This window comes from Lederbergia graminis, from assembly GCF_042655485.1.
GTDB classification, from domain to species: domain Bacteria; phylum Bacillota; class Bacilli; order Bacillales; family Bacillaceae_C; genus Lederbergia; species Lederbergia graminis.
Map to the genome: position 1 here is coordinate 1 of NZ_JBHSMC010000010.1, position 57,671 is coordinate 57,671.

40 protein-coding genes (1 of these 40 running past the window's edge) are annotated in these 57,671 nt (G+C 36.8%); 33 read left to right on the plus strand and 7 right to left on the minus strand.

Features of this window, described 5'->3' with window-relative positions:
• Nucleotides 1-800: 800 nt before the first annotated feature.
• Complete coding sequence (locus ACFPM4_RS07320) at nt 801-2,549, minus strand: DUF4185 domain-containing protein (protein WP_382349560.1); 1,749 nt, start codon at nt 2,547-2,549, stop codon at nt 801-803.
• A 307-nt stretch (nt 2,550-2,856) separates the two neighbouring features.
• On the opposite strand from ACFPM4_RS07320, the gene ACFPM4_RS07325 reads away from it, so the two are divergent.
• Nucleotides 2,857-3,903, plus strand: a complete 1,047-nt coding sequence (locus ACFPM4_RS07325; protein WP_382349563.1) for a DUF4185 domain-containing protein — start codon at nt 2,857-2,859, stop codon at nt 3,901-3,903.
• A gap of 220 nt (nt 3,904-4,123) precedes the next feature.
• Here the strand turns inward: ACFPM4_RS07325 and ACFPM4_RS07330 are convergent, their stop codons facing one another.
• Nucleotides 4,124-4,615 carry a hypothetical protein gene (locus ACFPM4_RS07330; RefSeq protein ID WP_144923441.1) on the minus strand — a complete coding sequence of 164 codons (492 nt, stop codon included), beginning with the start codon at nt 4,613-4,615 and terminating at the stop codon, nt 4,124-4,126.
• Nucleotides 4,616-5,017: 402 nt separating this feature from the next.
• Between ACFPM4_RS07330 and ACFPM4_RS07335 the strand changes: the two genes are divergently transcribed.
• Nucleotides 5,018-6,925: a family 43 glycosylhydrolase gene (locus ACFPM4_RS07335; RefSeq protein ID WP_382349567.1), complete on the plus strand. Its 1,908-nt coding sequence runs from the start codon at nt 5,018-5,020 to the stop codon at nt 6,923-6,925.
• 66 nt (nt 6,926-6,991) lie between these two features.
• On the opposite strand, the gene ACFPM4_RS07340 is transcribed toward ACFPM4_RS07335, so the two are convergent.
• The gene (locus tag ACFPM4_RS07340; protein WP_382349570.1) at nt 6,992-7,861 is read right to left on the minus strand and encodes an AraC family transcriptional regulator; all 870 of its coding nucleotides are present in this window, start codon (nt 7,859-7,861) and stop codon (nt 6,992-6,994) included.
• A gap of 156 nt (nt 7,862-8,017) precedes the next feature.
• Between ACFPM4_RS07340 and ACFPM4_RS07345 the strand changes: the two genes are divergently transcribed.
• Entirely contained in the window at nt 8,018-9,535 is a 1,518-nt protein-coding gene (locus ACFPM4_RS07345) for a sulfatase family protein (RefSeq protein WP_382349573.1), read from the plus strand.
• An 847-nt stretch (nt 9,536-10,382) separates the two neighbouring features.
• Here ACFPM4_RS07345 and ACFPM4_RS07350 read toward each other — a convergent pair.
• The gene (locus ACFPM4_RS07350; RefSeq protein ID WP_382349576.1) at nt 10,383-10,826 is read right to left on the minus strand and encodes a hypothetical protein; all 444 of its coding nucleotides are present in this window, start codon (nt 10,824-10,826) and stop codon (nt 10,383-10,385) included.
• Nucleotides 10,827-11,070: 244 nt separating this feature from the next.
• On the opposite strand from ACFPM4_RS07350, the gene ACFPM4_RS07355 reads away from it, so the two are divergent.
• The 4 genes from ACFPM4_RS07355 to ACFPM4_RS07370 all read left to right on the plus strand — a co-directional run bounded on the left by ACFPM4_RS07355 (nt 11,071) and on the right by ACFPM4_RS07370 (nt 17,605).
• On the plus strand, nt 11,071-12,438 hold the full coding sequence (locus ACFPM4_RS07355; RefSeq protein ID WP_186324728.1) for an ABC transporter substrate-binding protein: 1,368 nt from the start codon (nt 11,071-11,073) through the stop codon (nt 12,436-12,438).
• A 108-nt stretch (nt 12,439-12,546) separates the two neighbouring features.
• Nucleotides 12,547-13,950, plus strand: coding sequence for a LamG-like jellyroll fold domain-containing protein (locus tag ACFPM4_RS07360; RefSeq protein ID WP_186324729.1), 1,404 nt, complete (start codon nt 12,547-12,549; stop codon nt 13,948-13,950).
• Between the two features lie 23 nt (nt 13,951-13,973).
• Complete coding sequence (locus ACFPM4_RS07365; protein ID WP_144923459.1) at nt 13,974-15,518, plus strand: arylsulfatase; 1,545 nt, start codon at nt 13,974-13,976, stop codon at nt 15,516-15,518.
• Between the two features lie 50 nt (nt 15,519-15,568).
• Nucleotides 15,569-17,605: a glutaminase family protein gene (locus ACFPM4_RS07370; RefSeq protein ID WP_144923461.1), complete on the plus strand. Its 2,037-nt coding sequence runs from the start codon at nt 15,569-15,571 to the stop codon at nt 17,603-17,605.
• Nucleotides 17,606-17,927: 322 nt separating this feature from the next.
• Here the strand turns inward: ACFPM4_RS07370 and ACFPM4_RS07375 are convergent, their stop codons facing one another.
• Nucleotides 17,928-19,388 carry an IS1182 family transposase gene (locus ACFPM4_RS07375; protein ID WP_382349582.1) on the minus strand — a complete coding sequence of 487 codons (1,461 nt, stop codon included), beginning with the start codon at nt 19,386-19,388 and terminating at the stop codon, nt 17,928-17,930.
• Between the two features lie 416 nt (nt 19,389-19,804).
• Entirely contained in the window at nt 19,805-20,362 is a 558-nt protein-coding gene (locus ACFPM4_RS07380) for a DUF4256 domain-containing protein (RefSeq protein WP_144923464.1), read from the minus strand.
• A gap of 320 nt (nt 20,363-20,682) precedes the next feature.
• Between ACFPM4_RS07380 and ACFPM4_RS07385 the strand changes: the two genes are divergently transcribed.
• The 20 genes from ACFPM4_RS07385 (at nt 20,683) to ACFPM4_RS07480 (ending at nt 46,348) form a co-directional block, all read left to right on the plus strand.
• Nucleotides 20,683-22,053 carry an ABC transporter substrate-binding protein gene (locus ACFPM4_RS07385; protein ID WP_382349586.1) on the plus strand — a complete coding sequence of 457 codons (1,371 nt, stop codon included), beginning with the start codon at nt 20,683-20,685 and terminating at the stop codon, nt 22,051-22,053.
• A gap of 132 nt (nt 22,054-22,185) precedes the next feature.
• A complete protein-coding gene (locus tag ACFPM4_RS07390) occupies nt 22,186-23,616 on the plus strand; it encodes a sulfatase family protein (protein WP_382349589.1) in 1,431 nt (476 codons plus the stop codon).
• Between the two features lie 87 nt (nt 23,617-23,703).
• A complete protein-coding gene (locus ACFPM4_RS07395) occupies nt 23,704-24,438 on the plus strand; it encodes a sulfite exporter TauE/SafE family protein (RefSeq protein ID WP_382349592.1) in 735 nt (244 codons plus the stop codon).
• Nucleotides 24,439-24,481: 43 nt separating this feature from the next.
• Nucleotides 24,482-25,360: an SMP-30/gluconolactonase/LRE family protein gene (locus ACFPM4_RS07400; RefSeq protein ID WP_144923477.1), complete on the plus strand. Its 879-nt coding sequence runs from the start codon at nt 24,482-24,484 to the stop codon at nt 25,358-25,360.
• Between the two features lie 262 nt (nt 25,361-25,622).
• A complete protein-coding gene (locus tag ACFPM4_RS07405; RefSeq protein ID WP_144923481.1) occupies nt 25,623-26,246 on the plus strand; it encodes a chromate transporter in 624 nt (207 codons plus the stop codon).
• Between the two features lie 4 nt (nt 26,247-26,250).
• A complete protein-coding gene (locus ACFPM4_RS07410; RefSeq protein WP_144923484.1) occupies nt 26,251-26,790 on the plus strand; it encodes a chromate transporter in 540 nt (179 codons plus the stop codon).
• A 41-nt stretch (nt 26,791-26,831) separates the two neighbouring features.
• Nucleotides 26,832-28,052 (plus strand): ROK family protein, encoded by a 1,221-nt coding sequence (locus ACFPM4_RS07415; protein WP_382349597.1) that lies wholly within the window; start codon nt 26,832-26,834, stop codon nt 28,050-28,052.
• Nucleotides 28,053-28,083: 31 nt separating this feature from the next.
• The gene (locus tag ACFPM4_RS07420) at nt 28,084-29,025 is read left to right on the plus strand and encodes a formylglycine-generating enzyme family protein (protein ID WP_144923490.1); all 942 of its coding nucleotides are present in this window, start codon (nt 28,084-28,086) and stop codon (nt 29,023-29,025) included.
• Nucleotides 29,026-29,134: 109 nt separating this feature from the next.
• Nucleotides 29,135-31,348 carry a helix-turn-helix domain-containing protein gene (locus ACFPM4_RS07425; protein ID WP_382349601.1) on the plus strand — a complete coding sequence of 738 codons (2,214 nt, stop codon included), beginning with the start codon at nt 29,135-29,137 and terminating at the stop codon, nt 31,346-31,348.
• A gap of 39 nt (nt 31,349-31,387) precedes the next feature.
• Nucleotides 31,388-32,926 (plus strand): sulfatase family protein, encoded by a 1,539-nt coding sequence (locus ACFPM4_RS07430; RefSeq protein WP_382349604.1) that lies wholly within the window; start codon nt 31,388-31,390, stop codon nt 32,924-32,926.
• Between the two features lie 345 nt (nt 32,927-33,271).
• Nucleotides 33,272-34,237 (plus strand): ABC transporter permease, encoded by a 966-nt coding sequence (locus tag ACFPM4_RS07435; protein WP_318281022.1) that lies wholly within the window; start codon nt 33,272-33,274, stop codon nt 34,235-34,237.
• Between the two features lie 24 nt (nt 34,238-34,261).
• The gene (locus tag ACFPM4_RS07440) at nt 34,262-35,161 is read left to right on the plus strand and encodes a carbohydrate ABC transporter permease (protein ID WP_382349608.1); all 900 of its coding nucleotides are present in this window, start codon (nt 34,262-34,264) and stop codon (nt 35,159-35,161) included.
• A gap of 27 nt (nt 35,162-35,188) precedes the next feature.
• On the plus strand, nt 35,189-36,841 hold the full coding sequence (locus ACFPM4_RS07445) for an ABC transporter substrate-binding protein (RefSeq protein WP_382349611.1): 1,653 nt from the start codon (nt 35,189-35,191) through the stop codon (nt 36,839-36,841).
• 84 nt (nt 36,842-36,925) lie between these two features.
• On the plus strand, nt 36,926-38,428 hold the full coding sequence (locus ACFPM4_RS07450; RefSeq protein ID WP_382349614.1) for a sulfatase-like hydrolase/transferase: 1,503 nt from the start codon (nt 36,926-36,928) through the stop codon (nt 38,426-38,428).
• A gap of 20 nt (nt 38,429-38,448) precedes the next feature.
• On the plus strand, nt 38,449-40,080 hold the full coding sequence (locus tag ACFPM4_RS07455; RefSeq protein ID WP_382349617.1) for an extracellular solute-binding protein: 1,632 nt from the start codon (nt 38,449-38,451) through the stop codon (nt 40,078-40,080).
• A gap of 100 nt (nt 40,081-40,180) precedes the next feature.
• The gene (locus tag ACFPM4_RS07460; protein WP_382349620.1) at nt 40,181-41,710 is read left to right on the plus strand and encodes an extracellular solute-binding protein; all 1,530 of its coding nucleotides are present in this window, start codon (nt 40,181-40,183) and stop codon (nt 41,708-41,710) included.
• Nucleotides 41,673-41,819 (plus strand): hypothetical protein, encoded by a 147-nt coding sequence (locus ACFPM4_RS07465; RefSeq protein ID WP_382349623.1) that lies wholly within the window; start codon nt 41,673-41,675, stop codon nt 41,817-41,819. Before ACFPM4_RS07460 ends, ACFPM4_RS07465 begins: the two co-directional genes overlap by 38 nt.
• An 82-nt stretch (nt 41,820-41,901) precedes the next feature.
• Nucleotides 41,902-43,341: a sulfatase family protein gene (locus ACFPM4_RS07470; protein ID WP_382349626.1), complete on the plus strand. Its 1,440-nt coding sequence runs from the start codon at nt 41,902-41,904 to the stop codon at nt 43,339-43,341.
• A 25-nt stretch (nt 43,342-43,366) separates the two neighbouring features.
• The gene (locus tag ACFPM4_RS07475) at nt 43,367-44,878 is read left to right on the plus strand and encodes a sulfatase-like hydrolase/transferase (RefSeq protein WP_382349629.1); all 1,512 of its coding nucleotides are present in this window, start codon (nt 43,367-43,369) and stop codon (nt 44,876-44,878) included.
• Nucleotides 44,879-44,908: 30 nt separating this feature from the next.
• Complete coding sequence (locus ACFPM4_RS07480; RefSeq protein ID WP_382349632.1) at nt 44,909-46,348, plus strand: sulfatase family protein; 1,440 nt, start codon at nt 44,909-44,911, stop codon at nt 46,346-46,348.
• Between the two features lie 60 nt (nt 46,349-46,408).
• On the opposite strand, the gene ACFPM4_RS07485 is transcribed toward ACFPM4_RS07480, so the two are convergent.
• Entirely contained in the window at nt 46,409-47,257 is an 849-nt protein-coding gene (locus tag ACFPM4_RS07485) for an AraC family transcriptional regulator (protein ID WP_382349635.1), read from the minus strand.
• Between the two features lie 237 nt (nt 47,258-47,494).
• Here ACFPM4_RS07485 and ACFPM4_RS07490 point away from each other — a divergent pair, with 237 nt between their 5' ends.
• From ACFPM4_RS07490 to ACFPM4_RS07515, 6 genes are all read left to right on the plus strand, one after another.
• A complete protein-coding gene (locus ACFPM4_RS07490; protein WP_382349638.1) occupies nt 47,495-48,835 on the plus strand; it encodes a sulfatase-like hydrolase/transferase in 1,341 nt (446 codons plus the stop codon).
• Between the two features lie 296 nt (nt 48,836-49,131).
• On the plus strand, nt 49,132-50,091 hold the full coding sequence (locus ACFPM4_RS07495; protein ID WP_382349641.1) for a glycoside hydrolase family 43 protein: 960 nt from the start codon (nt 49,132-49,134) through the stop codon (nt 50,089-50,091).
• 26 nt (nt 50,092-50,117) lie between these two features.
• Nucleotides 50,118-51,920 (plus strand): glycoside hydrolase family 2 protein, encoded by a 1,803-nt coding sequence (locus ACFPM4_RS07500; RefSeq protein ID WP_382349644.1) that lies wholly within the window; start codon nt 50,118-50,120, stop codon nt 51,918-51,920.
• Between the two features lie 298 nt (nt 51,921-52,218).
• On the plus strand, nt 52,219-53,226 hold the full coding sequence (locus tag ACFPM4_RS07505) for a LacI family DNA-binding transcriptional regulator (RefSeq protein ID WP_382349646.1): 1,008 nt from the start codon (nt 52,219-52,221) through the stop codon (nt 53,224-53,226).
• A 43-nt stretch (nt 53,227-53,269) separates the two neighbouring features.
• Nucleotides 53,270-54,382, plus strand: a complete 1,113-nt coding sequence (locus tag ACFPM4_RS07510) for a DUF4185 domain-containing protein (protein WP_382349649.1) — start codon at nt 53,270-53,272, stop codon at nt 54,380-54,382.
• A gap of 425 nt (nt 54,383-54,807) precedes the next feature.
• Nucleotides 54,808-57,671: the 5' portion of an extracellular solute-binding protein gene (locus tag ACFPM4_RS07515; RefSeq protein WP_382349652.1), read on the plus strand. Its footprint extends 115 nt past the window's final position; the window shows 2,864 of its 2,979 coding nt (coding positions 1-2,864); it begins with the start codon at nt 54,808-54,810; the stop codon falls past the right edge of the window.

A 57,671-nucleotide genomic window follows, 5' to 3' on the forward strand; every position in this document is an offset into this window, starting at 1 on the left:
TTTGGTTTTTGTTTATTTAACCACTAAACATTCTTACCAAAATAACCTACGAATTTACGAGTAAGGAGCTAGTTTCGTTCATGATAACTCGGCGCTAAACGCCTGTCTAGCTTAGGCTCCTAGCGGCTAGCGAACGATCCAATCCTTTCCCTACGATAAGTCAACATCGGCAAGAGGAACGTCGTCTAAAAGCGGCACGTCCTGTGCCGACGTCGACGTGACCCACATCCTGTGGGCCCTCGCCGTGTTTCCTTTATCTCAGTACAGGATTGGCTCCCGTTCGTACGCCGCTGATCAGTCGCCTTCGCTTTTCTGTCTGCGGGGTCTCATCGAGGCCTTTATTCCCGCAGTCATCCATGTACCTAAAAATACACCTCAGAGCATGGAAATGATGCTAGTAGTAGTTGTATATACGATGCACGTATAAGTTAGATTTAACTTTTTGGCTCTGTTAAAGTTCATTGTTGTTAACAACTTAGTTGATTGAAGCGGATGTACACGAGACTCCTGCGGGAACAGCACGAGCCGAAGATCCACTTGGCAAAGCGGTTTTCTTTGCCAAGTTAGCTGAGGCCGTGCCCGCGGAAAGCGAGNAAAAATCAACAACAGAGTTTAACAGAGCCAACTTTTTAAAGCTTTATTTCCATGGTAGGAGTCTTCGTGTATTTCCTTCGCTGGTATGGTTTTATTCATCTTTCAATAGTAAAATTATATCATCCTGCAGTCAGTTCCACATTGTGAGAACTTATCATTGACTTTACAGGCTTCTAATTATTTTCTTCTACAGTTCTCAGATAGTTTTATTTATAATATACCTCTAACTCCGCAATGGATGTGAAGTTGGTGCTTCCTCCTGGGGTACCAATGATTCGTACACCGTCTCCCCATGTGTCGTCGAATGATAGCGTATATGTTTGGTTAACACCAGCTGTCTCATCATTCGGGTAATCAGGTGAAATCGATACATTTTCTACATCGATCCATTCGAAATTCTGTCTTACTTGCACTCTTAAATCTGTAAACCAGCCACCATTAAAGAATACATTTCCTGTTGTATAGACGACATTGTTCAAATTGTATGCACGTGACCATGTATAACCCCAGTAATCTTCTTCTTTCAACTCATTGTTCCAGCTATCTTCGTTTTCTTCCTTGTTTCCATTATTGATGAGTCCTTCAACGCCAAAATGCATGGTTCTAGAAATAGGAGTTACGTCTTGTCCATCTACTGCTAGATTTTGCTCACCTTTCGCATTTTCTGCAGTTGTTTCTTCATATGGTGTTACTCTCATTTTACGTAATGAGAATGCATAGTTTTGGATGCCTCCCATAAATGTTTGCGAGTTAACCCACATGTCCTTCCCATCGTCACTAATGAATTTTGATGGAATAACCGTTGCATAACCACCATGCTTATCTTCAGACCAAGGATAATGACCGAAATCCTTCGATAGGAATCGTTTCCAAGGACCCCATGGAGTAGGTGCTTCATAAAATTCAAATGTATACTCTGTCCAGGAAGAATAAATATAGCGGTTGAGTGGCTTATTATAGACAATGCTACCTTGTGAAATTACTGACATATCACGTAAGCCTGGATTTTCTATTTTTGAATAAACTCTACGATCATCTTGTAAAACTGGTTTTCTATCTTCTATTTTCCCTGGTTCTGACCATTGGGCATTTCCATCAAGATCTCCAGTATAAAATTCCCATTTGCTTACATCTTGGATTCCATCCTTTGGCATTCGAGCTAAGTATAACTTTGTCGGATCCTCAACTGTATCTGAAAACGAATCACGCCAGTTATTATCTAAACCATATGCATATACGTAATCATCGAATGTATTGTTTTCACCGTCTTTTCCGTAATCGAGGAACATGACGGTCGTAAAAACATAATTGTCAAACATAGGTTTCTCTCTATCCCATTCCCATGTTTGTCCTTTATCTGTAGATTTTAAGATGGTAGATGCCGGAACATCATTAAAGGTTTTGGCACCTTCTTCTTTATTTAAATCTTGGACTGCTAAATATAAATCTCCATTTACAGATACCATCCCAGTTGGCTTCTTATTATACTTTTTTGGGTCACTCCAAACTAAACCTACGATAGCACCAGAAGCTAATCTCTCTCCTTGTAGATTATTATCATTCGGATGACCACTTACTCTATTAACTACTAGATCGCCCCATCCAGATGATAAGTTAAACCCTTTTCCATCTCCATTTGCTGTGTACAAATAATCATCATCTGACCAAGCAGCAGGCCATAAATCGCCATCACTTTCAGTACGTAGTGTTGACTTTTCTTCTATATATACAGTCGAAAAGAAAGTACTCTCCTCTGGGAAAATTAACTCCTTATCTTCTGTATCTGTTTCCCCATCCTCATCTTCATCTTCGTCAACAGGAGTTTCTACGACTACATCTTCATCTTTTTTCTCATCTTCCTGTTTGTCGTTATTTGCTTGCTCGTTCCCTTTACAAGCGGTTACAAATAATAATAAAAATACTAAACTAATTAAAAATCCGAACCTTAGCTTCAAATCTTCCCCCTCCTAATTCCTAAATTTTAATCTATTTCTATCAATATGGTAACGTTTACATATAATTCCGTCAATCTATTTTACGAAATAAATTGTAAATTCACTTATTTTAAAAAATATCAGTAAACATATGGTATGAATCAAAACATACCCTCAAAGTAGGGGATTGTATGGTGTTGATAATGCTACTGTATCTAACAAATTGATAAGCACTTATCTCACATTATGACATTTAGTAAAGATTCATAGTTTACTATACTGGATACATATAAGTAGTTAATTTATAAAAACTAAAGGATGAAATATATTGGGAAATTCTAAGCCAATAAAGCCATACAACTTAACTAGAATAGCTCGAGTTACAGGGGAATCGTTACCAGGAGAAACACTTCCCAATCCAAATCAAACACATATAAAATATAATGTGAATGCTACGGATCTAGGTATTATGTGGGATAAAGGCGATGGGGAGATTTTTATTGCATTAGGTGACACTTATGGGAAATGCTGGGGCGGTTCTGGAGCAGGCCCTGAAACTGCTGAATGGCGGAGTAATGTGCTCGCTGTATCCAATAATCGTAATCCAGAAGAGGGTTTAATTTTCTCTAAAATGATAACAGATGGACTAGGGAGTGCAAAAGAATTAATTTGTGCAGAACGTGTCTATGGAAGAGAATGGACGATTATTCCAACAGCAGGTGTGACTGTTGGTAACAAGCACTACTTGCATTTCATGTCCATTCATCGTTGGGGAACAGATGGAAATGGTCGTTGGAAGACAAATTACTCGGGGGTCGCGATTTCAGAAGATAACGGTCATACATGGGTGAAATCCGAGCAATTGAAGTGGGAGAATAATAAAGAATACGATCATCGCTTTCAACAAGCAGCTTTTGTAAAAGAGGACGGCTATGTGTATATGTTTACCACTGAAAATGGTCGTCATGGTGATATTTATTTAGGAAGGGTTATAGAAGAAAAGATAGAATTTAAGGATGAATATCGCTATTGGGATGGTTCTAATTGGGTCGAAGATGAACGGGCTGCTATGCCAATTACTAACGGTCCTGCTGGAGAGCTGTCTGTTGCATATAATTCTTATTATAAAAAGTGGATAATGATTTATTTAAGTCCTAAGCATGATGGCTTAGTACTTCGATCTTCACAATCACTAACAGGACCTTGGAGTGAAGAAGAGCTACTCGTAAGTAGAAATGATTACCCGCGAGTGTACGGAGGTTTTATTCATCCATCATTTAATGACGGAAAACAATTATATTTCAATATGACGCAATGGGATCCATACAATGTTTTTTGGATGAAAGTAGATTTAGTAGAAGAGGAAAAAATATAAGAGCTGAATAAACGACGTTCTTTTTGGAATGTTATCCGCTAGTAAATCGCCAGTCCAGTCCTTAAAAGAGATACTTCGATTTACCTATGGTTTAGATGTGAAAGTAGTTACTATACCCGGAGGTTCGAGTATTCTTCTCAACATAATGAGTAATAGTCATTAGAACAAGCACTGTTCTAGTGGCTATTTTTGTTTTTTAAAATGCCGATAATGAGCGATTTTAGTAGGCCCTAATTAACTGGTCTACTAATAATGGGAGGTCTTCTCTAACGTCTACAAAAAAATACTTATTATCTTCTGTTTTAAAATACATATGATGTTCCCATTTCTCATCAAGCGGAAAGATGACGGAGGTGATATCAATATCGCTCACTTTATTTTCATTTTGTAATTGAATTGTCTGAACTTCATCCAAAACATATTCAATTGAGAATGACTTAATATCTTTAAACTCATCTTCAGATAAATAAGGTTGGGCTCCATATATATCCGGAAAATCTACGACAATTAAATCAGTAATTCTGTTATACATTTCGCTATATCCCTCGACATTTTTATAGATCACCGCTGTTTCCCCATCTTTATATAAATGAATAATGCTTGCTTTTTCTAGTAAAGAATTATTTTCATCTCTCTTAACGAACAGTAATATAACAGCAACGAGCAAACATATTATCAATAAGGGAATGACAATTCTTTTTCGTATACTCATAAAAAATCCCTCCAAAACATTATTAATATGTTGATTTTTATCTCTGTTAAACTCTGTTGTTGATTTTCGCTCCTGTACACTCGCTTTCCGCGGGCACGGCCTCAGCTAACTTGGCAAAGAAAACCACTTTGCCAAGTGGATCTTCGGCTCGTGCTGTTCCCGCAGGAGTCTCCTGTACATCCGCTACAATCAACTAAGTTGTTAACAACAATGAACTTTAACAGAGCCTAATTTTTAAAGAGAAAGCTTTATCTTTTATGTATATATTAACAGATTCTATTTTTGCACCTAATAAATGATGACAAACTTTCTTCCCTTAGTATAAAAAACATACCTTTTAGTACAAGGAATTTGTAACTAGTTGTAGAAGTGATAAGCAGAGGGGGAGGAGTGAAAAAAGTGATGAAACAGAGAAAATATATGTGGATAAGCGGATGTGTCTTGATCTTGTTACTAATTGTAATCGTTTTCTTTATGGTTAATAGTACAAAGGATTCGACACCGACAACAGTACCGAATCAGGAAGATAAAACTGTAAATGATGTAGAGACAAATGATGATGATCCAGAGGAAGTTGATGGACCATATGAACCTATTACGTTGAGAACTGTAAATACATCAGAATTTTCAAATCCAATTAATACTGCAGGTGCAGATCCATATGTAATGTATAAGGATGGCTACTATTATTTCACAAGAACACTGGGGCATCGTATTGATTTATGGAAATCTCGAACATTAACCGGGATTGACCTTGGGGAAAGAAGAACTGTTTGGACAAAGCCTACAACTTTACACGATATATGGGCACCAGAGATACATTTTACCGATGGAAAATGGTATATCTATTACACTGCAAACACAGGTTGTGGTGATGATTGTCGAGGCATTTATGTGTTAGAAAACGACTCTGTCAATCCAATGGAAGGAGAGTGGATTGATAAAGGGAAAATAAATATGGAATATAGCGGTCTAGATGGGACAGTATTTACCCATAAAGACGAATTGTATTTTCTTTATGCAGCTTATGGAAATTGGTCCGGAGCTCATGGAAGTGGAATTGTTATCGCGAAAATGGAAAATCCATGGACACTTAAAGGAAAACAAGAACTGTTAACATATCCAGAAAATGAGTGGGAAAAGTTTGGTATGCATGTAAATGAAGGTGCAGTTATCTTGAAACGTGATGATAAGCTTCACCTCGTATTTTCAGGCAGTGCATGTTGGGTAGACCAATATGCGATTGGGATGTTAACAACAACAGTCGATAGTGACTTACTGTCTAAAGATTCATGGGAAAAAGCAGAAGGTCCTCTGTTTAGTATGTCTATTGATAATGGGGTGTATGGTCCTGGACACAATTATTTTGTTACATCAAAAGATGGAGAAGAAGTTTGGAATGTGTACCATGGAAACAGTAATATGGGGGAAGGTTGTGGACCACGTCCTACAAGATTACAAGTTGTGAATTGGGATACGAATGGAGTGCCTGATTTCGGGATTCCGACCAGTGGTCCACTTTCAGTTCCATCAGGGGAATACCGCTTTGAAGCAGAACATGCAAATAATATTCAAGGCGAGATAAATGAAGAGGCGGTTACTTTATCCAAAACAGGCGATCGTTTTGAAATTGCTGATATAAATGTTCCAGAAGCAGGAGTTTATACAATGACGATTATGTATAAAGGGATAGAAAACCCTGCTGCTGCAGTCTCAGTGAATGGAGAAAGTTACGATGTCCCATTTTCCAGTGCCGAAGAATTTACTACGGTTACTGTAGATGTTGAATTGAATAAAGGTTATAACAATTCTATTTCATTTGATTACGAAAATAGTGGGATCGAGATCGATTACATTGAATTGGAAGGGAATGTTCCTTTTCAAATTGAATATGGTGCATCATATCATTTCGTTAATCCTAATGGGAATATGGCCATGCATGTTGGAGTGGGGAATAATGTGATGACATATAATGTGGAAAATGACGAGACAGCACAACATTGGGAATTCACCCCGCTAGCAGATGGTAGTTATAAAATAACGAATGCAGATAGCGGATTAGCACTTACTATATCAGGTGATGAAAACAAGGATGGAGCTAATGTCGTAGTTTTGGATTGGTTAGACATTGATAAACAGAAATGGAAAATTGATCATAGAGGGAATGGATACTATAAAATCATCAATGTAGCAAACGGCGAAGCACTAGACGTAACTGCCGCCAGCATGGACCCAGGAGTAAACATCGGCACATGGAAAGACATCCCTAATGGCCCTGCACAATTTTGGCTCCTATACAAGGTGGAATAAACGGGACAAGGGGTCAGGAAAGTTGTCCCACCAGGGAAGCAGAACCTGCCCCCTTGTCCCAGCCTATTAATCTAGGGACGCGGGACCTGACCCCGTGTCCCTAAGTAATTGCTTTGGTGATACTCCGTAATAATTTTTAAATGCTCGTGAGAAGGAGAAAAGGTCAGAGTAGCCAAGGGATAAGGCGATTTCGGTTACCGTGTGGTCTTCTTCGGATTCCAGTAATTCCATAGCTCTTTTCATTTTTAATGATACTAGATATTTATATGGTGTTACTCCTACTTCATTTGTGAAAGAAGGTGTGAAGTGAGAGCGGTGTATGCCAATGTATTTAGCAACATCCTGTATTGTTATATCTTCGTAATGCATATCCATATACTCCTTGCTTTTTTGAATCCAATTGATAGGAGGAGTTGGAGCCAGATTATTTTTTTTCGCTTGTGCAGTGAGATAGTCAAATAATTTGTACAAGGTGATGATACCAAAAATCTCATTATCTTCCGCATCCTCTTTAAAATGGATCATCAATTCATCTAAAAGCGCTTTCAATTCTAGGGTTACGCATTTCTTTACATATGGTGAATAGTTGGTGATACCAATTCTATTTAATAAAGTGACAGCTTGTTTTCCGTCGAATGCCAACCAAAACATTTTTAATGTATTAGTGGGGTTCGTAAAATATTGATGTGTTAGATTAGGAAAAAGACAGAAAATATCCCCTTTTTCCAGTTTTATCGAAGAATCGTTTTGGATAAACGTTCCTTCTCCATCAAGTACAAAATGTAAGCTAAAAAAAGAAATCGTTCTTGGTCCCATTTTATAATTAGGCTTCGCTCGATTATGACCGATTTTTATTGGCCATATACCACCCTGTTTCTCTAGTGTAGTTGGGTTATGAAACCATTGTTCCGCATATTCATGTGAAAATTCTTTCACGATATAGCACCTCCAGCTAAAAAGTTCCATATCCAACAAATTGTTATGAACAAATCCAACAAATTAACATTCTAGTTTTCAAGTAAATTATATACGTTAATAATAGGGTGTGTGAGTTTATATTGCATTATAGTATGAAAAAACGGAGGTTAGCAAGTGAAAAAACAGAAAAAACCTAATATTTTGCTAATAACAACAGATCAACAACATTGGAATACGATTCAAGCATTAGGAAATAATCACATTAAAACTCCAAATTTAAATAGATTGGTAGAAGAGGGAACAGCTTTTGAGCGTGCTTATGTAGCAAGTCCTGTATGTACTCCAAGTAGATCGACGATTATCACTGGTGAATATCCTTCGCGACATGGTTGTTGGAACATAGGAGTAGAATTAGACGAGAACAGAACAACAATTGGAGAGATAATGCAGGAAAATGGCTACATGACAGGATTATTTGGAAAGGCGCATTTCAAGCCAGTTTTGAAGGAGGGAAGCTTTGAAGCCCCACCACATATACATAAACGGGAGTTCTGGGAAAAATGGGATGGACCTTATTATGGATTTGATAAGGTAGCTATGGTTCATGGTCATTCGGATGAAGATTCGTCACATGGCATGCATTATGGTGCTTGGTTAGTTAAGCAAGGGATTGATCCAGCAAAATATTTTGGTCCTGGTGGTGGTCACCGAGAAGGTTCATGGGATATACCAGAAGAATATCATTATACACGATGGACTGCTGACCAAACCTTGGATTTCATAGAGCAGAGAGAGGGAGAAAAACCATTTTTAGCTTGGTGTAGTTTCCAAGATCCTCATAATGCGTTTTTATGTCCAGAGCCATGGAATAGTATGTACGATCCAGAACAGATGCCTGATTTTATTGAGAAAGAAGGAGAGATGGCAGATAAACCTTCTATTCATCAATGTTTGATAGAGGATCGCATGCATGAACTTGATATTGACGTTACAGCTGACCCTGGCCATGATACTGGTGGAGTTCAATGCCTTGGTCATACGAATAAAAAAATAGGATATGACCGTGCGAAAAGATGGCTCGCTTCTTACTATGGAATGATCAGTTTGATTGATTACCATGTTGGAAGAATACTAGATAGATTAGAAAAAAATGGACTCGCTGAAGATACATTAGTTATTTTTACTTCTGATCACGGGGATTATGCAGGGAATCATGGTTTTTGGTTAAAGGGGCCAATTCATTATGAGGATATTTTACGTGTGCCATTTCTTGCCCGTTGGAAAGGAACGATACCAGCTGGGAAGAGAACACAGTCGTTAATCAGTTTGGTAGATTTAGCTCCTACATTTCTAGAAGTTGCGGGAATCAAAGGTTCTCCTTCCATGCAGGGAGTGAGTCAATTGGAGACGATGAAAAATCCAAATCAAGCAATTCGTGATTGGTGTTTAGTAGAGAATCGAGCAGAACCTAATTTCTATGTTAAAACACTTGTCATGGACCGTTACAAGTTGAATTATTACCTTAATCGTAATGAGGGAGAACTTTATGATCTAGAAAAGGACCCATATGAGTTTGTGAATCTTTATAGCGACCCAGATTATGCAGAATTGAAGATGAAAATGTTTATGAAATTAGTAGATATATATGGTGATCTCGAGAAACCAATTGCTCCTAGACAAAGCTTTGCTTAATTATTGAGAAGTAAGGACACAACTATATTAAATTAACTAAGTCCTCATCTGAACAATTTGTAGTATAACTTACCGCTACGGAAATACACTAAGTATTCTGCGGGCTTTGAAAGGTGAAAGGCGACTGATCAGTGGCGTACGAACGGGAGCCTTCTCGGCGCTGAACACGCCTGTGGGCTCTCCCGGCTGCCGTATATAAGGCCACTGAAAAAGTTCCTTGAATTTAGAGAAATGGTAAAACGTAGCTGTTGATTTCCGTTTCAGGCGGCTTTGCTTTCCGCGGGGCGTGTGGTGAGCCTCCTCGTCGCAAATGCTCCTGCGGGGTCTCACCTGTCCCGCTAATCCCGCAGGAGTCATCGCCGCCTTCCACTTCAATCAACAGAATTCTTAATGAAGGGTGTATATAGATAGTTGCAACTTCATATTAGTAGGATTTATACCATCTCACTGTATCCATTTTATTTGGGGGGACTATGTTTAAGTCGTCCTTTTTAATCCCGCTTTAGAATGCTTTCTTTTAATATCAGGATTTTTCAGTGCCCTCCCGTACATCCCGCAGTCATCCATGTACCTAAAAAATACACCACAGAGAATGGATATAATGCTAGTGGTAGTTGTCTATACGATGCATGTATAAGTTAGATTTAACTTTTTAAAGCTTTATTTCCATGGTAGGAGTCTTCGTGTATTTCCTCCGCTGCTGGTAACTTTAAATTTGTATTGTAGTCAGTAACTTTCTGGAAAATAGCTATTACAGAATTCTACTTTGCAACAATTATTTTTGTACATTATTAATGAAAAAGTTCCTCTTAATCTCATCATCATCCTTTGTCCATTTCTCTTTATTTCAATCCCAATGATTGAATATTATTTGTCCTACTGTTTCTGGTTTCCAATATACTATTTGCTTTAGTTCAGCGTCATTTAATTCAGTTTTCTTTAAAATAGTCGAATCAACCGTGGTGTTTAATTCATTTGTATTTAGTACTTGGTAAAAGGGTGAAAAGTATTCCGCTAGTATCGAATTGTCAATGAAGTGAATGTTGCCAAATTCAACTGTTGATGCGGATGCAAGATAAGGATAATGCTTATTTAACAGTATATAAATTAGAGTATCTGTCATTTCTAATTGCGCATCATAAAAATTTGCTGGGTAATGAGTATGTATGTCTACTAATTTTCCATGATTTTGTGCAGCGAAACGATAGCATAATTGTTTAAAGTTCTTTTGATCCATTTGTGGGGGTTCTTTATCGTTGTAAAAACCCGTTACTCCATAAGAAAGTCTCATATTTTGTTCACCTACACTTTTAAATTAAAGGTCATATAGATTCATACTTAATAAATCTATATAACCGTCATTCTAACAAATAAACAAGTCCTTACCTAACAAATTAACATTCTTTAATTGGAGAGGGTTCTTTATATTAATGAATAAGGCCAAAGTAAATCTCTCTTGAAGGTTTACTTACACATCGATGTGTATTCGCTTACAAAGCGGAAAATGTATTCATTAATATAAAAGGAGAATGACAGTGAACAAGATTAAACCACTACTATTGTTGCTTATTATTTCTACGTTAATTTTTGCTGCATGTTCTAGTAAAGATACTAATAAAAATACAGATAAAAACACTGATACTAATAAAGATGGAAATGAACAAGAGGAAGCATTATTTGAGGTGGACGCTAGCATTGAAGGAGATATCACTTTTTGGACTTGGACACCGGCAGTTTATGAAGACATTGTTCCTGCTTTTAATAAGGAGTATCCAAACATCAATGTGAAAGTTGTTGGTGTCAATCTAGATGATATGCACAATAACTTGCAAAATACACTTGCAGCTGGAACGGGTGCCCCGGATGTATCCCAAGTTGTTCAAGGACAATTTGCTAGATATTCAACTAGTGATTTATTAGACGATTTATTACAACCACCATATAACGCAGGTAAGTATAAGGATTTAGTCTCTGAATACAATTGGGAACGTTGGAAATCTGTAGACGGAAAAAGACTTGTTGGTATGCCTTGGGATGTAACACCTGGTGTTTTCTATTATCGTGCAGATTTATATGAGCAAGTAGGATTACCGAGTGATCCAAAAGAATTAGGGGAGTTCTTAAGCACAAAGGAAAATGTTTTGGATGCTGCTCAAACGCTAAAGGCGAATGATATTTATATGTTTGACTGGCGTGACCTACCAGCTGTGCAATACGGAGATTCAATTGGTTACTTTGATACGGAGTATAACTGGTTGAGAAATACGGACGAAATGGCAGATATGATTGATTTTACAAAGCAAGGTATTCAAATAGGTTGGGCACCACAACTTGGATATATGTCCGATGAAGGAAAACAATTAGTCAATCAAGGTAAATTAGCCTCTGTAACGAAGGGGAGTTTTGCAGCACGTGATTTAGCAATTAATTTCCCGGAACAAGCTGGAAAGTGGAGAGCGACTACGATGCCACTTGGATTGAGTGTTGGACTTGGTGGTTCATCATTTGTTATTCCATCACAAGGGGAAAACAAAGAGGCAGCATGGGCATTTGTACAATGGATGGTACTTTCGGAAACTGCCTGGGAAATATTCGCAGAACACTCCGTACAACCTTCCTATAAGCATATAACATCACTTCCATGGTACCAAGAACATACAAATGAATTTTTAGGGGATCAGCAAGATTTTAAATTATATACCGAGATTGAACGTCAAATTCCTGTTCGTCGTCTTACACCATTGGATGGACGCGCATGGACTCACTACATTGAAGGCTTAAATGAATCGATTAACAATAATGTTGATTCAAAAGCAATTTTACAACAAATTGAAGATGCAGCCATGAGGGAGTTTGCAACCGAAATTGAAGAATTGAAAGCGGAAATGGCAAAGGTCGAATAACAGAACTTTATGAATGTATGAATGGAAAATAGGCTGCTTCGTAAGGAATATCCTGGATGCAGCCTTTTAAAGTATAGAAGTTTATTAGAAAAAATGGAGGAAAAACAATTGACTATTAACGATAAAGCTCCAGTTTATGTAATGGGTTATTTTCGTTCAGGACCAGCACAGACTCATAAAAGTGAAAATCTACATTTTGCATATAGCCGGGATGGGTTGCATTGGACAGCTTTAAATAATAATCAACCGGTGTTTATAAGCAATTTAGGAGAAGGCATTCTCCGTGATCCTTTTATTGCCAAAGGTCCAGATGGTTATTTTCACATGGTGTTTACGATTAGACCTAAGGGGAAATCGATAGGATATGCTCGCTCACGTGATTTAATTCACTGGGAAGATGAACGAATGTTGGAAGTAATGAATGGAGTAGAGAATGTTCAAAATTGCTGGGCACCCGAATTTACTTATGATGCTAAGGATGAGTCTTATCTTATTTATTGGGCATCTAGTATCGGTGATGATTTAAGTAATAGTAAACATTTTTCTGTTCGCACACGTGATTGGAAAAGCTTTACTCCAGCTCAGGAATTTTTTAATCCAGGTTTTCAAACCATTGATGCTAGTTTAATAGAATGGAATGGGAAAAGTTATATGGCTGTAAAAGATGAAAGTCAAGTGTATGATGCTTCAAGAAAAAGGCCATCCCATAATATCCTAGCAGTTGCGGATCAACTAGATGGTCCATATGAAATAATCGAAGGCATCAGTACCCCGGATTACACCGAAGGACCGGAATTCTTGCAGCTTAAGGATGGGAAAATCCTACTTATTTATGATTATTGGGCATATGGTAAGTTTGGGGTGATGGAAACGGATGATATGGAGAATTGGCGAGAGTTACGACCAGATGAGTTCGAATTCCCATTTCAAGCCCGTCATTGCACTTTTTTTGAAATTACCGAAGAGGAATTTTCACCAATTCTTCATCGATATGGACTCGAAGCCCGTTATCCAACTCCTACATTTAGTAAAGTCCGTTTAGCAGAAGAAGACTATCAAGGGTTTTTACATGATCCTTTTTATTCAAAAACAATCTCTATGTGGATTCGCGCAAACTCTATTCATGGTACACAAGTATTATTTCAAGAAGGAAACGATGAGAACGGCTTAACGTTACGTTTACAAGACAAACATATACAAGCAGTTGTTTGTTCAGGTGGGAAAAAAGCACATATTTCTAGTCCCGTTATTGAAGCACAGCAAAGATACCATGTATCCGTTGTCTTTCAGAAAGGAACCTTCTATCTATTTTTAGATAGTGAACGAGTAGCTGAGGTTCATGCCGATTTTAGATATGTTGAAAGGCATTGTTCACCTGCAGGTTTTGGAGGGAGATTTGAAAAAGATGGCTTTGGTGATTCTGACGGTGAGGCCTTATTTGATGGCGTAATCCAAGGTGTAAAGATTTTTAATATTGCTTTGGATGACAAGGATATAAAGCTAATAAAATGAAATCTGAAAAGGAGATGGATTCATTGAAAAACAAACCAAATATATTATTCATTTTAACGGATGATTTAGGTTATTCCGACTTAGGTTGTTTTGGAAGCGAAATTAAAACTCCTAATTTAGATCAATTAGCAATGAATGGTGTACGTTTCACGCAGATGTATAACTCCGCGCGTTGTTGTCCCAGTCGAGCCTCGTTATTAACTGGTCTTTATCCTCATCAAGCAGGGGTTGGATTAATGACAGAAGATAGAGAAACACCAGGATATAGAGGTTTTTTAAAAGATGAGTCTGTGACTTTAGCTGAAGTGTTAAAAACAGGCGGATATAAAACATACATGTCTGGAAAGTGGCATGTAGGGAAGCAAGGACCAATTAAAAGAGGCTTCGATGAGTTTTATGGTTTGTTAGGTGGATTTACAAGTTTTTGGGATGAAAAAGATTATTCTCGATTACCAAACGATCGACCTAAACGTCACTATGCGGAAGGAGAATTTTACGCAACAGATGCGATTACCGATTATGCGATAGATTTTCTAGAAGATGCGCGGAAAGATGATCGGCCTTATTTTCTCTACCTTTCCTATAATGCACCACATTTTCCATTGCAAGCACCGAAAGATGAGATTGCAAAATATGAACAGGTCTATGAAAAAGGCTGGGATGCAATTAGGGAAGAACGATTAGCTCGTATGAAGCAATTGCAAATTATCGAAGATGAACTGGAGCTTACACCAAGATCAGAGTATTGGGATCGTGACCGTGAAATTCAAGGGACAAATCCAGCATGGGATTCGATAGATCCTGATCGAAAGAAAGATCTTGTGAAAAGAATGGCGATCTATGCAGCGATGGTCGATCGTATGGATCAGAATGTTGGACGTGTGTTGGAAAATATTCGAGAGCATGGGGAACTGGATAACACGCTTATTATTTTCTGTTCTGATAATGGTGCATGTGCAGAGTGGGATCCGTGGGGATTTGATAACTGGATAACTACCTCCAACTTCTTGCATCGAAAAGCTGATTTAGAGCGCATGGGTGGGCCGGATACGTATCACAGTTATGGTTCTGCTTGGGCAAATGCTAGTAGTACACCACTAAGAATGTATAAACATTATGGTCATGAAGGCGGAATCAGTACTCCAATGATTGCCCATTGGCCAGAAGTGATTAAGCGAAAAGGGGACATAGATCATCGCCCCGGACATTTTATCGACTTTATGGCGACATTTGTAGATATTACAGGGATTCCTTATCCTACCAAATTTAATGGAAATGATATTTTATCGATGGAGGGTGAAAGTTTACTTCCGGCATTTCATGGAGAAAAGCCTTTATCACGCACATTGTGCTTCGAACATGAACAACACTGTGCAATTCGTCAAGATGAATGGAAATTAGTAAAAATAAAGGAACGTGACTGGGAGTTATATAATATCGAGGTTGATCGTACGGAGATGAATAACCTTGCTAATCAATATCCTGATAAGGTGCAAGAGTTGAAAAAGACATGGGAACAATGGGCAGAGCGGACACATGTTGTCCCGCGTACGAAAGTGCGAGCTTAACTTCAAGATTAATTGTTTTATATTTTTTCTAAAAGGAGAGAAATTTTGACATGATAAAAGATTTTAGACCTCCTGCAGTTCCGCTTGTAACAGTAGATCCGTATTTTAACATTTGGTCCAATGTGAACAATTTACATGGAGCAGAAACGATACATTGGACAGGTGCGACAAACAGTATGATCGGCCTTGTTGTAATAGATGGAAAAGTTTGGCGGTTTATGGGTGGGTATGATCGACGTAGTGATTTTAAATCATTAGATGCACCCGCTTTACCGCAAGTAGATGTACGGGTTGAGCCATTATCAAGTATCTATACATTTGAAGGAGGCGGAATTACACTAACCGTTAACTTTACAACTCCTCTTTTCTTAGATGATTTGGATATTTTAGCAAGACCTGCATCATATGTGACCATTAGTGCTGTAGCAAATGATGGGAGAGCTCATAATGTGCAAGTTTATTATGATTTCTCCGCTGAATTATGTGTAGATGTACCTTTGCAAGAGGTAATTGCTGCACGTCATCGCCTTAGTGATGGAACTCAAGTATTACAGATGGGTACAGAAAAACAAGAAATCCTGAAACGGACAGGAGATAATATTCGAATAGATTGGGGATATGCAAGTTTAGTTGTGCCAGTTGCGAATAAAGCTCTTACTGCAATTGGCTCCGTCCATATGAGGGATCAATTTATTGAAACGAAGCGATTACCTAAAATCGATGATAACAACTTCCCGCGTGCAGCAGAAGACAATTTACCGATTGTTGCTACGGTTATTGATTATGGATTTGTTGCCGAAGAGGAAGTATCTAAGTTCTTAGTGTTAGCTTATGATGATATTTTGTCAGTTGAATATTTTCATCAGAAACTACCTGGGTATTGGGCTAGAAATGGTCAAAGTTTTGATGAATTACTTCAAGCTTCTATTAATGAATATGACGAAATTATGGGAAGAGTAAAGCGATATAATGAACAGTTAAGAGAAGATGCTATTACTTCAGGTGGTGAAAAATACGCGGATATAGTAGCCTTGGCCTATCGTCAAGCAATTGCCGCTCACAAACTTGTAGTAGATGAAAATGACGATCTCTTATTCTTCTCAAAGGAAAATTTCAGTAATGGTTGTATGGCAACTGTAGATGTGAGTTACCCATCTATTCCATTATTTTTGCTAGAGAATCCAGAGCTTGTGAAAGGGATGCTCCGACCAGTATTCCGCTATGCAGCATCAGAAGCTTGGCCACATGAATTTGCTCCTCATGATGTCGGACGCTACCCTGTTGCAAACGGGCAAGTATACGGTCTAGCGATGGAACGTCAAATGCCTATTGAAGAATGTGGAAATATGCTAATTATGATGGCTGCAGTTTGTCTCGCTGAAGGGAAGGCTGACTTTGCTGAAGAACATTGGCAATTACTAACACAGTGGGCTGATTATTTAAGACAAAATGGAATGGATCCAGGGAATCAATTATGCACAGATGATTTCGGTGGTCATTTAGCACATAATACGAATCTATCAATTAAAGCAATCATCGGTATTGCTAGTTATAGTATCCTCGCTGACATGCTTGGAAAGAAAGAAGATAGTAGAATATATCTTACAGAAGCAAAAGCGATGGCGATTCAATGGGAGCGGATGGCACAAGAGGACGACCATTATAAACTAGCATTCAATGAATCGGACTCATGGAGTTTAAAATATAATTTAGTTTGGGATACATTATTTGATTTAAATATATTTGATCCACAGATTAGGAAAAAAGAGGTTGCTTACTATTTAAAGAAAAGAAACCAATACGGTACTCCACTTGATAATAGAAAAACATACACAAAGGCGGACTGGTTAGTATGGGCAGCAATACTAGCAGACAACCAAGAGGATTTTGAAAAAATGATAACTCCTTTATGGGACTTCCTTCATGAAACAGCTACCCGTGTACCTTTTACAGACTGGTATTATACGATAGATGGTCGTGTCGCTGGATTTAGAAATAGATCAGTAGTTGGAGGCGTATTTATAAAGCTATTAGCAGATCGAGTAAAAACCGGTGAATGGCAACGTGGAGAAAAAATAGAAAGTTAATATTAATCATAACTGCAATAACGCTTCTGTATGTTAATGGGAGCGTTATTGCATTATAAAAAATTAATAGTTAAAAGAAAAAGGAAGATTGAAATCTAGGGTGATTATAAGTTACTACTATAATAAGTGGGATATTCATGTATTATTTATTTAGTAGTATTTATACAATGTTGATTGTAGCGAAAGGTGTGAGACTCCTGCGGGATAAACGGGAGGGCACTGAAAATCTTTCATATTTTTGTTTATTATAGTAGTTGATGGCAAAAAAAGGGCAATTTCCCACTGTTTTAAGAGGGAAATTGCCTTACTATGCCGCTATTTTTTAGTCTTTTTCACTTAGCAATTTTATAATTCGCTTTAGATTGACAGCGAATATTGTCGTTGCTCCTTGGACTTGCAAACCAAATAAACCCGCAGATGATGCTATATCATACCCGTGTCTGTGTTTTAACTCACTATTTTTGGCTTCAATTTTATACCGAGACTTCGCTAAGTTCTTAAACTCTTCTGTGTTTTGAAAAGCTTCCTGCTCAGTATGTTCTTTGGATTTAATAGTTACATAGTAGGACTTCGTTTTCGCTCCCTCTTTATAACATCCATCACGAAGTGGACAGACTTTACACTTTTCTACATCAAATGTGTATCTGATTCTTGGACTTTTCTTTTCTCCATCTCCTTTGTTGTATTTTTTACCAGTTGCTAAGTGACCTGCCTTACACACGTACAATCCAGCATCTTTATTAAATTCAAACTCTTTTTCTTTTGTTCGTGTTCCATGTGTTATGATGGGATGCAATTTAGAAACGAGAGTTAGTTCTTTTTCATTGGCATAGCTAATATTATCCTTCTCAGAATACGCAGTATCTCCAATAACTGTTTCAATTTCCATTCCTGTTGCTTGACTCTTCTGAACTAATTCCTGCAGGAATTTTCCATCACTTTTTTCACCTGTTGTCACAACTGCTGAAGTAATAATTCTTTCATCACTCATCGCAAGGTGCGTTTTAAAACCAAAAAAAGAAGAATCTGCAGATTTATGTCCTGTCTTGGCATCAGGATCATTGGAATAGCTAAGGTTTTCTTTGAAATCCTCCGTGACTTCTCTTAAAACATTTAACTTCTCTTTAACCGAAGGCACCTCTGCAATTTGTGGTTCTCCTTCAACAATTGAAATGATTTGATTACAGTAATCCAATTCATCTGCGATTTCATTAGAAGCTGGTTTTGCGGGGAATTTTTCTTTTACAGAGGCATCAATTTGATATACTGCTTTTCTAACATTTTTTGATTTCTCTTGTAAAAACTCTTTTGGTGATTTCTGATTATAACGAGATTTTGTATGTGTAGAGTCCACAATTATTGTTTTACTATTAATAATTCCGTGTTCCAATGCAATTTCAACCGATTTCCCTATAAGCATATCTAATAAACCCTCATCTGTAAGACGGAGTTTTCGGAATTTAGTCAGCGAGCTTGGATTGATGACTTTATCCTCGGGTGCCATATCGAGGAAATATTTAAACGACATATCATATTTTGATCGTTCTACTACATCGACATCAGATAAATCAAAAAATGATTTTAACAGTAGATATTTGAACATACGAATTGGAGGAACTGCGTTCCTTCCGTTATCAAGGCAATATTTTGTTTTCAATTCTTCGAATATAAAAGTAAAATCAACAAGTTCATTGATTTTACGTAACATATTATCTTTCGGTACAACTATGTCGTATATTGCCATGAATGGGCTTAAATTTAGAGACTCTTGGTTTGATAGCATTTGGAAGGTCACCTACATATAATTAGTATCTTTATTATAAAGTAAAAAAGCAGTAGAAAGTTCGATTTATTTGAACTTTCTACTGCAAAATTAGTGACTTTTTCAGTGCCCTCATAAACGGTAGCCGGAAGACCCCGCAGGTGCGTTTAGCACCGTGGAGGCTTCCGAACCTTGTCTAGTTAAATGCGCCATCGGCTCGAGGTCAAATAACCTGATTCAATGAAAGGTAAAGAACACCTTTCTTTGAATTAGAACATTTGCTTGTCGCCGATAGGCAGGCGCATCACACTTTTCTTTGCCCGCGGAAAGCGAACGCCTGTAGCGGAAATCAACAGTCAATATACTAAGAATTAACTAAAATTAGCCAAAAAGTCTATGAACTAATATTTTTTGAACACCCATGTTTTTGTTAAAAGTTATACCGTTAATGCTCCCCTAAATCCTCTAGAACCATAATAGGAATCCGCTCCATTATGGTACACAAATACTGTGTCATAGCGACGATCACAAAAGATAGCTCCGCCTAATTTTCGAATGTTTTCTGGTGTCTTCACCCAAGTGGAAGTTTTCAGATCGAATTCCCCAAGCTCCTGCAACTCACGATATTGTTCCTCAGTTAATATTTCAATCCCCATTTCAGAAGCCATATCCATTGCACTAGTTTCTGGCTTGTGTTTCTTCCGAGCTTCTAATGCTGCACGATCATAACAAACACTTCTTCTGCCTTTTGGACTCTCCTTTGCACAATCGTAAAAGATGAATTGACCATCTTTTTGAGCAACAACATCTGGTTCACCGCCGGTTCTTTCCATTTCCTGCAGCGACCATAGTTTTTCTGGGTTAGCTTCTAATCTTTCTTGAACATCTGCCCATTCAATTCCTTGATGGCGATTCATATTTAACTCAAATCGAGCTTTCAATACTTTCAGCAATTGTTCTTTTTCATCTTGTGATAACACTTTTTTATTACTCATTTATAAAAGATATCCTCCTTGTCAAGACAGTATTAACTATTATAAAGAATAACGTAATCAAGTTAATCTTACAAACTGTCCCTACATAGAGCGATTTATTACTTACTGAATATGGTAATTCTAACAAATTAACAAGGATATCCCTAACAAATTAACATTCTTTAAATACATGATATCCAATAAAGTTAGTAGTAAGTTTAAATGGCAATTTTAATAGGGAGGAATAGGGGGGAGTTCATATGTGCCATTTTAAATTTCTGAATTATCTAATTTGTATGCGCTAACAGTCTGCTGTGAAAAAGTAAAAGGGGATGAAAAAGATGAAGAAATATGCGAAAGTCTTTCTGTTCTTATTACTATTGTTTTTGGTATTGGCTGGGTGTTCTAAGGGAAGTAGTACAACGGAAGGAGATTCGGATACGAATAAAGGCAATGAAGAGGATGGCAACAAACCACAATTTGAATATTCTTTTGACTCTACTATTTCAGGAGATGTAACATTTTGGATTTTTGGTACTGAACAAGTATATAGAGATATCATTACAGAGTTTAACAAGGTGTATCCTGATGTGAATGTAAAGTTAGTGCCGTTGAATGGTGCAGATTTACATAATAATCTGCAAACTACATTGGCAACTGGTAGTGGAGCTCCAGACGTTGCCCAGGTGAATCAAGGGAATTTCCCAAGATATATAATGGATGACTTATTGGTAGATTTATTACAACCTCCATACAATGCTGGAAAATATAAGGAGTTAGTTTCTGAGTATAGTTGGGAACGCTGGAAGTCTATAGATGGTGAACAACTGTTAGGGATGCCTTGGGATGTAACGGCAGGTGTATTTTATTATCGCCAAGATTTATATGATGAAATGGGACTTCCAAGCGATCCAGAAGATTTAGGGGAATACTTGCAAGATCCGAATAATCATTTAGAAGCAGCTAAAACATTTGCTGCAAATGATATTTATATGTTGCAATGGCGAGATACGCCTGCAGTACACTATGGAGATACGCTCGGCTATTTTGATAGTGAGTTTAATTATCTTCGAAATGATGAAAAAATGGCAGATCTTCTTGACTTTGTTAAACAAGGTATTCAAATAGGTTGGGCACCCCAAATGAATGTGCTTGGTACAGATGAAGGAAAACAATTAGTGAATCAAGGAAAAGTAGCTTCTTTCCCACTTGGTAGTTTTGGTGCTCGTGAATTGAAGAATGTTTTTCCAGATCAAGCAGGAAAGTGGAGAGCAACAAAGATGCCACTCGGTATAAATGTTGGGCTAGGAGGTTCAACTTTTGTTATTCCTTCCCAAAGTAATAATAAAGATGCTGCATGGGCATTAGTAGAATGGATGATGACTGCGGAAGAAGCATGGAAAGTGTTCTCCGTAAACTCTGTACAATCTGCGTGGAAGCATATTGCAGAAATGCCTTGGTATCAAGAACGTGAAAATGAGTTCCTTGGTGGTCAACAAGATTTCAAATTGTATGACTCAATTGACGATAACATACCAGTTAGGAGATTTACCCCACTTGATAATCAAGCATGGCAAATTTATATTGATGGGCTGAATGAGTCAATTAATAACAATATCGACTCAAAAACAATACTAAACCAAATTGAATCAGATACATTAAAACAACTAGGTACGGAAATAGAGGAACTAAAAGCGAAAATGAATAACTAATTAGTAGAGAAGAATCCAAGTATGGGTTCTTCTTTTCTCATTAATTTGAATTTTCCCTACCTATTCTATATGAGTTTAGTATAATAATAGAAGGTAAGCGTTTTACTAATTAGAGATGGGGTGTAAGTAAAGATGCAACCAAATATTTTATGGATTTGTACAGACCAACAGCGTTTCGATACGCTTGGCTGTTATGGAAACTCTTTTGTTCGGACTCCTAATATTGATCGATTAGCGGAAAATGGCGCGCTTTTTGAAAACGCATACTGCCAATCCACGATTTGTTCTCCGAGTAGAACGAGTTTTCTAACAGGAAGGTACCCACGTACTACAAAGTGTATGCAAAACGGGCAGAACATCCCGGAAAATGAAGTGTTAATTTCTCGTTTATTGAGTGAAGCGGGTTATACATGTGGGTTATCAGGAAAGTTCCATTTATCCGCTTGTCATCCGTCTGTAAGTAAAGGAATGGAAAGACGAATAAATGATGGTTATGATCTCTTCCATTGGTCCCATCATCCTGGAGAAGACTGGCCGGTAAATGAGTATTCTAATTGGTTAAGGTCAAAAGGAAAGGAATATAAACAGGAGAAAATTGCAGAATGTAACCATGTGGTGTACGGACCAGATGCTGAAGACCATCAAGCAACATGGTGTGCAAATAAAGCAATTGAATTTATAGAAGCACATGAACATAGGCAGCAACCTTGGTTGTTTTCGGTTAATATTTTTGCACCACATCATCCATTTGATCCACCGAAGAGTTATCTAAAACGTTATTTAGACATATTAGATGATATACCCGAACCTAATTATGTTGAAGGTGAACTAAATGATAAACCTGAGGTTCAAAAACGGGATCATCGAGGCGCATATGCCAATCCTAATCTCTATCCTTATTGTAATATGAGTGATTTGGATCATAAGTATACACGTGCAGCATATTGGGCAATGTGTGATTTAATCGATGACCAAGTTGGTAGAATGATGGAGACACTTGAAAAAACAGGTCAATTGGAAAATACAATTGTTATATTTATGTCAGACCATGGAGAATTGCTCGGTGACCATGGAATTTACTTAAAGGGACCACACTTTTATGAAGAATCTGTTCATGTGCCTTTGATTATTTCCTATCCTGAAAAAATAAAAGAAAATAAACGGGAATCAGCATTAGTAGAATTAATTGATCTTGCACCTACTTTATTAGAAGCAGCAGGGATAGATAAGTATCCTGGTATGCAAGGGAAGTCGCTGTGGCCATTAATTCAAGGTGAAGAACACAATCATCGAGAAGATGTATATTGTGAAGTGAATGAGGCAAGGGTTGTTGGGAATACACTTGGCAACGGGTCGATGATTCGCACGAAATCACATAAATTAGTTGTTCATCAAGGTAAGAATGAAGGAGAACTATATGATTTAGAATCAGATCCAACCGAAACAATTAATCTATGGAATAGTAAAGAACACTTGCATATGAAGTATGAAATGATGGAGCGGTTAACGAGAAGATTAATTGATATGACAGACCCGCTTCCACCTAAAATTGCGCCATGGTGATGTATTCACTTCAATAAGTATTAAAAGTACTTCCTATATGTTTTTCCTAAGGTCATCATTCATGTTTCGAGGAAGTAGGTTCATCATTTGTTTGATATTGTATTGATATTATTTGTTTTATTTATTGGTAGTTTTGTACAAGGTATAAGTGGTTTTGGTCTTGGACTAGTTTCCATGGGATTACTATCGATTTTTTTATCGGTTAAGGATAGCACGCTTATACTGTTAACATTAACTGTTATCCTTTCTAGTCATGTTTTATTAAAATTACGCAACTATATTATTTGGAAAGATATTGTTCCATTACTAATTGGCTCCTTAGTAGGTAGAGTACTTTCTTTTGTTTTTTTATTGTATTTTGGTGATACAACGGAAATGAAGAAAATGCTCGGTATCGTCTTAATTGGAATGGTCATATTTTTAATGGTTAAGCGTCATTCTGAAAAAGTAATAAATAATGCAAATCATCCTATAGCTCCACTTTTACTCGGATTAGTAGGCGGTTTTATTGGTGGAGCCTTTGCGGTCGGTGGTCCATTTTATGTACTGTATTTGTTAATGCGTTACGAGGATAAACGCCATTATCATGCTAATTTACAAACGACATTTATCTTTGTCAATGTGTTTACAATCTTACTCCATGGTTTCCAAGGCGATTTAACAAAAACGTATTTTATATATGTAATAGTTGGTTCCATTATTGTATGGATTGGTGCTAAATTAGGACTTAAGTGGTTTGAAAGGATGCCAATTCATGTGATACAAAAGCTAGTATATATCATTATCATACTAGCTGGACTAAATTTGATAATATTTTCATAGTCTCACAAGTACTAAATAAATAAAAGCGATGAGGTGGAAATGAATGCAATATGAAGTGGAGTTAGTGGTAGATGAGAGGGCTATTTTGGGGGAAGGTCCGACTTGGGATAGCGAAAAGAAGGTTTTATATTGGGTTGATATTTTAGGGCGGAAAATTCATTGTTATGATCCTACTACTCAAAATACAAAAACAATCACTTTAGATCAATATGTGGGAGCGGCAGTTCCTAATACTACAGGTGGTCTCGTTTTAGCATTACAGCATGGCTTTTATTCGATAGATTTGGAGACAGAGGAATTAACTCCAATCCATGATCCAGAAGAACATTTACCAAATAATCGTTTTAATGATGGGAAATGTGATGCAGCTGGGAGATTTTGGGCAGGTACGATGTCTTTAAGCGATGAAGCAAATGTGGGTAATTTTTATCGCTTAGATGTAGACCATAAAGTAAATAAAATGGTTGAAAATGTGACAACATCTAATGGAATTGCATGGAGTCCTGACAATAAAACGATGTATTATATTGACACTCCAACATGCGAAATTGTTGCATATGACTTTGATTTAGAAACAGGTTCGATTAGTAATAAGCGTGTCGCCATCAAACATCCAAAAGAAAGAGGATTTCCGGATGGAATGACAATTGATGCGGAAGGAATGTTATGGGTTGCTACTTGGAGTGGTGCTCAAGTTTGTAGGTGGAATCCACACACAGGTGAATTACTCGAATCCGTAAAGATTCCATCTCCACTTGTCACTTCATGTTGCTTCGGTGGGGATAATCTCGATGAATTATATATTACAACAGCACGTGTAGGATTAAATGAAAAAACACTTGAGCAATACCCACATGCAGGTAGCTTATTCAAAATAAAAACGAACGTAAAAGGACAACCGATGCATCCATTTCGGGGGTAACGGTATTTAGAAGAGACTTTCTCAAGGGAGAGTCTCTTTTTTTGTAGAGTTTTTATTTTGGAAGGGTTGTAGTATTTTGTATAGAAGTTTTTTCGCGATAGTGATGCAAATATTCAAGTACCTCAAATACTCGCGGAGCCGGTGCAATTTACCCTCGACTTAACATCTCCTCTTCAGCTTGCTATTTTTTATGACTTTTAACCAAAATGGATGAAAGTGTGCTACAATAACGATACATACATTGTGAAAAGGTTGTGAATGCATGAAAACAGATTGGAAGCTGATTCTCCAACTTTTTCTTTCATTTTTAAAGATTGGCCCAGTTACTTTTGGTGGTGGCTATGCGATGATACCGCTAATTGAACGTGAGGTTGTGACGAATAAAAAGTGGGTAAAAACGGAGGATGTAACGGACGTATTTGCGATAGCAGGATCTGCACCAGGTGCAATTGCGATTAATTCTGCGACCTTTATTGGTTATCGAATTGCTGGAATAAAAGGTGCGATCGCTGCACTTCTCGGGGTATTACTTCCGACTTTTACTATCGTCATTATTTTAAGTATGACATTTCTCTATGTACAAGATAATCGTTATGTAGATGCTGCCTTTCAAGGAATAAGGCCAGCGATTGTCGCGTTGATTGCATATGCAGGTTATAAAATTGGATTAACATCAATCTTCGATAAAACGACATTTGTAACAGCAATTGCTTCTATTCTTCTATTAACTTTCCTACCTATCCATCCTGCACTAATCATTGTGATTGGGATTGTAGCTGGGATTATGATCGTAAAAGTGAAGGCGGCTATGGGTTTCACTATTCATTATGATAAACATAGTAAATTAGAGAATGAACAAACTACTCCAGCACGAAAGGGGGCATGATCCTATGATACTATTAGAATTATTTTGGACTTTTATATTAATAGGCTTTGTCTCCTTTGGTGGCGGTTATGCAATGGTACCTGTAATTGAAGCAGAAGTAGTGAAGCATGGTTGGTTAACAACACAGGAATTTACGGATGCAATCGCAGTAGCAAGCATGTCTCCAGGTCCAATGGCAACGAACAGTGCTATTTTCGTAGGTTACAAGACAGCTGGAATTCCAGGAGCTATATTTTCAACTCTGGGCACAATATTACCATCGGTATTCATTATATTGATGATTGCCATCTTCTTTTATCGAATGAATGAACATCCGCTAGTAAAATCTGCTTTTTATGGATTGCGTCCAATTATTACTGGATTAATCATTTACGCAGCGATTAGTTTTGCAATATCCAATAATGTAATTGGGGCACTTAATTGGCATACCATTAGTTTGATGCTTATCTTTATTTCTTCATTAATAGCACTCATTCGATTTAAAATGCACCCAATTCTTGTCATTTTTATTTCTGGATTTATTGGAGTAATCGTATATTCATAGGAAATATCATGTAAAATGGTATTACGATGAAGAAAATATAGGTGATAAGATTGAATTTAAAAGAATTCTTATTAGATGATTCCATCAAAAATCGAACACTAAAAAGTGTGTATCAACTTATTCATGAACAGGGACCAATTTCAAAAGTAGAATTACTTCAGATGACGAAGTTAAAACAAACGACTTTAGTTAGAATGCTGGAGGAACTTATAGAAGCCAAAATGATTTATGAAAGTGGATTTGGCAAATCAAGCGGAGGAAGACCGCCTGTATTATATAAAATTGTCCCTAATCGTAGTAATTTAATTGGTATTGATATTTCAAGAACGCATATTACTGTAATGATTCTTGATTTAACATTTACGGTTATTGAAAAGCACTCTTTTCCTATGTCGAACACACATACACCTAATTTTGTTATCCAAGAGATTATTCGTATTATTCAAGACATGATGGAAAACCACAACCTCTCAATCTACGAAATCATTGGGATTGGAATTGGTTCAGTTGGGCCTATTGATCGTAAAGAAGGGCGCATCCTTACTCCAGAGTCTTTCCCGGCACAAGGGTGGCATAATGTGTCCATTGTAAAGCAGTTAAAGGAAGCTTTTCCTGTAAAAATTGTACTAGAGAATGGTGCGAATACAGCTGCAATAGGAGAACATTGGAAAACCCAAAATGATAATAAACATATGCTATATACAATAAGTGGTGTCGGGCTACGCTGTGGGATGCTAATGAACGGTAAAGTTGTGCAAAACAATACAGGTGATGCGAGTTCATTTGGGCATATGATTATAGATATGAATGGCCGAAACTGTAGTTGTGGAAAACAAGGTTGTTTATTAGCATATATATCGTATGATGCGATGATAAAACGTTTAACTGAAATAGTACAAGCAGGAAGCCACACTGTCATTTTAGATTGGGTACATGGAAATATGGAGAAAATTACTTTTCAACACTTAGTAGATGCTGCAAAATTAGAAGATCCAGTATTAAACGAACTTCTAAAGGAGACAGCTATCTACTATGGCATAGGAATTGCAAACATCATCAATACGCTCCATCCAGAACATGTTATCTTAAGTGGTCCACTCCTATTTGAACATAAAACATATTTTAATGAAGTTGTTGAACAAGCTAAAAAGTACATCTATCCATATGAAGAACAAAAAGTAACATTTTCTAAAGGAATTTTAAAAGAGGATGCAGTTGCAGTAGGGGCAGCAATATACGCATTTCAATCATTTTTTGATTGAAAATTATATTAATGGGAAGGGAGCTATAAATATGAAATCTTGTTGTTCAGTATCAAGGGAGAATTTTGATGATAGTCATGAGAAGAAAGTATCAGTTCAAGGAAATGCGACCTTCTCTCAAAAAGATATGATATTTCTTGAAGGTGGAGAGTTCCTGATGGGCACGAATGATTCAGACGGTTTTCCTTCTGATGGAGAAGGTCCTGTTAGAAAAGTAGTAGTAGATCCATTTTATATCGATAAGTATGCAGTAACAAATGAACAGTTCGCACAGTTTGTAGAGGAAACGAACTATAAAACAGAAGCAGAACGTTTTGGCTGGTCATTCGTTTTCCACTTATTTTGTTCAGAAAAAATTTTACGAGATAATCCACAACGTGTGGCACAAGTTCCGTGGTGGGTACCTGTAAAAGGTGCATATTGGAATCAACCAGAAGGACCAGGTTCGAATATTGAAGATCGTCTCAATCATCCGGTAGTTCATGTATCTTGGAATGATGCTCAAGCTTATTGCGAATGGGCAGGAAAACGTCTGCCGACAGAAGCAGAATGGGAATTCGCAGCTAGAGGTGGACTAGAGCAAAAGAAATATCCTTGGGGTGATGAGCTGATCGTAAATGGTAAACACCGTTGTAATATATGGCAAGGAACTTTCCCTACCAAAAATACAAAACGCGACGGTTACATTGGGACATGCCCGGTTGATACGTATGAACCAAATGGGTACGGATTATACAATATGTCTGGAAACGTTTGGGAGTGGTGTGCAGATTGGTTTACTCCTAAATACCACTTGAGTAATGAAAATCATAATCCAAAGGGAGCCGAATCGGGAACAAACAGATCGATGCGTGGAGGCTCATACCTTTGTCACAAATCATACTGCAATCGCTATAGACTAGCTGCCCGCAGTTCCAATACACCCGACAGTTCCACTGGAAACATGGGATTTAGGTGTGTAGCAGACGCATAATTAAGAGATAGTGAGTCAATTGAAGACTCACTATCTTCAAAGGTGAAAATGAAAGCGTAATCACAATTTGCGTGGGATGTCTTTATATTCGTAATCAGGGGGACTATAAGTGGGAAAGAATCGTAAATATACCATATTTATTCGATTTCTTATTTCTTACATGGTGATTCTTATCTTTGCTTTAACAATTGGTGTCATTGCTCATCGCCAAACTTTAAAAGTGGTGGAAAGTGAAGGGAAAAATGCAACAATGGGCTTACTAAAGCAAAGTAAGGAAATATTGAATATGCGGTTAAGTGAAATAGAATCTATCGTCAAACAAATTGAAGATGATCCAAAAGTTCTTGCTTTTAATCGAATTCAAAATCCATATGTGGGCTCAAATACGTACAAGATTATTGATACAAAGAATAATTTATATGCCCATCAGTTAACAAATCAATTCATCTTTGATTACTTTCTATTTTTCAAAAACAGTAAAATCGCACTGAATAATAATCTTGTTACGACTTTACCAGACTTTTATAAATATACACTTCAACCCGCAAATCTTAAATATAATGATTGGTATAAAGAAATTATAGAGTCATATCATCAAAAACATATTATTCCTGCTCGTCCATTTCTCTATAAGGATAAACAGTTTTCCTTCATCACGTACCTACACTCATTAGGTTTGCCTACACATTTTAACTCAACCATTATGATAATGATAAATAATGATGAACTCATCAATTTGTTGCAGGAAGTAGATATTTCTGGTGGTGGATCCGTATATATTACTGATGAAAATAATAACATCATTACTTATGTCTCAGATGATGGTAAAGTTAATTCGATTATATCTGGTTTAGAAGAGGGAGAGGGAGTGGTAGAGAGGACCTTCCAAGATGAAAACATGATCGTCAGTTATACCACATCCGATTATAATGGTTGGAAATATGTTGCGGTGCAGCCTGTAAGTGTATTTATGGAAAAAGTGAATTATATAAATAAAATTACGATATCCATTATCATTCTTGCATTCATAGCCGGTTTACTCATTGCAATTTATATGGCAAATCGCAACGCAAAACCTGTAACTACTTTATTCTCCCAGCATGATGAACTACAAAAGAAATTACGAGATCAAATTCCGCTATTAAAAAATGCCTTCTTTGAAAGAATTCTTAAAGGAGAATTTACAACCAAGTATGAGATCAACTTATTTATGAATCATATTGGAATTAACTTAAAAGGAAAACAATATGTCGTAGCCATTATGTATTTAAGTGGACCTGATGAAATAACTGATAGTGATATGCTACGAAAATCTGATGTGAATCGTGTCATTGCGAAAGATGTTTTAAACAATATAATGGGGAATGAAGCTTTTTATCATGAATTAGATGAAAATAAAATCGCAATAATCGTTGCAGATAATAATAGTGGATCATTAAAGTTTAAAGATATATTAATTGGTTTATATCAACAAGTACATCAGGAATTAATGTTTGTTCACCATATTCAACCCATTTTTGCAATCGGTTCTACTTATCGGAATATAATTGACATTTCACGTTCTTATGATGAGGCAAGAATTGCATTGAATTTTTACAATCGTGGATATTCTAATGGATTTATCTGGTATGAGGATATTACAAAAGAAGAGAACAGCTTTTATTATCCTAGTGATGTCGAGTCGCGACTTATTAACAGTATTAAGGTAGGAAACGAACAAAATACAGAGGAATTATTAGCGGAATTATATAAAGAAAACTTCGAAAATAGACAACTATCTATATATATGCTCCGTATGTTTCTGTATGAAATGTGGGGAAGTATCGTTAAAATCTTAGACCAAGTAGTATTGGATGAAAAAATAAGTATAGAATATGAACAGTTTTTACCGGATAAAACAGAAACTGTTGAAGAAGTAAAAACTAATTTTTATGAAGTTGTTCAATCATATAAAAAGATTTGCGCAGCAATTAACATACAAAGAAGTAAAAATAATAAAAGATTAATAAATGATATCATCAATTATTTGAAAGAGAACTACAAAAACGTCAATCTTTCCTTGAGTCTGATTTCAGATAAGTTCAATCTCTCAGAGGCTCATGTCTCACGGATATTTAAAGAAAATACTGGTATGAATTTTTCAGAGTTCATGGAGAGTAGTAGATTAGAAAAAGCTGAAGAGATGTTAATAAACACGGATCTACCAGTTGGAGAGATTAGTAAATTGGTTGGATATAATTCTTCAAATACATTTGGTAGAGCATTCAAACGGAAAAATGGAATTAGTGCAACTGCGTATCGTAACTCAGTCAAGATCTCTTAACATTTTTATTAATATGAAACATACAGGGAGTGGTAACAATTGGAAAACAATAAACCCAATATCTTACTCATTCAAACAGATCAACAAACAGCTGAAACACTAGGGATTTATGGGAATCCCATCGTGCGCACACCGAATTTAGAACGGTTAGCGGAAAAAGGAATTGTATTTGAAAAGGCTTTTTGTAATTATCCTGCTTGCGCACCATCACGTTCATCTATGATGGCTGGTAGGTATACTTCAACGATACGCAACCATGCCAATCACATGTTATTAGATCCACTGGAAGTTTCATTACCTCAAGTATTAAAGAAAAATGGATATAAAACAGCTTTGATTGGAAAAAATCATGCGTTCATGGATGGTAATCAAGTCAATCGCTATCCATCCTCTCAGCAAGGTGATAAGCCTGATATTTTACATGAAGTATTTGATTTTGTACGCGAGGCTCAGCATGGACATATTGTCGAAGGATATGAACAGGATGAGGAAGTAAGAGCAGCTCATCAATGGGCAGTGGATAATTGTTGGAGTAGTCCATTAGGTCATGGCACAAATCCTGCTTCTTATAAAAAGTGCGGTACATATTTATTGGGGGAAACTGCTGTAAATTATTTGGAGCAAGCACAAAAAGAAGAAAATCCATTCTTCTTATGGCTTTCTTTCCCTGATCCGCATACTCCTTATCAGGCGCCAGAACCATATGCGAGTATGTATCATCCTGATGACGTTCCGCTCCCACCAAAAGATGATATGAGGAATAAGCCCGAGCGGCAAAAAGTAGCACATATTATGGATGCGATGGATCGGGCGGATGAGCAAACTATTCGTGAAGTCCGTGCAATCCATTATGGGATGATTAACTTCATTGATGATGCGATTGGTAGAGTTGTAGATAAATTGAAAAAGCTAGGAATTTTAGATAATACCTTCATTATTTTTACATCTGATCATGGCGATTCTATGGGAGCACACGGTCTGATTCAGAAGCACAATATGTTTTATGATTCCTTCACGCATGTTCCATTCATTGTTTCTTGGCCAGGAAAAGTGAAGGCACAACGTAGTAATCATTTAATTGAATTAATTGATATCATGCCTACTGTACTAGATGTGGCAGGGTGTGATATTCCGATTGGGGTTCAAGGTAAAAGTTTTGCACCGTATTTATTAGGAGAAGACTATGAACCAAGGGAATATGTTGTGATTGAAAGTGGAGAAGATGGAGAGCCATTTAAATTATCGGAAATTACAAAACGACCGGAACACCCCTTTGATGAAAGTTGTTTTGTTTGGTGTGCATGGCGAGAAGCATGGCTCGGTAAAGGAAAATCTATTCGTACGCATGACTGGAAATTGAATCTATATACAAATGGTGAAGGAGAATTGTATGATCTTCGCAATGATCCACATGAATTAAATAATTTGTTTGATTCTAAAAAACATGAACAGATTATCATAGAACTAGAGCGGAAACTACTTAGATGGAGTATAGATAAGGAAGATAAAGCACCTGAGAATAGAACGGTAGGACTAAATTATCGAGAAAAATATGCTTCCAAAGTAGTGACAGATTAATAGTATAAAAAATCATTTTGGAGCTTTCTAAAAACGGATCGTTTTGAAAGCTCTATTTTTGATTTTAATGTAAAGTCCCATGAAATAAGGGTTTACACGTGTGTATATCAACAAATGCACACGATTTTTTTATTGCATAATAGCAAATATCAATAAATGCACACACCATTTTTTCTTCCTATTTACGATTGATGGAGACGTGCATAATAATAAAAATATCAACTCCTGCCTATTGTTTCGATGCAGAGAGTTTAATTGAAATGATATTTGATTTAAGGGGGAATGGTATTTTGTAAGCGTTTTAAAAAGGTGATGCTAATTCAATGAAAAGGAGGTAATAGAGGATTGAGCAATACAAATGTACAACTTCAAAAGGGAAAAAGTGAAGTTAAAATTCAAAAACAGAAAAAGTTTTGGAGGGAAGTAAGAAATAGCTGGCAGTTATATGTGCTGTTTGCTTTACCTCTCTTATATATCTTGGTCTTTAAGTATTATCCAATGTATGGGGCATCAATTGCATTTAAGAATTTTAGTCCAATTCTAGGTATTACGGATAGTCCTTGGGTTGGTTTTGATCACTTTAAACGTTTTTTTGAATCATATGAGTTTGTCCGAGTTTTAAAAAATACATTGCTATTAAGTTTATATCAATTAGTCGCAGGCTTTCCTTTTCCAATTATTTTAGCCCTTAGCTTGAACTACGTCATGCATAGTAAGTTTAAGAAATCAGTGCAGATGATTACGTATGCACCGCACTTTATCTCAGTAGTGGTGATGGTTGGTATTATTCTATTAATTTTAGAGCCAAGAGGTCCGTTAAATGACCTCCTTGCATTGTTAGGAATGGAACGAATTCATTTTATGGGAGAAGCTTCTCTCTTTAAGTCCATATTTGTTTGGTCTGGGATTTGGCAGAATGTTGGTTTTGGTTGCATTATTTATCTTGCTGCATTATCGAGTGTTAGTCCCGAACTACATGAAGCAGCGGTTGTAGATGGTGCTAGTAAATTACAACGCATATGGCATATTGATATTCCTAGTATTCTTCCGATTACCATCATTTTGTTGATATTGGATATGGGGAATATTTTAGACACGGGATTTGAGAAGGTATTATTGATGCAAAATAACTTAAATTTATCTACATCCGAAGTGATTGATACGTATGTGTATAAAGTAGGGTTAATTGCCGCTCTCCCTCAGTATTCCTACGCTGCAGCAATCGGTATTTTTAAAGCAGTTATTGCTTTAATACTTATTGCAGGAGCTAATAAATTATCGAAAAAGGTAGGTCAAGAAAGCTTATGGTAATCAGGAAGGGAGGAGAATAAAAGCATGAATCCTAGAATTGCAGAAACTAAAGGAGATAGAGTTTTTACGTACATTAACTATACTTTTCTTGGACTCTTAACACTCTTAGTACTATACCCATTGATATATATTCTAAGTGCATCTTTTAGTTCAACTGAGGCAGTTGCAGCAGGAAGGGTTTGGTTATTCCCAGTAGATTTTAGTTTAAAAGGCTATGAAACAGTTTTTAATTATGATTTAATCTGGACTGGCTATGCAAATTCACTTTTTTATACGATTGTCGGAACAACGATTAATATTGCTTTAACAATTATGGCGGCGTATCCATTATCGAGACCTGATTTTAAAGGAAGAAACTTTTTCATGTTTCTATTCTTCTTCACGATGTTATTTAATGGAGGTTTAATTCCAACCTATTTATTAGTTAAAGATTTAGATTTGTTGAATACAAGGTGGGCATTAATCATTCCAAATGCAATGTCTGTATTTAATGTGATCATTGCGAGAACGTATTTTAAAATGACCATCCCTAAAGAATTGTTAGAATCAGCAAAACTAGAAGGTTGTGATGATTTTCGTTTCATTAGAAGTGTTGTACTCCCACTCTCTGGCCCAATTATTGCAGTAATTGCCCTATTTTATGCAGTAGGTCATTGGAATGCATATTTTAATGCGTTAATTTATTTGCGTGACCAAGCTTTGTATCCGCTACAGTTAGTATTACAAAATATATTGGTTCAAAGTCAGATTGATCCAGAAATGATGGGAAGCATCGATGTAGAGACACAGCAACAATTGCTAGGTTTAGAGCAACTATTAAAATACTCGCTTATTGTAGTTGCATCGTTACCAGTGTTAATTATGTATCCATTTGTACAGAAACACTTTGTTAAGGGAGTTATGATAGGTTCCATTAAAGAGTAACGTCTTGAAAATAAGGAGGTTTTATGAATGATAAATCGACTATTACCAGCCTTTGTTTTACTGATATCAACGATGCTAATTTTGACGGGATGCTTTGGGAATTCAAAAAAAACAGATAACCGAAGTGCTAAGGATGTAAAAGTTAATGCTGCAGGTGTCTTACCTATTGTAGACGAAAAAGTTACACTAAATGTCCTTATTCATGGGCAAGCAAATGTAGAGGATTTCGCAACAAATGAATTTACCAAATGGTATGAAGAACAAACGAATGTTCATCTGAACTTTGAAGTTGTTGGTCCAAAGGGAGCACAAGAACAGTTAAACCTTATTATGTCTTCCGGTGATTACCCTGATGTCATTATAGGATTTGGTATATCAGCTACAAAGCAAATGGTATATGGGAAACAAGGTGTTTTTATACCACTTAATGATTTGATAGAAAAGTATGGTCATGGAACGAAGGAGATGTTTAAGGAACTACCTAGAGCAGAAGAAATAATTACAGCACCAGACGGAAATATTTATGGTTTACCTTTTATTGGACATAATCCACACACTTTTTATCCTCACAAAATGTGGATTTATGAACCTTGGTTAGAAAAACTAAATCTCGACATGCCGACTACAACAGAGGAATTTTATGAAGTGTTAAAAGCGTTTAAGACACAGGATCCTAACGGAAACGGAAAAGCGGATGAAATTCCTTTTGCGGCAGCGACGACTGGCTGGAACTCGCAAATTGATAACTTTCTAATGAATTCATTTGTATATACAAATAAAGCTACGAATAGCTACATGATGCTTGAAAACGGGAAAATTGATGTTTCATTTACTCAGCCAGGCTGGAAAGAAGGCCTTAAATTTATGAATCGATTATATGAGGAAGGATTGTTAGCTCCTGAATCTTTTACACAGGACATGGAGCAATTACGGAGATTGGGCGAAAATCCTGACGTACCAATACTTGGAGCAGCTCCTGGAGGAACGATGGAGTTTACTCAAATAAATGGTTCAAGTGGGAGATGGAAAGAATATAAACCAATGGCACCATTAAAGGGTCCAACAGGTCTTCAAGTGGCACCTACATCATTGAGGATTGATTCTAATGCTGCATTTGTTATTACGAAAGATTGTCCATATCCAGAAGTTGCATTTCGCTGGGCAGATTTTATGTATACGAAAGAAGCAACAATCAGAAATGATAACGGTATGTTTGAAGAGCATTGGGTTTGGGCAGAAGAGGGAGATATCGGATTAAATGGAAAACCGGCCACTTGGAAGCGAATCTATCAACCTAGTAGTAGTGGTACTGTTCAAAATCATGAGTGGGAACATACTGGTCCTATCTATAATTCTCGTGAAATATGGGAGGGACTTGCAATTGAGGAAGGTGGTTTAGAAGATATTCTTTATAAAGCAACGGTAGAACATTATGAACCATACGGAAAAAACGATGATAAGTTTGTACCTCCTCTTTTCTTTGATGAAGTTCAAGCGGCAGAATTAGCTACAATAGAGCAGACAATACGGGACCATGTCTCAGAGATGCAAGCACGCTTCATCACTGGGGATGCTGATATTGAAAAAGATTGGGATAAGTACTTAAAAACATTGGAAGGAATGAATTTGAATAGGTTTATAGAAATCTACCAAGAAGCGTACGATGCAAAATATAAATGAACCTGATATGGAGGGGATAGTATGCTAATTAGGCTATCCCTCAAAAAAAGTTTGTAAAATCAATAGAAGGTGGCATGTGAAAGGATGAAAAAAGGTCAGGGAAAGAAAAAAATGAACATAGTTTGGTTCGTACAAGACCATGTTATGTGGAAACATTTTCGAGATACGGATGGACCTAAGCCTAAGTTACCAACGTATGAGCGAATTGCTAAAACAGGAATAGAATTTAATCGTGCTTATTCTATTATTCCGCTATGTGGCCCTGCGAGGGGTAGTTTGATGACAGGTGTTTATCCGCACAAACACGGAATCATCAATAATGGAAAAAAAGTAGATTTGAATCAATTAGAAATAAATGTGTTTAATAAATACTTGATAGATGAAGGATATCGTACAGGTTATTTTGGAAAATGGCATGCTGGTGTCGGAGTTGCACAGGATAGTGGCTTTGAAGGATATTCGGTACCAGGTTATGGTAATCCTTATGGGACAGATGAATATCTAGAATACTTACAAAAACATAATCTACCAACCCCATTTGTGGATGTCGAATGGAGGCCTACTGGCGAGATTTCCAAAAATGTTGATTTAACAGTGAAAGGAATTTCTCCTCACCCAAAAGTAGGGATAGGTCATCCGACGACAGGGATTATTAAAGCTCCTGCTGAAACGACAGAATCCTATTTTTTATCAGATATGGCAAGTGAATGGCTTCAACAGAGAGTAGAAGACGGAGACTCGTTTTTTCTAAGGGTAGATACTTGGGGTCCGCATCAACCTTATTTAGTATCAGAAACATTTAAAGATACGATGAACCCAACAGAAATACCAGAATATCCAAATTTCAGTAATGACTTTGGTGATCGGCCAGCTTATCATAAGCGAGATCGTGAAGAATGGAGGGCGAAGACAGGTTTTACTACTTGGGAAGAATGGCAACCAATTGTGGGAAGAGCATATGAACATTATGAACAGACAGATACTGGTCTCGGGAAGATATTAGATACATTGGAACACTTAGGGATTGCGGAAGAGACAATCGTCATTTATACCGCGGATCACGGTGATATTCTCGCTTCAAACGGTGGTCTGTTTGATAAAGACTCTATGTTGACTGAAGAAACTATGTCCATTCCAATGGTAATTAGATGGCCAGGTGTTACCGATGGGAAATATAATCGTGACGAATTAGTATCTAATATGGACCTGGTGCCGACGATTTTAGAGATGGCAGGAATTCAGGTTCCAACACATATGGACGGTGAAAGTATAGTACCGTTATTAAATCAAAACCCGCAAGAGTGGCGAGAAGAACTATTGACTCAGCATTTTGGTCATATAAATCATTACAAAATTCAAAGAGTTTTATATTGGAAGAATTATAAATATGTAGCTCATTTAGATGATACAGATGAATTGTATAATCTCGAAAAAGATCCATTTGAATGGAAGAATTTAGTGGAAGATCCTGCTTTGGATAGCCTATTGCAAGACATGAAGAAGAGACTTGCTAGATGTATGGTTAAGTATCAAGATCTATCTGAAGATTCACAAACTCTACTTAAACAGAAAGGCATAACAATTTGAGAATAATGGAGGAGTTATTTGTGAGAAGATCAATAGCTATATTACTCATTACCATTTCTCTAGTTTTAAGTGGCTGTTTTGGAAAAAAATCAACAAATGAAGAAGTGAAAGAGGTTTCCATCAGTCCTGCAGGAGAATTGCCGATAGTGGATGAAAAAGTGACTTTAAAGGTATTAGTTCAAAGCCGAGCGAACATAGAGAACTTTGGAACAAATGAATTTACAAAATGGTATGAAGAACAAACAAATGTACACATTGATTGGGAAGTGGTACCGCCTAAGGATGCACAAGAAAAATTAAATCTTATATTAACAAGTGGCGAATATCCAGATGTCATTATGGGATTTGGTATTTCTCCTACGATGCAAATGGTGTATGGGATGCAAGGTGTCTTCCGGCCAATGAATGATTATATTGATAAATATGGCTATGGGACGAAACGATTATTTGAAGAGGTAGAAGGTGCTGAAGAAGCAATTAAAGCACCAGATGGTAATATCTATGGTCTACCGCAAATTGATGCAAATCCACATACAGCTTCACCGCAAAAACTGTGGATTTATGAACCATGGTTAAAAAAGTTGAATTTAGATATGCCAACTACAACAGAGGAATTTTACCAAGTTTTGAAAGCGTTTAAAACGCAAGATCCGAATGGAAATGGAAAAGCAGATGAAATACCATTGGCAGGAGCAACAACAGGATGGCATGCTCAAATAGATAACTTTTTAATGAATGCCTTTATTTATACACATAAATTAGGAAATGGGTATACGATTCTCGACAATGGCAAGGTAGATGTTGTATTTAATAAGCCAGAATGGAAAAAAGGATTAGAGTTTCTACACAAATTGTATGACGAAGGTCTATTGGCACCTGAAACATTTACACAGGATATTGATCAATTACGACGCCTTGGAGAAAATCCAGATGTTCCAATTCTTGGTGTTGCACCAGGTGGGACAATGGAATTTACGCAAATTGGTGGCGAGAGTGGGAGATGGCAAGAATATGTTACAATCCCACCACTAAAGGGGCCGGATCAGCTCCAGGTAGCTCCATATTCTCTAGAAGGACTTAATGCCAATGCGCAATTTGTTATAACAAGCGCTGCAAAATATCCTGAAGTTGCCTATCGCTGGGGAGAAATGATGTATACAGAAGAAATAACGATTAGAAATGACAATGGTACCTTAGGTGAACATTGGGATTGGGCTGAAGAAGGAGAAATAGGTCTGAATGGAAAACAAGGATCATGGAAAAAACTAGTTCAACCTAGTGGGATACAAAATTTTGAATGGGAGCATACTGGTCCGATTTTACAAACGCGTGAACTCCGAGAAGGGCTTGTTACACAAAAAGGTGAACTGGCGCAAATTTTATACGAGGAAACAGTAAAGAATTATGATCCGTATCGACAAGATGTGGATAAAATTGTGCCACCATTATTTTTTAGTGAAAGCCAGGCATCTGAGCTTGCAACGCTGGAAAAAACAATTCGTGACTATGTGAATGAAATGTTAGCACGCTTTGTTACAGGTGATGCAGACATTTCCAAGGAATGGGATAAATATTTAGATACATTGGAGAATATGAACTTAAAGAGATTTGTTGAAATATATCAAGAAGCTTATGATGCGAAGTATAAATAATAGATTACTAGAATGCTGAGGCACACTGACTACTAAAAAAAATTAATCCATGGTCAATTTAATATGAATTACAAATCCAATACGAGAGGGTTATTGTTTAATGCGAAAGATTATCTCACCTTTATTTTTGATAGTCGTAATTACATCCTTATTATTATCTGGATGTTTTGGTAAAAAGGATAAAGCCAATGGAGACGAAAAAGTAGCAGTTAATCCAGCAGGAGTATTCCCAATCGTTGATGAAAAAGTAACATTAAAAGTATTAGTTCACGGAAATGCACTTATAGAGAATTTTGAAACAAATGAATTTACAAAGTGGTATGAAGAGAAGACAAATGTACACATTGAATGGGAAGTTGTACCGCAAAAAGGAGCTAAAGAAAAATTAAATCTTATTTTAACTAGTGGTGATTATCCAGATGTTATTTTGAATTTTGGAGTATCACCAACAGAACAGTTAGTGTATGGACAACAAGGGATATTTCTACCTTTAAATAAGTATATTGATGAATATGGAAAAGAAACAAAAGAGTTATTTAGAAAATACCCGAAAGTAAAGGATGTAATCACTGCACCGAATGGAAATATCTATGCATTACCTCGTATTAATGAAAATTATCACGGTTTAATGGGACAAAAAATGTGGATTTATACTCCTTGGTTAGAAAAGCTGAATCTTAAAATGCCTACGACAACAGATGAATTTTATGAGGTGTTAAAAGCATTTAAGACAAAAGATCCGAATGGAAATGGAAAAGCGGATGAAATTCCACTAGCAGGAGCTACCACGGGATGGAATATGAATATTGAAAACTTCTTAATGAATTCCTTCATATTTACGAATAAAACAACTTCTAATCGGATGATTTTTAATGAGGAAGGAGAAATTGATGTAGTATTTAATAAAGACGGTTGGAGGGAAGGGCTGAAATACTTAAATAAGTTATATTCGGAAGGATTACTAGTTGGAGAAACTTTCACACAAGATAAGGACCAATTAAAGCAAATGGGTGATCACCCTGGAGTTCCAATTTTAGGTACTGTGGCCGCAGGTATACCACAAGATTTTGCGGATATTGGCGGAGATAGATGGAGTGATTATGAAACAGTACCGCCACTGAAAGGACCAAATGGTTTACAGGTTACTCCTTTTGATTCGTATCCAATGGCCAATGGCGTATTTATAATTACTAGTGCTGCGAAATATCCGGAGGTAGCTTTCCGATGGGCTGATGCGATGTTTTCGGAAGAAATAACGTTAAGAGCTGTTCATGGTAGACCTGATATTGAATGGCGTTGGGCGGAAGATGGTGAACTTGGAATTAATGGAGAACCAGGAAAATGGAAGAAGCTAATAAGTTTTGGAAGTGTACAAAATAGTCATTGGTATCAAACAGGCACACATATACAAGATGAGGCTCTTCGCTCAAGTCTCGTGGGTGAAGAGGGGAATATTGAAAGTGTGCTATACAATGAAACGAAAGAAAAATATGCGCCTTATCAACAAGATCCTGAGAAAATGGTTCCACCATTATTCTTTACAGAAGAACAAGCAAATGAGTTAGCAACCCTACAAAAGTCTATTAATGATTATGTCGGTGAAATGGTGGCCCGTTTTTGTAACTGGTGATCAGTCGTTAGAGAAGGATTGGGATAAGTATATTGAAACACTGGAGTCTATGAATTTAAAGCGATTTGTAGAAATTCATAATGAAGCATATGAAACACAGTATAAATAAGCGACAATGTTGAGGGAGATTATCGTCTCCCTTTTCTTCTCATGAATCAATTGTAAATGCTGATAGAAAGAGGGGAAGAAGCATGAAAGAAGAAAGACCTAATATTGTCTTTATCACAATGGATGAGTTAAGGAAGGATGCACTAAGCTGTTATGGCAATAAAGCGATAGATACCCCAAATTTAGATCGTTTAGCAGAACAAAGTATCAGGTTTTCAAGAGCATATACGGTTAGTCCATGGTGTTTGCCCTCTAGATGTGCCATGTTAACAGGGCAATTCCCGCATAATAGCGGTGCTTATAGTAATTTTCGTAAATGTGAGTTAGATACTGGAATCCCAAATCTCTTTCAAGAGCTGCGGAAAGTGGGGTACAAGACATCCTTATTTGGTAAGTGTCATTTTTCCCCTGTACCCTATGGAGAAACTCGCCCAGATGTTACACTTCCTTATGATGAATTTAGGGAATGTTATGTTAATTTAGGCATTGACCATTTAGATTTGCAAGATGATAAACAAGTATCAGTTTGGTTCTATGATGATTATGCGAAGGAACTAGATGAAGTAGGATATTTACAAGCTTATCGGGATGCAACATGGAATGTGCAAGGTAATCGTAAAGTATTTACATTTCCTGGACCTGAGGAATGGCATCCAGATAGTTGGGTAGGAAGGAAAGCACAACAATTTATCCAGAAATACTCAGGGGATCAACCATTATTTAGTTGGATATCCTTTAGTGGTCCGCATTATCCATTTGATCCTCCAGAGAAATATATAGATAGGGTTGATATGAGTAAAGACACTCCGATGTCTTTTTTGGAAGGAGAATTCGATGATGATAGTCGAATCCACCATCGAAGTTATCATGGAGACGGGAGAGGCATTATTGATGGTGCAGGGGTTGCACCGGGTAAAGCATGTAAGAATTATTCGAATCAATATTGGTATACATTGCGGAAATATTACTATGCGAATGTTGTTCAAATCGATGATTATATAGGGAGAATTTTAGAGGTAGTGGAAAGGAAATTCGGTGACAATGTTCTTATTATTTTTACAGCAGATCATGGGGAGATGTTAGGAGCACATGGAATATGGGGGAAAGGTGACTGTGGGTATGAGGATGTTACGAATGTTCCACTTTTAGTGAAGTATCCAGGATCATCTCAAGGTTACACAACAGATGTGAAAGTTATGTTAACTGATATTATGGCAACCTGTATGAAAGTTGCAAGTATTAGCGATCCGGTACCAACAGATGGCCGTGATTTTAATGAATCTATTGAAGTTGGTGGTTATCCATACGTGTTTTCCGAAGGGGAAGGATTTATTTGCGTAAGTGATGGTCAATACAAATATATTCATATCAATAAAAATAATCGTGAACATGATGAAATGTTTGACCTCGAAAAAGATCCAAATGAATTTGAAAACGTGATAAATCAAACCGAATATGCAGAGAAATTAGCAGAGCTAAGGGGAGAAGTGGCAAAATTATTTATGAAAAAACTATTGGCTTAATCAATTTTGAAGGGGATTGCCATTGATGAGGAAAACTCAAAAGAATATTTTAATTATCATGTCGGATGAACAAAGATGGGATACATTGGGCTCCCATGGGAACCCAACATCGGTTACTCCAAATATTGATGCACTTGCAAAAAGTGGAATGTCGATGGACAGGTGCTATACCGTTAATCCATTATGCTGTCCAGCAAGAGCAAGCTTATGGACAGGGTTAATGCCTCACGAACATCATGTGATGGGAAATTGGAGGAGAATTAGACCAGATTTGCAAGATGAGGGACTTATAAAGAATTTTAAAGAGGCTGGTTATCATACCATTTATACCGGTAAATGGCATGTTCCAGGAACAACTCCAAGTAAATTCCATTTTAATGATATGTCTTCTATCCCAGCGATATTAAATGGAAGGGATAGAGGGCGATTTATAGAACCATATCGAAAATATGCTTATTCAAAAGGATATGAACTTGTAGATTCACATGTGGAGAATCTTACAAAGGCAGATCTAGAAAAAATGAATCAGCCAGGTAAGGCTCCTTGTGGAAAATCAGAAATTTCATTGGAAGATTATTTAGAAACGTGGCAAACGAAGCAATTTCTCGATTTGCTAGAACGTAGACCAGATAAGCAGCCATTTTTTGCAGTATGTTCCTATAATGCACCTCATTTTCCTATGATTGTACCGGAACCTTACGACACAATAGTCTCGCCTGAAGAAGTTGTTTTACCTCCAAATTTTTGCAAGGGAATGGATGGGAAAGCAACAGAAGTTTTTAATTCAGGATATGAAAAGTTGGCCAATCTAGATGAGTACGAGTGGAGGAGATTTATTGCTCATTATTTAGGATTTTGTGCCTTAATTGATGATCAGGTCGGAGAAATTACTCATTATTTGAAACAGAAGGGTATTTTCAATGACACAATTATTGTGTTTGTTTCTGATCATGGTGATATGATGGGCTCCCATGGATTAGTAGAAAAAGGATTCCCATTACACTATGAAGAAGCTTTACGTGTCCCTCTAATCATAGCAAACTATGGTGAGATAAAAGATGGGAGAAGTGAAGAATTAGTCTCCCTTATCGATTTATTACCTACGATTGCAGAGCTTACAGGAGTACCAATTCAACAAAGAGTCGAGGGTCGATCATTTGCTAATCTTTTAATAGGGAACGGTACTACTAGAATAAGAGAGTATGTCCTAGCAGAATCATTTAAATTTGATGGAAATGAAGGGGGAGCAGGTGAGTATATTAATGCTAAGGATTTTAATCCTAATATAGATAGTGTTAATTATTCGATTCGTACGAAAGACTATAAATATATATTCAGATTTAGTGATAAGGAAGAATTATACGACATCCAAAATGACCCATATGAAAATGTTAATCTCGCAGATATAGAGGAACAACTAGAGGCATTACAATTTATGCGTGAACTTTTACTTATCGAAATGAAGAAAACAAATCCAGTGCTAGAAGTAGCAGTCAAAAATAAGCTTTCGCAGCTAGTGCAAAAGGAACACTTGTAAAAGGATGACACAGAGGAGATGTATAAATTAGTGAAACCAAATATATTATGGATTTGTACGGATCAACAGCGGTTTGATTCATTAGAATGCTACGGAAATGAACTTGTAAAAACACCCAATATAGATAGATTATCAGAAAGAGGAGTACTTTTTGAAAATTGTTTTAGTCAAAGTCCTGTATGTACACCAAGTCGTGCTAGCTTCCTTACAGGTAGGTATCCTCGAACAACCCGTTGTAGACAAAACGGTCAAGCTATTCCTAAGGATGAGCAACTAATTACAAAATTGCTTGCAGATGCAGGATATATTTGTGGTTTATCTGGAAAACTGCATATTTCCCCATGTCATCCATCTGTTGCTCCAATTAAAGAAAATAGGATTGATGATGGTTATGCTCAGTTTCACTGGTCGCATCACGCTACACCGGAATGGCCTACAAATGAATATGTCCAGTGGTTACAGGAAAAAGGGCAGAAATTCAAAAGAGAAATTGTAGAAGAAAGTAATTATGTACAATATGGTCCTGATGCGGAATATCATCAAACAACTTGGTGCACGGAAAAAGCAATTCAATTCATCGAATCTAATAAAGATTATGATCGACCATGGCTTTTTTCTGTAAATATATTTGATCCGCATCATCCGTTTGATCCGCCTAAAGCATACTTACAGCGATATTTAGAAAGAATGGATGAAATTCCATTGCCAAATTATAAAGTGGGAGAGTCAGAAAACAAACCTATTTACCAACAAATTGATCATAACGGTGCATATGGAATGAAAGGGAACTTAGCATACTCTGAGATGAATGATTATGACCACCGATTATTACGTGCAGCCTATTTTGCAATGGTAGACTTAATCGATGAACAAGTAGGTCGCATGATAGCAACACTAGAGAAAACAGGACAATTGGAAAATACGATTATCATTTTTATGTCAGATCATGGAGAATTATTAGGTGACCACGGAATATATTTGAAGGGGCCACACTTTTATGAGGCTTCAGTGAAGGTGCCACTTATCATTTCATGGCCTAAGAAGATAAAAGGTAATCGAAGAATTGATAGACTAGTAGAGTTAGTTGACCTTGCTCCTACATTACTTGAAGCTGCAGGTATACCTATTTATGAGGGAATGCAAGGACGATCATTGTATGAATTACTGATCAATGAAGATGTGGATTATTCATTCCGTGAGGATGTGTATTGTGAACACTATAATGCGAATTTTAAACACGGGGAACATGTAGCATTTGCTACAATGGTGAGAACGGAAAGATATAAGTTAATAGCGTATCATGGAGAGAGTACGGGAGAGTTATACGATTTAGAAGTGGATCCTTTTGAATATGTAAACGAATGGAATAATCCAGAATATAGATCTGTAAAGCTAGAATTATATCAGCGGTTATGTGATCGGATGGCTGAAACTGTAGATCCATTACCTGTTAGACAATCGGTGTGGTAAAAGAACATGACAATAACAACTCTGTTTGTTATTGTCATGTTTTTTTCTCCCTTATTTCTTTTATATCTCATTCCCTACATACTTCGTTGGTGATACTCCGAAGAAGTTTTTGAAGGCGCGAGAGAAGGAGTATAAATCTGCGTATCCGAGTGAGTAGGCGATTTCTGTAATGGAAAATGACTTTTCAGATAACATTTCTTTTGCTCTGTTCATTTTTAGTGACAGGAGATATTGTACAGGTGTTATTCCAAACTCATTTACGAATTCTTTTGTGAAATGGGAGCGGTGAACTCCTATATATTTTGCAACATCTCTTACAGTAATATCTTCCGTATAGTGGGTATCCATATATTGTTTACTTTTCTGAATCCAGTTTACAGGTGTTATGGTAGATAGCTTACGAGATGATGCTTCAACAGATAAATGATGTAGTAAATTAAAAATATAACTTAAGCGTTGGAGCTCATCATCTTTTAAATACTGTTGAAAGTGACGAATGACTTCTTGTAAAACTTCTATAATTTTGTCTGTAATAAAACTTTCAATGTGGAAGGAATAGGGGGTAAAACCAATTCGGTTTAATAAAGAAACTAATTGTTTGCCATCTAGTGCTAACCAGAATAATTCTAAACGATCATCAGGGTCCGTTATATAATAATGAGTTTGTTTAGGAAAAAGGCAAAATACATCGCCTTTTTTGAGTTCTTTCGTCATGTTTCCTTGAACGAGTTTACCTTTTCCGTTTAGTACAAAATGGAGACTATAATAGTTAATGATCCTTGGGCCAATTTTGAAATGGGGCTTCGTTCGATTGTGTCCTGCTCTAATCGGCCATATGCCTCCGTTTTTCTCCAATGGGGTCGTATAGTATAACCAATGTTCAGCGTATTCGTGTGCATATTCCTGCATAACAGAACCTCCTAACTTGGATTCCCCATCGTTGTTTTATCCATAGTGGAATATAGTATATTTTCATTTTATTATGAAAAATATGAGAATGGCAAGAGGGAATTCGCTGTATGGACTAACATGAATTTCAAACAACAAATTGATAACCTTTAACCTAACATAATGACATTTTTTCATCTTGATTATTCTATATAATTAAGATGAAACTAGTTAATGAAAATGAAAGGTCTGAAGTTAATGACAAAGAAAAAGAATGTTCTTTTTATCATGACAGATCAACAGCGGGCCGATTCAATAGGGCCAAATCGCGTTAAATATGCAGATTACCCCAATATGGAAAAGCTGCGTAGTGAGTCTATAGCGTTTGATAACTTTTTTACTGCTGCTTCACCTTGTGTACCATCGCGACATACGTTCCTCACAGGAAGACATCCTTGGAAGGCAGGTGTTTCCGGAAATGCTAAGTTTAGCACTGGTAACGAAACAACGTGGATGTCGATATTGCGTGAATATGGATATAGAAGTGTTTCGGTTGGAAAAACACATATGATTCATGCTGGTAGTTTCCATATTCAAGTTCCAGTCGGTAATTCATTCGGGGATCAAGATGGTTGGAATCATTTTGAACCAGTAGCAAGTCCAGAGTCAGATGACAACTACTTTGATATTCACGTAGCAAGACGGGCATGTGACGCACTAGAGAAATTGAGTACTCGTAAACCATTCGCTATGTTTGTAGGTTTTCATGCACCTCATGAACCATATGTCATGCCTGAAAAATATTTAGATTTTTGTAGACCAGAAGATATTGAATTACCGGATAATATTAATTCAGAAGAATATGCTAGTAAATCTGAAGCCTTCCGGAGACGCCACGATCACTTTAAAAAAATGTTTGGCAATATCTCTGAAGGTATGATGCGAAAAGGGATTGCGGCACATTATTGCTTGTTAAAGATGATTGATGATTGTATTGGAATGATTAAAGATAAACTAATAGAACAGAATTTACTAGATAACACGATTATCATCTTTTGTGCAGATCATGGTGATTTATTAGGAGAGCATGGCTTATTTAATAAAGCAGCAACACATTATGATGCGGAATCAAGGGTTCCATTTATGATTCGTATTCCTGACGGCAGTAAGGCAGGAGAAAGTATCAATCATTTGGCATCAAGTGTAGACTTTGTGCCGACTTTATTTGATCTGATGGGACTGACACCAGATGTTTCTTTACCTGGCCATTCATTAGTTCCAGCTATGAATGAAGGAAAAGAAATTCGAGACTATGTAACTCTCGCAGACGGTAATGGAACAATGGGGATCCGTACAAAAGAATATAAGCTATGGTATAACCCTCATCATAGAGATGGTGAAATGTATGACCTAGTTAATGATCCAGGAGAGATGAACAATTTATACAACAAGCAGGAATTTGCTAAGCTTCGTAGTGAATTATTTGAATTAATGTTACATGCTAGATTAATTGATGATGACCGTGATAATAAACCGACGAAACGCGATTGGTTGTTACATGATGAAGTGAAAGCATCGAATGAACCTGAAGTAGTTTAAATTCAAAATCGGATGATGACTAGGATCGTCACGTCCTGTGGCATCTGCAAATATTAGTGCCACCGTGATTGTTTTGAGTCATATTTTGCAGCATTTCCCATCTACAAAAAGTTTATGAGGTATACTCCCCCACCTCATAAATTTTTTGTAGAAGGGGTAATTCAAGAAAATTTCAGATTGTTTTGCTAGATTTGATTGTAAATAGAAAGAAAGTTTCGTATAATCTACTCAACGATGTTTGAAAACGATAACAAAAATTATCGTACTTGAATACAATCGTGAGGAGGCGACTAGCAATGTCTTATTCCAGTACAGATGTTATTACGTATAAAAACCCTGTCGGGGGCATGAGTAATATTGGTGACCCCTTTGTATTGAAGACAGAAGGTTCATACTACATGTATGCAACATCTGCTCCAAATGGATTTAAAGTATGGCAATCCGACAACCTTGTTGATTGGGAAGAAAAAGGACTAGCTTATTCGAAAGATGATCAACCTGTAGTATGGGGAACAGAAGCTTTTTGGGCACCAGAGGTAATATTCCATCGAAATCAATATTACATGACCTATAGTGCACGTAATCAAGAAGGACATTTACGTATTGCAGTAGCAACTAGTCAAGATCCACTTGGTCCATTTATTGATATTAATAGAGATATCGTAAAAGAAGAGGGTTCTTTTATTGATGCTCATATATTCATAGATGAAGATGGAACACCCTATTGCTATTATGTAAGGGATTGCTCGGAGAATATTATCGATGGGCAACACGTCAGTCAGATATTCGTTCAAAAGATGAATGATGAACTAACAGAGTTATTAGGAGAACCTCAGCTAGTTATTCAACCAGATTGTGAATGGGAAGTGATAGCTGGTAACTATCAATGGAATGAGGGTCCTTTTGTATTAAAACATGAAGGCAAGTACTATCTGATGTATTCTGCTAATCTATACGCAAGCTCAGATTACAGTGTTGGATATGCTGTTGCAACAAAACCAATGGGGCCATTTGTTAAGGCAGAAGAAAATCCGATTCTAGTTAAGGATATGAATGCAGGAATTTCTGGTCCAGGTCATAATAGTGTAACAGTTGGACCTGATAACGAAACGCTTTATATTGTTTATCATATTCATACACATCCTGATAAACCGAGTGGCAATCGACAAATGGCGATTGATCGTTTGTATTTTGAAGATGGTAAATTAAAGGTTGACGGACCAACTTCAGATGAACAAGAAATTAAATTAAAATAGAGATTACTTTTTAAAGGAGCATACAGATGACTTACAGACAAGAATATCCTCGACCGCAGTTAGTAAGGAAAGAATGGTTAAATCTAAATGGCGAGTGGGATTTTGCATTTGATCGTGAGAATGTAGGATTAAAGGAAAAATGGTATAAAAATTCTAACTTTGACTTGAAGATTAATGTACCTTTTGCCTATCAGTCGAAATTAAGTGGTATCCATGACCCGTCTTTCTGTGATCATGTTTGGTATAAACGGGAATTTACAGTTCCAGAAGAGTGGAATGATAAGCAGGTTATACTTCACTTTGGTGCAGTAGATTACAGGGCTTGGGTTTATGTTAATAGCCAGTTAGTAGGTACACATGAGGGTGGTCATACATCATTCTCTTTTGATATTACGGATGCATTAACTTGGGGAAAAGAAGAGATTGTCGTTCATGTTGAAGATCCATCTACTGATGAGACAATTCCAAGAGGTAAACAGTTTTGGGAAGAAAAATCTGCAGCTATTTGGTATACGCGTACAACCGGGATTTGGCAAACAGTATGGTTGGAGCCCGTTCATGAAACGAATATTTCTAAATTACGCTTAACACCAGACTTAGATGCAGGAGATATCATCATTGAATTTGATGTTAATGGGAAATACGCTGAAACGGAAGCAGAAATTGAAATAAGCTTTAAAGATCAACATGTAGTAACAGATACAATTCAAATTACAGCTCCATATACGAAAAGAGCAATAAACCTATACCAACAAAAGATTTTTAGGACTGCGTTCCATCATAATGGTTGGAATTGGACGCCAGAAACTCCGAATTTGTTTGATTTGAAAGTTAAATTAATTAACAAAGGTAAAGATGTGGTTATTGATGCAATAGATGCATACTTTGGAATGCGCAAAATCCACACGGAGAATGGAATGGTGTATTTAAATAACCGTCCATATTATCAAAAACTTGTTCTTGACCAAGGTTATTGGCCAGAAGGCTTGTTAACTGCACCAACGGACGAGGATTTTAAGAAAGATATCGAATTAACAAAAGAAATGGGCTTTAACGGCTGTAGAAAACACCAAAAAGTAGAAGATCCACGATTCCTTTATTGGGCAGATAAGTTAGGTTTCCTTGTATGGGGAGAATGTGCAGCATCTCCATATTATAGTGAAACTGCGGCTGCTAGATTAACGAAAGAATGGGTTGAAATTGTAGAACGTGATTACAATCATCCTTCCATCGTTACATGGGTGCCTGTGAATGAAAGTTGGGGAGTACCTTCTATTAGCTCAAACAAACAGCAACAAAATCATTCGTTAGCACTTTATCATCTAATTCACTCGCTTGATGCTACACGTTTAGTAATTTCAAATGATGGATGGGAATTAACTAAAACAGATATTTGTGCAATCCATAATTACAATCATGGTAGAAAAGAAGAGTCGGCTAAATATGAATATTACAAGGAATCTTTAGCAACGAAAGATCAAATACTTAAGTCCCAACCAGCACATCGTGGTATATATGCTAATGGATTCTCACATGAAGGTGAGCCAATTTTACTAACGGAATTTGGCGGAATCGGCTTCAAAGTTGGTGAGGATGCAGGATGGGGTTACACTTCTGTAAAAACTGAAGAAGAATTTGTCGAAGATTACCGTCGAATAATGGAAGCTGTTTATGCATCGAAAATTCTACATGGATATTGTTATACGCAATTAACGGATGTAGAGCAAGAAATAAACGGTCTACTAACTTACAATAGGGAGCCGAAATGTGATCTGAAGAAAATAAGAGAAATAAACGATATGTGGCATTTAAGTATCATTGAACAATAGAATAAAATGTAGCTCCTGTCCATAAAAAATACAGGAGCTACAATGAAAAATCTAGTTTTTTGCATATTCAGTATACTAACTTAATTTAGTAAATAATATTGCATAATGATGTCGCAAATTGTATAATCAGAATATAAAACGGCGGTAAACGCTTTCAAAACAAGGTGGTTTTTATTGTATGATAGGGAGGGATACATCTCACGGTAAATGTCATACATGTAAAAGTTTTTCTATGTCATTAGGAGACTTTTATCATATGCATCTCCTTCCAAAAATAAGAATAAAGTAGGATGTTCATATGCTGAAGGTAACGATTAAAGATGTAGCAAAGGAATCAGGTGTTTCTATTGCTACCGTATCAAGGGTGCTGAATCAAGTAGGCTTTGTGAGTGATGAAGTAAGGGCGAGAGTTTTAGCAACAGTAGAGAGGATGAATTATCAGCCCAATGCAGTTGCGCGAAGCCTAAAAAGTGATAAAACAAATATAATTGGAGTCATCATTCCGGATATTTCCAATCCATATTACATGACCATCTCCAAAGGAATTGAAGATCAAATTTATCAAAAAGGATATAATTTGATTTTCTGTAGTAGTGATGAGAGTCAAGAGAAAGAGCGCGATTTATTACAACTACTCTATGGAAAAAGAGTAGATGCTATTATTCTCTCCACTTCAGGTGGAAATGAGGACCTAATTAAACAAATTCAAAAAAGTGGTATTCCCATCATACTGATGGATAGAAAACTAGATAATATGGACACTGACTTTAAGATAGATATCGTTAAGGAAAATAGTGTTCGCGGGGCATATGAATTAACAAAACATGTGTTAGAGCTTGGTCATAAAAAGATTGGTGTAGTAAATGGTCCAATGCATATTAGCACTGGGCGAGACCGTTATGAAGGTTTTGTAAAGGCAATGAAGCAGTATAATCTTGAAATTGACACCAAGTATATTGTCGATGGACATTTTACTCAAAAAGGTGGAGAAGAAGCTGCTAAATACTTTATGACGCTCCCGGAAATGCCTTCTATTATTATCGCTTTTAATAACAGTATGTCTTTTGGTGTTTTACTAGAATTAGTAAAGAACGGATATCACCTTTCCAAAGATATTAATCTAGCATCCTATGGAGAATTAGAGGCCGCACAAATTTTACGTGGTACGGACATCATTTACGTTAGACAGAATCCATATAGGATTGGAGAAACAATAGGTGGAATCATAATAAAGAAATTAGTAGAAGGTAAACGAGATACAACCGAAGTTTTTGAGTTTGAAACAGAATTATTAGTCTACAACTAGCCAAATAGGATAGATAGTAATAATTCTTGAAAGAGGGTTTCATATGACAGCTGAAAAACAAAGTATCATTACTCCAGAGCGAAGTACATTTTTTAAACACGCAATCATAGAAGATTATGGAACATATCAGTCATTAAGTGATGGTGATTTATGGCCACAAGCCTGGTCCGATGATGATAACATCTATACAGCAAATGGAGATGGAAAAGGTTTTGACCTAAATGGTGAGTGGGGAGATATTGTAGTTAATGTTGTGAAGGGAGATATAGCATCCGGAACACTATCTGGTGAAAGGATCTCCTCAGGAGAAGAAGTAAGTCAAGTATGGAGTGACCCTGAAAAATATAACAGAAAGCCAACAGGTATGGTTTCTGTAGATGGTTGTCTCTACTTGACCGTACAAGATTTAAATAAAGAGACTGAGGGTGGCCGGATTTTCAATGATGTACCTGCAGCAACTATTGTTAAATCCACTGATAAAGGGAAAACGTGGACATGGGATCAAGAAAAACCAATGTTTAATAATCATGTATATACAACTTTGATGTTTTTGGATTATGGAAAAGATGGAGAAAACAACTGTTTCGATGATTATGTATATGCATACGGATTAGATAATAACTGGCGTGCTTCTTTTTCGAAAACAGTACCGGATCCAACAAAATTATACTTAGCTAGAATCCCAAAGGATAGTATACAAGATATAAGTAAATGGGAATTTTACACAGGTGATTTGCAAGGTAATGCTAGTTGGTCTGCTCCTGGTGAAATCGAATTAAGAAAACCAGTGCTGCAAGACGAGCGAAGAGTTTATGTCGATCGTGTAAAGGAACCTAGTAATATGTCTGTACTGTCCCAAGGTAGCATTGTCTACAATAAACCTCTCAATAGATATATATATTCGTCATGGACCGAGTTTACATTTGAATTTTATGAGTCACCGACTCCTTGGGGTCCATGGAAATTGTTCTTGTCAAAAGATTTTGGTGAATATCCTTGGTCAGAAAATAAATACGGAGGATATGCAACTGTGATTCCATCAAAATTTATTAGTGATGATGGTAAAGAAATGTGGGTTAATTCCCAAACCTTTGTTGGGGGATATCATAATTATAGAATGTCATTTAGAAAGTTAGTAGTTACACCCAATGAATAATAATCCTAGCAATCTAGTTATTAGGGGGAATGGTGGATGACTTAATAGAATTGAAAAACAATTCAAAAAGATGTAAAGAATGTAAAAAAAATATTGATTTAGTACTAGTTTTGCGATAATATTAGGGCAAAAGGTGATGTAAACGATTACACCGTTATCATTCATGCACACCTAAGGTACTATTCTATTAGTCAATCACCACCGAATTACCTAAAGGGGGTTGTAGTAAGGGGGTATCCTAAAAAAAGTATAAAGTTAGTATTTCGAAGATTACTATTCTTGCTTTTTTGTGTAATCAAATGAATAGTAAAATTCATAGAAAAATTCTAAAAAGGCTATTGTGGATTTACCAATAGCTATAAAGTGTTTTTCAACAGAGTTTTATGGGGAGAAATTTATTCGAAATAGAAATGGAGGAGGATTCCTTGTTACGCTTACTCCGAAAGTATGCAATCAGCATAACAGTTACGATATTACTAGTTGGATCGATAACTATTTGGTGGCAAACTCGTGGATATGATGATGCTGTCATGGCTGGTATTCCTGAATATGATGATATTGAAGAAAGATCTATACTAGCTGATGAAGATATATCTGCATTACTAGAACCATCATTTTATGAATACTATCAAAATCATAATCTTGATGGAGCTACAGATACAACAGGTTTCGACTTGAAAATTCCATCGCAAGAATACTCGGCTATCAGTGAAGAAGGTGTAGAAGAAATTAGTGGTCTTGGTGCACCTTTTGATAAAGCGATTGCAATTAAAGATGAAACAGGCTGGATTGAGTTTACATTTACAGTTCCACAAGACGGATACTATCAAATTGGAATGGACTATTACGCACTAGAAGGAAAGCGCTCTAATGTCGTAAGAAGTATCAAATTAGACGGAGAATATCCATTTTTCCAAGCGAAAAAGATAACTTTCCAACGTATGTGGGAAGAAGCGGAAGAGACATGGTTTGACAACCAAGGAAATGAATTTAACCCAGCAAGAGAAGAAGTTTTTGGTTGGCAGTACAAAGAATTGAGAGATTCTGAAGCAAAAGTTGGAGAGCCACTTCGTTTCTATATGGAAAAAGGTGAGCATACAGTACGCATTGAAGGTGTACGCGAACCGGCTGCAATTGGTGAGTTTCATGTATTTTCACCAATCGTCCTACCTTCATATGAAGATGTGAAGAAAACATATGAACAAAAAGGATATAAAGAAACAAAAGGTATCCAAATCAAAATCCAAGCAGAAGATGCTGTTCTTCGCTCTGACCCAACATTAAAACGTGTGGAAGATAGAGAACCAGACACGGAACCATTCAATAAAGAAGCGATTGTATTAAATACATTCGGTGGAGATGGTTGGAGAAATGGTGAACAATGGGCAGAATGGGAATTTGAAGTACCTGAAAGTGGACTTTATAATATCGGAATGCGTTACGGTCAATGGTATTTAAACGGATTCCCGGTAGAAAGAAAAATTACGATTGATGGTAAATTACCATTTAAAGAAATGAATGAAGTGCTATTCCCATACCAAGCGCAGTTCAATATTAAGCGTATTGGGACAATGGATGAGAAAGAAGACTACTTATTCTACCTAGAAGAAGGAAAGCACACGATTCGAATGGAGGTACAATTAGGAAGTCTTGGACCTCTATTAGAAACAGTTAGGGAAGCAACAACGAAATTATCACTTATTTATCGTGAAATTATTCGTGTTACAGGTACAAGTCCAGACCCTAACATTGACTGGGATCTAGAAGGTAGTGTTCCGAACTTAATACCACGTTTTCATATTTTAGCTACTCATATTCATGAAGTAGTGCAAGAACTTTATAAACTTGGTGTTAAAGAAGGAAGTTCGGATGTAAGTACGTTACTTGAAGTACGTGACACATTAATCGGAATGGCTGATGATACAAGAACAATTCCAGGAAGATTACAATCCATTAATGACTTGCAATCTCAATTAGGTACATGGATTAACACATTAAGTGGACAAAGATTATTGCTTGACTATATTTTGATTCAATCACCTGACGTAGATTGGCCAAGAGACCATGCTCCTTGGTATAAGCGTTTGGCATATAGTACACGTGATTTGGCTTACTCATTTGTTAGAGACTATAACGGAGTAGGGAACGTGTATGAAGATGAAGAAGTACTTGAAGTATGGATCTCTCGTGGACGTGACTGGGTACAAATCATCAAGCAAATGATTGATGAAGACTTTACAGCTGAAACAGGAATTAAAGTTAACGTTAACTTAATTCCAGCAGGACAGATGCAAGTATTATTGTTAGCGAATACAGCCGGATTGACACCGGATGTTGCACTTGGAGTTGAAGGGGAAACACCAATCGACTTCGCGGTACGTAATGCACTCGTTAATTTAAACGAATTCCCTGATTATGAGGAAGTTGCTGCACGGTTTAGACCAGGTGCATTAATACCATACAAATATGACGGTGGCGATTACGCATTACCAGAAAACCAAAACTTTAACATGTTATTCTATCGTAAAGATATCATGATGGAACTAGGAATAGATGATGATGAGATTCCTCAAACATGGGAAGAAGTAATGGAACTTATCCCATTACTACAACAAAACGGTATGGATTTCTATTATCCACATGCGCCGAATAACTCTGCTTTAGCAGTTAATGAATTTGCTCCATTCCTATTCCAACACGGTGGGGATTTATATGATGAAGAGGGGATGACTTCTAAACTCGATTCACCTGAAGCCCTACAAGCAATGGAAATGTGGACGGAACTATTTACAAACTACAAGATTGAAAAACAAGCTGATTTCTATAACCGCTTCCGATCTGGAGAAATGCCAATTGGGGTAGCTGACTATGGTACGTATATTCTATTATCCACTGCGGCACCAGAGCTAACTGGTTGGTGGAGAATGGTACCACATCCAGGAATCAAACAACCAAATGGTGAAATTAATCGTTCTACTGGTGGACTTGGACAAACTGGTATCATCTTTAAGGATTCTGAAATGAAAGAAGAAGCTTGGGAATTCTTAAAATGGTGGACAGGTGCGGATGCACAAGAAAGATTTGGATCTGAACTTGAAGCACTTCTTGGTGTTGAAGCTCGCTGGAATACAGCAAACGTTGAAGCACTACAAAGACTTCCTTGGGACCAAGCTGACTTAGATGCAGTATTGGAGCAATGGGAATGGTTTAGAGAAAGGGAAGTTGTTGTAGGTGGATACTTTACAACACGTCACATCGCAAATATGTGGAATGAGATAGTATTGAACGG

Coding starts and splice junctions, on each gene's coding strand:
- ACFPM4_RS07330 (WP_144923441.1), bottom strand. CDS start 4,615: ATGAGTATACGAAAAAGAATTGTCATTCCCTTATTGATAATATGTTTG.
- ACFPM4_RS07335 (WP_382349567.1), top strand. CDS start 5,018: ATGAAACAGAGAAAATATATGTGGATAAGCGGATGTGTCTTGATCTTG.
- ACFPM4_RS07350 (WP_382349576.1), bottom strand. CDS start 10,826: ATGAGACTTTCTTATGGAGTAACGGGTTTTTACAACGATAAAGAACCC.
- ACFPM4_RS07370 (WP_144923461.1), top strand. CDS start 15,569: ATGATAAAAGATTTTAGACCTCCTGCAGTTCCGCTTGTAACAGTAGAT.
- ACFPM4_RS07375 (WP_382349582.1), bottom strand. CDS start 19,388: ATGCTATCAAACCAAGAGTCTCTAAATTTAAGCCCATTCATGGCAATA.
- ACFPM4_RS07380 (WP_144923464.1), bottom strand. CDS start 20,362: ATGAGTAATAAAAAAGTGTTATCACAAGATGAAAAAGAACAATTGCTG.
- ACFPM4_RS07385 (WP_382349586.1), top strand. CDS start 20,683: ATGAAGAAATATGCGAAAGTCTTTCTGTTCTTATTACTATTGTTTTTG.
- ACFPM4_RS07390 (WP_382349589.1), top strand. CDS start 22,186: ATGCAACCAAATATTTTATGGATTTGTACAGACCAACAGCGTTTCGAT.
- ACFPM4_RS07400 (WP_144923477.1), top strand. CDS start 24,482: ATGCAATATGAAGTGGAGTTAGTGGTAGATGAGAGGGCTATTTTGGGG.
- ACFPM4_RS07405 (WP_144923481.1), top strand. CDS start 25,623: ATGAAAACAGATTGGAAGCTGATTCTCCAACTTTTTCTTTCATTTTTA.
- ACFPM4_RS07410 (WP_144923484.1), top strand. CDS start 26,251: ATGATACTATTAGAATTATTTTGGACTTTTATATTAATAGGCTTTGTC.
- ACFPM4_RS07420 (WP_144923490.1), top strand. CDS start 28,084: ATGAAATCTTGTTGTTCAGTATCAAGGGAGAATTTTGATGATAGTCAT.
- ACFPM4_RS07440 (WP_382349608.1), top strand. CDS start 34,262: ATGAATCCTAGAATTGCAGAAACTAAAGGAGATAGAGTTTTTACGTAC.
- ACFPM4_RS07445 (WP_382349611.1), top strand. CDS start 35,189: ATGATAAATCGACTATTACCAGCCTTTGTTTTACTGATATCAACGATG.
- ACFPM4_RS07450 (WP_382349614.1), top strand. CDS start 36,926: ATGAAAAAAGGTCAGGGAAAGAAAAAAATGAACATAGTTTGGTTCGTA.
- ACFPM4_RS07460 (WP_382349620.1), top strand. CDS start 40,181: ATGCGAAAGATTATCTCACCTTTATTTTTGATAGTCGTAATTACATCC.
- ACFPM4_RS07465 (WP_382349623.1), top strand. CDS start 41,673: ATGTCGGTGAAATGGTGGCCCGTTTTTGTAACTGGTGATCAGTCGTTA.
- ACFPM4_RS07470 (WP_382349626.1), top strand. CDS start 41,902: ATGAAAGAAGAAAGACCTAATATTGTCTTTATCACAATGGATGAGTTA.
- ACFPM4_RS07475 (WP_382349629.1), top strand. CDS start 43,367: ATGAGGAAAACTCAAAAGAATATTTTAATTATCATGTCGGATGAACAA.
- ACFPM4_RS07485 (WP_382349635.1), bottom strand. CDS start 47,257: ATGCAGGAATATGCACACGAATACGCTGAACATTGGTTATACTATACG.
- ACFPM4_RS07490 (WP_382349638.1), top strand. CDS start 47,495: ATGACAAAGAAAAAGAATGTTCTTTTTATCATGACAGATCAACAGCGG.
- ACFPM4_RS07495 (WP_382349641.1), top strand. CDS start 49,132: ATGTCTTATTCCAGTACAGATGTTATTACGTATAAAAACCCTGTCGGG.
- ACFPM4_RS07500 (WP_382349644.1), top strand. CDS start 50,118: ATGACTTACAGACAAGAATATCCTCGACCGCAGTTAGTAAGGAAAGAA.
- ACFPM4_RS07505 (WP_382349646.1), top strand. CDS start 52,219: ATGCTGAAGGTAACGATTAAAGATGTAGCAAAGGAATCAGGTGTTTCT.
- ACFPM4_RS07510 (WP_382349649.1), top strand. CDS start 53,270: ATGACAGCTGAAAAACAAAGTATCATTACTCCAGAGCGAAGTACATTT.